This is a genomic window from Christiangramia oceanisediminis (assembly GCF_022570735.2).
GTDB lineage: Bacteria > Bacteroidota > Bacteroidia > Flavobacteriales > Flavobacteriaceae > Christiangramia > Christiangramia oceanisediminis.
Genome location: NZ_JANCNS010000001.1, coordinates 576,714 through 634,384 on the forward strand (window position 1 = coordinate 576,714; position 57,671 = coordinate 634,384).

The window sequence follows — 57,671 nt, forward strand, 5'->3', positions numbered from 1 at the left end:
AAGATCAGCAGCGCCTGGTCTGCAGGTTCGTCAAGGGCACCTCCCAAAATCAGCTCGCCTTTTTCGGCCGCCTCCCTGGCCAATCCTAAATGCTCCGCACGATACTGACCTCTTTCTTCCAGATAATTATCGGCTAAATCATAAAACAGTATATAATTCATAATAAAATCGTATAGTTTTTTGTTATTGCTAAAGCTTTAATTGTCAATTATCCATTCTCAATTTTCAATTACATATTGAATCGTCTTCCTTTCCATTCATAATCGGTAAGCATGGCAAGAATGCTTATATATATGGTATAAAAGGGATAAACAATACTACCCCATAAATAGCTCCTAAGGATCTCCTCCCTTTTGAAGAATTTAGCTGCGCGATACAGTATGATAAAATCGATATTGAATTTCACCAGGAATGCCATCAACACATATTGGTAATCTGTATAGCCCAAAAATGCCATTACCGCACCGAAGATCAGCATAAAGTTCATCAGGAAAACGATAATGCCGGTAAATTTTGCCAGCTTGCTGATAAAGCTCGAGGTCTTGGAAGCCCATCTCAGTCTTTGGTGGATCAGGGCTCGAAGGCTTTTCTGAAATCGGGTTTGAACGATCAGTTCAGGTGACTTTAAAAAGGCTACCTTCTCCCCTGCCTTATTGAGCTTTTGAAGCAGGAAAACATCGTCACCGCTGGCGATCTCCTCATTTCCTTCATACCCATTGTATTTTTCGAATACAGATTTTGAATAACCTAAATTTGCCGCATTGCACATAAAGCCTTTTTCAATTCCGAAACTACCAATCGTCGTGGCCTGCAAACTAAGAAAGTCCAGTTCTTCGAACCTGGTGAACAATTTTGCTCTTACATCGGCACTCCCAATAAATCCAACGGGGCCGGCAATCAACTTAGTATCATTTTCCTGGATCTGCTGGTCGAATCCGGCAAGCCATTTCACAGGCACAATACAATCGGCATCGGTGGTGACTATATATTCGAACCTTGCTTGATCGATACCGGTAAGCACAGCATCTTTTTTAGGGGAGGTGGTTCTTCGTTTATTTTCGATCAGTTTTATTTTTAGTCCTGGAAATGATTCCTGAAATTCCTCGCATAATTTCAGGGAATCATCTTCAGATTCATCATTGACCAGGATGATCTCGTAAAGTTCACTAGGATATCTTAATCCTGAAAGCGATTTGAACAATTCGGGAAGATTTTCAGCCTCGTTTCTGTAAGGGATGATGATGCTAAAACTGGTTTTCGGAATTTCCTTTTTCAGCTCGAAATCAGGCAATTTTTTCCAGCCATAAATAAATGCCGCCAGCAGGCCCGTATAGCAGGCAGTAACAAGTACCAGCAGAATAACTAAAATCATGGTTGGTTTGATTTAATGCTGCCTGAGCAGAATTACGTAGCTTTGTGAAGTCCCAAATTAGGAAAATTTAGTGAGCAAAACTTCGGAAAAAACGGTTTTAAAAGGCGAAAGGATAATCCTGGGGATAGACCCCGGCACCACGATCATGGGTTTCGGACTCATCAAAGTGGAGAACAAAAAGATGAGCTTTATCCAGATGAATGAACTTCAGCTGAGCAAGTACAAAGACCATTATGTTAAGCTCAGGCATATTTTCGAACGAACCATAGAATTGATCGATAATTATCACCCAGATGAGATCGCGATTGAAGCACCTTTCTTCGGAAAGAATGTACAGTCCATGCTTAAACTGGGACGGGCGCAGGGCGTGGCAATGGCCGCAGGATTATCACGGCAGATCCCTATTACCGAATACCTTCCGAAGAAGATCAAAATGGCAATTACCGGGAACGGAAGTGCTAGCAAGGAACAGGTCGCAAAGATGCTGCAGAGTCAGTTAAAGATCGGTAAGCTACCAAAAAACCTCGATGCGACCGACGGACTCGCTGCTGCGGTTTGTCATTTCTACAATTCCGGGAAAACTGAAATTGGAAAAAGCTACACCGGATGGGATGCCTTTATCAAGCAAAATCCGAAACGAGTCAAATAATTAGGCAATGAGAAAATTTGAAAATTTGAGAACGAGATTTTCAAATTGAATGATTTTCAAATCTTCAAATTATGAGCGGCATTTACATCCATATCCCGTTTTGCAAGCAGGCCTGTCATTACTGTGATTTCCATTTTTCGACTTCCATAAAGAAGAAAGGCGAACTGGTAAACATGCTCTGCAGGGAACTGGTTTTACGTAAGGATGAACTAAGTTCAGCAAGGCTGGAAACCATCTATTTTGGAGGAGGCACTCCTTCCCTGCTAAGCGCCCAGGAACTTGCTGAAATATTTGAAACCATTGAGAATAATTTTGAAGTTTCTCCGGATGCCGAGATTACCCTGGAAGCAAACCCCGATGACCTTTCCGATAAATCTTTAAAGATGCTTGCCGATTCACCGGTAAACAGACTAAGCATTGGGGTACAGTCTTTTTTCGAGAAAGATCTCAAACTGATGAACCGGGCGCACAATGCGCAGGAAGCATGGAATTCCCTGAAAATGGCGAAGCAATATTTCGACAATATTTCCATTGACCTTATTTACGGGATTCCGGGACAAAGCAATGAGGAATGGAAGCAAAACCTTGCCAAGGCGCTCGAACTCAATATTCCCCATATTTCCAGTTATGCACTTACTGTAGAGCCAAGAACAGCGCTCGAAAAGTTCATCGAAAAAGGGAAAGTAAAGCCGGTGGATGATGAACAATACCGGGAACAATTCGATATACTTCTGGAAACGCTGAAATCTAATGGGTTTGAACATTACGAATTTTCCAACTTTGGAAAGGCAGGCTATCATTCACGGAACAATATGGCTTACTGGATGGGCAAGCCTTACCTTGGAATAGGACCTTCCGCACATTCTTTCGACGGCAAATCCCGAAAATGGATTGTGAGTAACAACACCTTATATATAAAATCGCTGGAAAAAGATCAAATACCCCAGGAAACGGAGGAATTGAGTCTTACCGATCAATACAACGAATTCGTGATGACAAGGTTACGGACCAAATATGGCGTAAAACTAAGTGACCTTGAAGAAAAGTTTGGCCATGAATATTCACGACATTTTTTAGAGAATGCCCAGGAATTTATAAAAGATGATTTGCTTGAAGAACAAAATGGTACTTTCCATATCACCCAAAAAGGAAAATTCCTGAGCGACGGTATTGCTTCGGAATTGTTTTTCATTGACTAAACATCCCTTCTAAAGCAAGACCTAACAATAACCTGCTCATTATTTCATTCAACCTCAGCAGTCATTCCGAGCGAAGCGAAGGAATCTCTGAAACAGCAAAAAATCTTTTCTGGAACTGAAATCCGCTGAAAAATCTAAATCTTAGAATTGCCTTGCTATATATCGATTAACAATCCTAAATTTGTGAGTGACCAATCAATTGAACATGCTTGCCACGATAAGCCATAACGGCCAGTCTTATCAAATAGATTTCTCAAAGCCAATGGATATTTCCATTAGCCTGCGAGGAGATCATAAAAACCCGGTCGCCTGGTATTTGAAACACCCGGAGATAAAACCGGTAAAGGATGGTGATTTTATAGGTAAGGTTAGCGAAGGGGCTTCGGTGAATTTCAATAATATCTGGTTCAATCCGCATGCCCACGCTACTCATACCGAATGTGTAGGGCATATCAGTGAGGAGTTTCACAGTATTCAGCAACATTTAAAAAGCTTCTTTTTCAAGGCGAAACTCATTTCGATTGAACCCGAGAAAAAAGGTCAGGACCAGGTCATTACCCGGCAGTTACTGGAAAAGAAATCGGGAAACCTGGATTGCGATGCTTTGGTCATCAGGACTCTTCCCAACTACATCGGCAAGATCTCCAGACAGCATTCCCACACCAACTGGCCGTATCTGGAAGAAGCGGCGGCCATATTCCTTAGAGAAAAAGGGATCAAACATTTGCTTATTGACCAACCCTCTGTAGAAAAAGAAAAAGATGACGGGAAATTACTGGCCCACAAGGCTTTTTGGAATTACCCGAAAAACACACGGTTTGATGCTACCATCACAGAACTGATCTATGTTCCGAACAAATTCCAGGATGGTGATTACTTTCTGAACCTGCAACCGGCCTCTTTCGAGAACGATGCCGCACCCTGTAAACCCGTGTTGTATAAAATACTTGATCAATGACAACATCCTTAAAAATAGAAGAACTGGCCATGCTCGTTCTGGGCATCTGGGGTTTCAGCCTGTTAAATTATAGCTGGTGGTGGTTTGCCGGTTTGTTCTTTCTTCCCGATATTGGGATGTTGGGATACCTGGTGAACAATAAAATCGGTGCGATTAGCTATAATATTTTTCATCACAAAGCCATCGCAATTGGTATTGGCCTGATTGGAATTTTTAGTCAGAGTCCTGAATTGCAGCTGGCGGGAATCATCCTTTTCAGCCATTCAAGTTTTGACAGGATGCTGGGCTACGGACTCAAATACGAAAAAGGTTTTAAATTTACCCATCTTGGGGAAATAGGAAAATAATATGGAATTACTGTTTATCGGACTTGCTGCCGGGGCGATACTGGCCTATTTTATCTTCGCTCGATTTAATAAGGAGCGTTCAGAACTGAAAACCAGTGAGCAGTCGGTTGTTCTCATGGATAAGATAAAAAGCGTTTGCAAGTTTATCACGGTCGAGGGCGATTTTTCAGAGATCTATCATTATGAAAACCTCAAAGAGAAATACCTGAGCCTGATACTCGGTAAGAAAAAGGCTATTGTATTGGTAACAGCAAAAGCTCATGTTGGATTTGACCTGAGCAAGATCAGGATGGAAAGCGACAATGAAAATAAAAGGATCATTCTCACCAACTTTCCGCAACCGGAATTATTAACCATCGAGACGGATTTTAAATATTACGATAAACGGGAAGGTTGGGCGAATCCGTTTACCACTTCAGATCTCACAGATATTAATCGTGACGCGAAAAAGGCAATCGTAGATAAGATCCCTCAGAGCGGATTGCTTGACAAGGCAAAATCTGAAGCATTGGAAACCATTCTTTTAATGGAAAAGATCGTGGAAACCATTGGTTGGAAACTGGATTATACGGCTTTGACCATAGAAGGTGGGGAGCCGGAGAAGTTGGAGGAAGGAAATAAGAATTAGATGCTGAAAATAACTCGATATCTGTAGCAGCATAAAAGATTGAATTACGTCACCCTGTCCCGAAGCTTCGGGAGATTCAGGGTCTTTTTTAAAAAATGAACAGTAGTTGCACCTATATTTTAGCAAACAAAACAAGGACTGTACTTTATATAGGAGTAACTTCTGACTTAAAATTCAGGATTTGATGTATTTTGAAGAATTCTCAGATATAAATCAGGCGATAGAAAGTGAGAAACAACTGAAAAACTGGCGCAGAAAGTGGAAGCTGCGTTTAATACAATCTACAAATCCAGAAATGAAAGATTTATTCCAGGACCTATAATTTTGAGATGCTGAAACAACCCCGACAATTCGGGGCAGCATGACGATATAACCATGGCCATGGAAAATAATTAAAAAATGAACATCGATACTTTCAGAGATTATTGCCTCAGCAAAAAAGGAGTGACCGAAGGTCTTCCTTTTGGCCCAGACAACCTGGTCTTTAAGGTAATGGGCAAGATGTTCTCCATTGTTTCCCTGGATGAAGTACCGTTGAGAACAAATCTGAAATGTGATCCCGATCGCGCGATTGAACTGCGAGAAGAATACGACGGCTCTATTCTTCCCGGCTATCATATGAACAAACAACACTGGAATACGCTGATTCTTGACCATCGGCTAGATCCAAAATTGGTATTCGAACTGATCGATCATTCTTACGACCTGGTCGTGGATAGCCTCACACAAAAACTGAAAAAAGAACTTGAAGACTTATAATGACTAAACCTACTGAATTCTATAAAAGCCAAAGTTCAAAATATACCGGCATTGAAAAGCAACTTACCAAAAAACTGATCTTTTCAAGCACTTTACGCTTAATTGTATTTCTGGCGATTTTTGGAATCATCTATTTCTTTTTCGGAAATGCGAGCGTACTGATCCCAGCGGTCATTGCGCTGCTAGCGATTTTCATATTCCTGGTGTCGAGGCATTCCGATCTTAAAAAAGAACGGGAAAAGATCAGGGCGCTTATCAAGCTGAACGAACAGGAACTGAAGATCATAGAAACTGGCGATTTTTCCGATTTGCCCGAAGGATTGGAATTCGATATCGAAGGCCATGAATTTAGCCGTGATATCGATCTTTTTGGAAGAAAATCCTTTTTTCAATACCTCAACAGGACCGCCCTTCAGGAAGGAAAGGCCCGATTGGCCAGAATTCTGTTGGCGAATAAAACTGACAGGATCGAGCGTAAACAGGAAGCGGTTAAGGAACTGGCTTCAAAAGCCGACTGGCGACAGAATTATACCGCTACGGCAACCCTGGTGAAGACCGAAACCGATTCCCAAACAATCCTTAAATGGTTGCAAAATTATAAAGCTTTTGTACCTGGTTTCATGAAATGGTTTCCAGCCGTATTTTCCGTATTATCAATTGGGGTATTCGTAGCCTATTACTTCGATTTCATCGGTTTCTGGCAATTACTGCTTTGGTACCTGGTAGGGATGATGATCAGCGGATTTTATCTGAAGAAAATAAATGAGTTATCCTCGAATGTAAGCAAGGCCCAGGACACTTTTCAGCAATATTACCAGCTGCTGGCATTTATTGAGAACGAGCATTTCGATTCGGAACTCATGAAAAAGCTGAAGAGATCCATAGAATCTGAATCCAAAAAAGCCTCGGTCATCCTTCAGGAATTTTCCAAAGCAATCGATGCCCTGGACCAGCGTAACAATATACTTTTCGGAATAGTCGCCAATGGATTTTTCCTTTGGGACCTTCGGCAATCTTACCGGCTCGAAAAATGGATCGCTAATCATCATGAGGCAGTGGAACACTGGTTTGAAGCGGTAGAACGAACCGATGCTTATAACAGCCTCGGAAATTTTGCATTCAATCATCGTTCTTATGTCTTTCCGAAGATACTTTCCGAAAAGAAAGGTATCAAAGCCACGAACCTGGGACATCCTTTACTGGATGCGAAGAAACGAGTGGACAATGATTTTGAGATCACGGCCGATCAGTTTTTTATCATTACCGGGGCTAATATGGCCGGAAAAAGTACATTCCTGCGAACTGTTGCTCTTCAAATCGTGATGTCCAATATCGGCTTACCTGTTTGCGCGGAAAGCTGCAGCTATTCACCTATTAAGTTGATCACCAGTATGCGAACTAGCGATTCCCTGGGTGATGATGAATCGTATTTCTTTTCAGAACTTAAAAGGCTGAAGTATATCGTAGACCGGATCCAGGACGAAAAATATTTCATTATTCTAGACGAGATCCTCAAAGGGACCAACAGCACCGATAAAGCCATTGGCTCCCGAAAATTCGTGCAGCGCCTGGTTGGCAGCAGTTCTACCGGGATCATCGCCACTCATGACCTGAGCCTGTGCGAGATTAGCCAGGAACTGGAACAGGTGAAGAATTACTATTTTGATGCAGAGATCGTGAACGACGAACTTCATTTTGATTATCACCTCAAAACCGGTGTTTGCCAGAATATGAATGCATCCTTTCTTTTGAGGAAGATGAAGATTGTAGAGGAATAATAAATTCGTCTAAATGATGGAAATCCTTTGGGGCCATGAGTTTATTCTTTAAAAAAAAATAATCACGGACTGTCACCTCGAGCGGAGTCGAGAGGTAAAAGTTTTTAGTCAGGGAAAATAAACCATAGTTAGGTCTGAATTTAATCCACTAAAAAAATAATTCTGTGACATTAATTGAGGCTGAAAAAGTGAATAAAATAGGTCTCGACTCTCCTTCGACTACGCTCAGGACAAGCTGCTCGACCTGACACTAACATTTCGGTGCTACGCCTCCAAAGAGAACAGGCTTAGTCAAGAGGTTACAATTTCTGAGGTAGGTCTCGACTCTCCTTCGACTACGCTCAGGACAAGCTGCTCGACCTGACATCGGAATTAGTCGAATAGGTTAAATCTGTGTATCAATTTCCCTCTACCTGGCACTAACATTTCATGCTTCTACTGCCCTCAGCATGACCTCAAGACCTTATATTTGCCACTATGGATTCATTGACCCAGATCGTTCTTGGAGCAGCCGTTGGCGAAGCCGTGCTTGGTAAAAAAGCGGGAAACAAGGCTATGCTATACGGTGCTATCGCCGGCACAATTCCAGACCTGGATACTTTCGTTGGCAATTTCTTCGATACCATTACCGCCATCGAGATCCACAGGGGCTTCTCACATTCCATTGTTTTCTCCGTCATTTTTGCACCGATATTCGGTTGGATCATATCAAAGATCGAAAGCAATCCTGATATAAGCTGGAAGAACTGGTCCTGGCTCATGTTCTGGGGACTGTTCACCCATCCGCTGCTGGATGCACATACCACCTGGGGAACTCAGCTTTTCTGGCCTTTTGACCTGAGACTGGCCTATAAGAACATTTTTGTGATCGATCCTTTATATACCCTTCCATTCCTGGTCTTCCTTATCCTTGCCATGAGACGAAACAGGTTGGATCCAAAACGAAAGAAATACAATCGGCTTGGCCTCATAATTAGCAGCATTTATTTGTTAATTATCACCCCAGCCCTAAAATTTTATACTTTTCAGAAGTTTGAAGATGCACTGGAATCCCAGGATATCGAATATTACAGAATGGACACCCGTCCGGCTCCCTTAAATTCGATCCTTTGGTCGGCTAATATTGAGCGTGAGGAAGATTTCCTGCTGGCCGATTATTCCCTTTTCGATACCCTGCCTATCAGTTTTCAATCCATTCCAAAGAATCATGAACTGGCCGGCGATTGGAGAAATAATGAGAACCTGGAACGACTGATCGATATTTCCAACGGCTGGTACACCCTGTCTACGGAAGATGGGCAGCTTATCTATAACGATCTTCGCTTCGGAAAAATGGATGTCACCAATGCCGACGCTCCTTTTGTTTTCAGCTATATCCTTAGCGAAGAGCATGGCGAACTGGTCGCCACTGAAACCGAAAAAGAGCTGGAAGACGCCGGTAATTTGCTTCCCAAGCTCTGGCAGCGTATTTTAGGCAATTAAAACCCTAAAATAAGGCCATGCGTTCTATACTTTATCCAATCTTTTTCCTGTTACTGGGCTATACCGGATTTTCTCAAAATGCGTCTGCACAACTGGACAGCATCATTAAAAAATACGAAGACTACCGTGCTTACGATCGGTCGGAGCATCCGCTGGGTCTTTATAAAAAAGAGGTTTACAAAAAGTCTGCTGAATTTTCAGAAGAACTTCTCGCCGAACTCGACGGAATAAAAACTTCTGAACTTTCAGAATCTGAAAAAATATCTGCCGCCCTCCTGGAATACGATCTTCGGCATACCGTGAAATCCTATGAATTCAAGAGTTATTTGAATCCCTTGCTTTCTGATGCCGGCTTTCACCTGAGCTTGAATTACCATATTCGGGATCTCAACACCTATTCACAGGTCAAAAATTACCTGAACAAACTGAATGCTATTCCCGCTTATGTAGACCAGCATTTCGTTTTGTTGAGGGAAGGCTTAGAAACAGGGATCACTCAGCCTCTGGTGATCTTCGAAGGTTACGAGAATACCTATGACAGTCAGATCGTGGATAATTACCAGGATAGTTATTTTTATGCTCCGTTCGAAAATCTGCCGTCTTCCCTCTCCGAAAAGCAAAAAGATTCCGTTCAAAAAGCAGCTCAACTGGCAATTGAGAATAATGTGATTCCCCAGTTCAAGCGAATCAAAACATTTTTCGAAACCGAATATTTTCCTGGAACCAGGAAAGCTCTTGGAGCTTCCGACCTTCCAAATGGCAACGAATATTACGATTACCTGCTGGAATATTACACGACTATGGACATGAGTGCCGAGGAAGTTCACCAGCTTGGACTTTCTGAAGTGGAGCGAATCAATTCCGAAATGAAAAAGGTGATGGCCGAAACCGGATTCGAAGGTAGCTTTTCTGAATTCTTCGAATTCCTGAGAACCGATGAGCAATTCTATGCTAAAACTCCTGAAGAATTACTGATGATCGCCCGGGATATCGCCAAACGTATTGACGCCAAACTTCCGGCCTATTTCACTAAACTTCCCAGAAGACCGTATGGAGTTGCCGAAGTTCCGGCTGCCATTGCACCCAAATATACCACCGGCCGCTACGTAGGTCCGTCCAACGAAACCGATCCCGGATATTACTGGGTAAATACGTATGACCTTCCCAGCAGGCCCACCTATGTTTTGCCTTCGCTTACCGCCCACGAAGCGGTGCCTGGACATCATTTGCAGGGCTCCCTGAACAGGGAATTAGGCGACAGCATTCCACGCTTCCGCAGGAATTATTATATCTCGGCATTTGGAGAAGGCTGGGGACTTTATTCCGAATTCCTGGCAGATGAAATGGGCATTTACCGCACCCCTTATGAGGTCTTCGGAAAACTCACCTACGAGCAGTGGCGTGCATGCCGACTCGTGGTTGACACGGGAATTCACGCCAAAGGCTGGACCCGCGATCAGGCCGTTGATTTTATGAAAAACAATACCGCATTATCCATTCACGAGATCAATACAGAAGTAGATCGCTACATTTCCTGGCCGGGACAGGCTGTTTCGTATAAGATAGGTGAACTAAAGATCAGGGAACTTCGAAAAAAGGCCGAAGAAGCTTTGGGTGCCGATTTCGATATCAGGAAATTCCATGAGGTTATCCTGGAAGAAGGGGTAGTTACCCTGCCGATCCTGGAGAAAAGAGTGATGGACTATATTACTAACCCCAGCTAGTTATTTCAGAAATCAGCCTCCATTCGCTATTCTTTAGATTACCTTTGCATAAAATTTGGCAAGATGACTATAGAAGAAAGCCTAAGGAGCCGAAGTGACTCCACCTGCGAATTGTGCAGTAAGACTGATGATCTGAACGTTTTCGAAATTCCGGATTCTCCGGAATCGGGACTCGAAAGCCATATCCTTATTTGCGATACCTGCAAGGAACAGATCGAAGACCCTGAAAAGGTGGATCCCAATCACTGGCGTTGTCTGAACGACAGTATGTGGAGCAGCATCCCCGCAGTGCAGGTCATGTCCTGGAGAATGCTGAATCGATTAAAAGCCGAAGGCTGGCCAAACGATCTTCTGGATATGATGTATATGGATGACGAGGTAAAGCAATGGGCTAAAGCAGGCATCCAGAAAAAAACAGAAAATTCGATTGTTCATAAAGACAGTAACGGGGCAGTGATTGAAGCCGGCGATACCGTGGTTCTTATAAAGGACCTTAATGTCAAGGGTTCCAGTCTAACAGCCAAGCGAGGAACGGCAGTGCGTCGAGTTTCACTGGTACACGATAATCCGGAACAGATAGAAGGAAAGGTGGAAGGTCAGCAGATCGTGATCCTGACCAAATTTGTAAAAAAAGCATAGTATCAATTGACAATGGATAATTGACAATTGATAATGAGATTTCTTAAGCTTCTCCTGGGAATGACACCTAAATTGACTTTGATGCAGAATTTCGGCAAGCTGCCTCGAATTGTCGGGCTAGTTTCAGCTTCTTCATCTTAAAATCCTGATATTTTTAGAGTGACGTTTAGTGTATTAATAGTCATTTCGAAGGAATGAAATGACTGAGAAATCTCTTCCAATCTATAAGAATTATGGAATCTCAACCGAACAATCCCCTACACGGAATAAAACTTGGCCAAATCGTAGAGCAGCTGCATGCTCATTATGGATGGGATGGTCTCGCCGACAGGATAGACATCAATTGTTTTAAAAATGATCCATCGGTAAAATCCAGCCTTAAATTCTTAAGAAGAACTCCCTGGGCCAGGGAAAAGGTGGAAAGACTATATCTCAAAACTGATTTTAAATAATTGCTCGATCAATTTAAAAAGGTCACTGCGAGGGAAGAATAACCGAAGCAGTCTCATAAACAAAAAACCGTGAATTTTATAGAGATTCCTTCGGCGATGCCTCGGAATGACTTTCTAAGTCATGTGGTCATTTCAAAGGAATCCCGAGGGGATCGGGATGACTGAGAAATCTGTTTTAAAAAAGATTTCTCTCTTCGTTCGAAATGACCAATATTAGGAAATAGAGGATTATTAGCTTTTCTTCAAAATCACAAAATTCAATTTTATGAGAGGTTGGGACGGATTTTCGGATTTGTTTTGGCTTCTCCAGTTAAACACCTGAACAGTACCAGGTCTCGGAAAATGGTAATCTTGAACAAAACCCAGTCATTTCGAAGAAGCGAAGCGACTGAGAAATCTCATCTAAACAGATTTCTCCCTTTGGTCGAAATGACCAAGCTAAATCTCGTTCAGGAATAAAAAAAGCCCCTGCAGATGCAGAGGCTTTGATAATTCAATTTAGAAGAAATTACATTTCAGCAGCTGCTTCAGCCGCTGCTTTCTTCTCAGTTAAAAAACTATAATTCTTTCCATAGTCCATCATCTGGCCTTCGAAAGACTCCGGCTGGGTCACTTTGATCGAAATGATCTCACCGTTCTCATCCATTTCAGGAACCAGCACAGGATTTACGAATCCGCTGTAAGGAGCCGATTTGAACTTCTCATTTCTCTCAAGTACTTCCTTATGCAATTCCTGGTCTACCTTTACCCCGTAATTCTCTACAAGATTCTTAGCTGCTTCGTAATCACCTTCAGACTTGATCCTTTGAGTTTCCTTCAGTAATTCACCAAAAAGCTCTCTCAACTTCTGGTAATCTTTGATATCGTAGTAAGTCTTTCCATCTTTCTGAACCTTTTCGATCACTCCTTCTTCCTTACCTTTTTCGAATACCCATGCGCTCACCCACTGGCGGTTTCTCATATGCGCCTCTTCGATATCTGCTCCCTGCTCGATTCGCACCAACTGCGTCATCAACCCGTTACGGATATAATCATTATAAGCAGCTTTACCAAGTTTTTCGGCATCATCAGTAAGGCCCAGTTCTTCCAGTTTTGGATCCATCAGGTAATAAAGACCAACCAGGTCTGCACGACCTTCTTCCAAAGTAGAAGCGTAACTTTTCAGGGTTTCCTTGGTTGTTCCAACACCTTCATTCAACTGTCCGGATGCGTGCCCAACAACCTCGTGAAGCGCGGTATGCAATTTATCGGCTTCCTTACCATATTCTTCAGAAAGAGCGATCTCTTCCTCGTCATGAGCAAATTCTTTCAGTTTATCTGAACCACCTGCATTGTCATAGGCATTGATAATATTCCCCAGGGAAACCGATTTACTTCCGTGAGCCTTTCTGATCCAGCTCGAATTCGGAAGATTTACCCCGATTGGTGTACTTGGAGAAGCATCTCCAGCCTCACCGGCTACGATCACAGTCTTGTAAGTAACTCCCACAACCGAATCTTTCTTATGCTCATCCATAATAGGCGAATTATCCTCGAACCACTGAACGTCTTTTTCCAGAACGCTCATTTTTTCAGACATATCGAAATCCTTGATCTGAACGATGGTTTCGTAAGAGCCGGTATAGCCCATAGGATCGTTATACACTTCGATAAAAGAGTTGATGTAATCGATATTTCCTTCGGTAGCTTCTACCCATGCCACGTTATAATCATCCCAGGTTTGCAGATCACCGGTTTTATAATATTCGATAAGAAGCCCCAAAGCATTTGCCTGCTTCTCATTTTCAGCAACAGCTTTCGCCTTTTCCAGCCAGCTAATGATCTCGTCAATAGCTTCACCATAAAGTCCGCCGCTTTTGTAAATCTTTTCAACCAGCTGGCCATTTTCCTTTACCAGTTTGGTGTTGATCCCGAAAGCAAGAGGTTTATTTGGATTCGGAGATTTTTTAGCGGCATAAAATTTAGTCACCTCATCTGCAGTGATCCCCTCTCCATAAAAGTTAACAGCTGAACCTTCAACCAGACCTTTAGACTCGTCCAGGTTCACTTTTTTCATATCCTTATCGTTGAAGATCACTTCAAAAGGCTCACCGGATAATTCAGTTCCGGTAGCATCCAGAAGACTGTTCAGGTATTCCTTATTGAAACCTGGCTTCAGCTTATCATTTGAATAATGATGATGAATGCCGTTCGAGAACCAAACTCTTTTAAGATATGTTTCAAAAGCCTTCCAGTCATCTGAAGACTTATCGCCTTCATAATTGGCATAAATATTCTGAAGCGCCTCACGGATCTCCAGGTTATGCTTGTAATTCTGATCCCAGATGATATCTCTTCCGGCAAGGCCTGCCTGGGTAAGATAATAAACCAGTTTTTGCTCCTTCAGGCTCAGGTTTTCCCATCCCGGGATCTGGTAACGAAGGATCTTAAGATCTGCAAACTCGTCAACTTTGTACTCGAATTCCTGGGCTGAAGAATCAGCCTGGGCAACTTCCTTGTTTTCCGCGTTGTCGTTGCAGGAAAAGAAGGTCATTGCAGATGCCAGTAAGACACCACTAAATATTTTCTTCATGTATGTTAAAAATTTGAAGCCAAAAATAAGAAAACAGGGAATCATTTCTGAATAAAATTGATTCCCTGTGGATTATGTAATTTCTGAGTCATTTGATGAAGCGAAGCGACCGAGAAATCTAAAGGTTTGCCTCTTAGCTTTCGACTTAACCTGTACTGAGCGAAGTCGAAGCACTCGAGACGACATCAACTTAAACTGTTATATTCCGTCAAGCTGAACTTGTTTCAGCTTCTCACTTATACTCACTAACCTCTCGACTGAGCCTGTGCTGAGCGTAGTCGAAGGGCTCGAGGTGACATTTAATGAAGACGAATCTATTTACTCATCTCGGTAAAATACTTGTAGAACCAAGGAATGGTTTCGATGCCTTTCAGGTAATTCCAAACTCCGAAATTTTCGTTCGGGGAATGTATCGCATCGGTATCGAGTCCGAAGCCCATCAAAATGATCTTGCTGTCCAGTTCTTTTTCAAAAAGAGAAACGATCGGGATACTGCCCCCGCTTCTTTGAGGAATTGGTGTTTTTCCGAAGGTTTCTTCATATGCCTTACTGGCCGCCTGGTAACCAATTGTATCGATTGGAGTTACATATGGGAATCCACCATGATGCGGTTTTACCTTAACCCGCACCGCTTTTGGTGCAATGCTTTCAAAATGCTTTTTAAACAGCTCGGTGATCTCTTTCCAGTCCTGGTCTGGCACCAGCCTCATCGAGATCTTCGCATAGGCCTTTGAAGGCAATACTGTTTTCGCGCCTTCGCCTATATAACCACCCCACATTCCGTTCACATCCAGGGTTGGCCTGATGGAGCCACGTTCTAGCGTGGAGTATCCTTTTTCTCCATACACATCATCGATATCCAGCTTCTCCTTATATTCTTCCAGGTCGAAAGGCGCTTCGGCCATTTTCTTTCTTTCTTCGTCGGAAAGGTTTTCAACTTTATCATAAAAACCGGGAATGGTGATATGATTATTTTCATCGGTAAGAGAAGCGATCATCTTGCTTAGCACGTTCAGTGGATTGGCTACAGCTCCGCCATACAGGCCTGAATGAAGGTCACGATTGGCCCCGATAACCTCAACTTCGATATAAGACAATCCTCGAAGTCCGGTAGTGATCGAGGGCACATCCTTGGCGATCATCCCGGTATCAGAGATAAGGATCACGTCATTATGGAGTCGGTCTTTATATTCCTTAATGAACCATTCCAGGTGTTCGCTTCCAACTTCTTCCTCTCCTTCGATCATGAACTTGACATTGCAGGGAAGCTCATTATTTCTGGTCATGTATTCCAGCGCCTTCACATGCATATACATCTGGCCTTTATCATCACAGGCACCGCGGGCGAAAATGGCGCCTTCGGGATGAATTTTGGTTTCTTTGATCACCGGTTCAAAGGGCGGAGAATCCCAAAGGTCCAGTGGATCTGGCGGCTGTACATCGTAATGCCCGTAAACCAGCACGGTTGGCAGGTCTTTTCCGATGATCTTTTCAGCAAAAACCACTGGATGACCGGGCGTCTCGATCACTTCTGCGGTATCGCAACCCGCATCCAGCAACCGGTCTTTTACCGCATTTGCCGTTTTAACCATATCATCTTTATAGACTGGATCGGCACTGATGGAAGGAAGTTTCAGCAGGTCCTTTAACTCGTCCAGGAACCTATCCTTATTTTCTTCAATATATTTCTCTATACTTTGCATACGGCTGTTTTTCGAATTTCCGTAAAGTTAAGAAGTAGAATTGTTTTTCCTGAATGATCGGGCCAAAGAGCCATAAAAGAAATCTGGAATTTTTTCTGAAAAAAGTTTTTCACCCTAATTTTCTGATGCACCGACATTTAAAATTCAGCTCAAAAAAAAAGTCCGATTTTTTCCAATATTTTTTCTGAAGGCTATTTGATATTTAAAACTTATAATTATATTTGCACCCGCTTAGTTAATTAAGCAGGGGATCACAACGAGTCCTAAGTGTTGTGAAACTTTAAAATGCGGGCGTGGTGGAATTGGTAGACACGCTAGACTTAGGATCTAGTGCCGCGAGGTGTGAAGGTTCGAGTCCTTTCGCCCGCACAGTAAAAGAAGCCTAATAGACACGTAATAAGTCTGTTAGGCTTTTTTAATTAGTATAAAAGACAACATTTAGACAACTAGTAATTGAAAAGTATTTTTTTTGCTATTGATTAGATAGAATTAGTTATTCTAATCACATGCTTCCGCATTGCGCCTTTCGTAAAATTCCCTCGCTTCTTTCTTTTGCTGTTCAGTAGCATCCGGACTGTTCAAAACCTGTTCGTAGTTCCTTCTATTCGCTTCCAGCTGTTCAGCGCAATCATCTTCACTGCATGCAATTAAAAAACATGCGAAAACCAAAATTATTATTTTCCTCATTTTTCGAAATTTCTTGTTTTATGAATTAACACAATACTAAATATTCAATTTCTATGTTTTCTCCCTACACAGAAAAGATTTGATTTAGGCTTTTAATTCTTTTTAAATTCGTTGTACCAATAATTTAACTCCGTTTCTTGGTCATAATCGCTATTATAAATTATTCTCATGGTATTTGAATCCGGAAAGGATATTTCATCTGGAGAGGTCGTATAAGTGGTAGTTTCTCCATTTTGGTCTGTGAATGTTTCAATAAAAATATAAGTCCCGGATGATACTTTTTCCCAGGACTGAAAAATAAATTCATATTTACATTGGCCTTGATCATTATAATATTCTTCTGTAGTTAACTCCCCATTTGCTTTTATAGTTATTCTGGTTTTACCGGCACATTCTCCAATAGTTTCCATTATTGGATCTCCATTTACCGGAAATTGCGCGAAGGTTACCGGTCTCCAGGTACCTATTATAGGTTCTTCCGGATCTATTTCTGGGCTATCTTCTGTTGAGCAGGACCAAAAGAGAAATATAATTAGTGATAGAGAAAGAATATATTTCATTGTTTTCATATTGAAAATTTGAACAGTAAATAAGTTACGAAACTTTTTAATCGCCTAACGTCCCGAAATAAAAAAAGGGGAAAAATCCCCTTTCGCTACTTTAATTCAATTTTGCCTTAATTCCATTGCTCCGGTCGGAATCTAAAATTTGGGATTGGTACAATTTCGTTGCTGTTTATAATCTGTTGATAACCTGAAATATGGATCCCCTCTTTTTGTTTATTTCTGGACCTGCTTAGCTGGATTAGTTCCGATTTTAATTCAAATAACTTATTCTCATATTCTTCTGGTGAATATTGGTCTTTTCTCTTTTTCAAGTTATTCAGTTTGTCCATGATGAATGTACTTACTTCCATAATCTAAATTTTAGTTGAGTTAAAAATTCATATCTAATATAAGCACTTATTCTGTATAAAACAATATATTTTTACATTATAAGTACTTATTTTGTAAGTTTACAGTATGAATGAACGGATTAATAAATTATATAGCTGCACTCTTAATAACCGGGTTCAAGTAATAGATACTAATTTCAACGGTTTTTGTAAGCAATTTAAAAATATAGAACCAGAGGCGCATTCGTGCCGCTGGTTCATGAATAAATTTAAGTTAGAAAGTGAATTTCAATATCGAATTGAAGACAGGGTTTATTGCTTTCAAAGGTTGAAATAACCTGCCTTAACTTCTAATTCAAAATTTCACCGATCCTTTTTTGCTCCTTTTCTCGTTTTTCATTAAAACTAAGTACGATCTTTTTTAAATTCCTAGATCTTCTTGAATCTTCAGTCATTAAGTTGATGAAACAACTTATAATATCACTTTTGAGAGTTTCATCCATTTCAGCATATTTTAATCTATTGCTAAGATCTCCCAGGCTCTCAATTGCTTTTATTTCCGGCAATTGAATTCTAATATGCTCCAGTAAATCAGAATGAAGTTGATCAAAATCATTCGCTAATTCATTATACGCGCTAATTACTTTTTTTTGTTCCATGGTTTAATTTTAAAGATTGAAGTACATTTCCTTTTTTACTGCATTTATGAATTCCTGGTAATTGAAATCTGAACTACTTGGCCGGCTTCCTTCTACAGATTTCACCCCGTCAAACCCTTTTTTAATACCATTATCGATAGTGGAAAGTAAAGCCCTATTGAATTCTTTATTGATTTCTTCCTCGGTTGCCATAAGATTATGATTCATAAGGGAAGCCATAATAGTTGCATCCATCACATCTTTATAGCCTTTGTTATCCAGGAAAGCATCGAAGTTCTTATGAACCTTGGCACCTCGTTTCATATAAACTTTCTGGTTTCTTTCTTCTGGAGAATATAGGCTTCCGTCCGGCTGTTCTAGCACTTCTCGGTAATTGTGGCTTGGAAAATCGTTTATCATGGCCCAACCCTCATAGGTACCTGATAAGTGACCTTCTTTGAACTGTGGTATCGGCTGTGCTAATACAGTCGCTATTTGCAGGGCTCCTAAAGCGGCTATAATAGGTACCAATGGAATTCCGAAAATAACACCTCCTTGGGCTAATGTTTTGGAAATTGCAACCGCAGTATTAATGGCAATTTCCGCTACTGCTGCCGCCTTATCGATACGAGCCTGTTTTTCCTTTTCTTTGGCGAGTTTTTTTCTTAATTCATCCTCCTTTTCCTTCTGTTCTTTTCGGGCCTCTTCTTTTTGTTGTGCGGTAGATTCTTCATTATTGATTATGGAATTATACATTTCATTATTGGCGTCCATTTCGGCTTGAATTTGTTCAATTCGTCTAGCAGAAAATGCCGCAAATAAATCTGAAATCCCTCCAAGTAAATCTTGTACCGTTCTTAATTGCTCAATTTCCTCTTCAGAAAATAGACCGCCCTCTTTTCCGGTTTTTCCGGGTAAATTAACATTGTTAAGTTCCTCTCTTAATTCTGCAATTTTTCGATACACCTCAGCCTTTTCCTCTTCGGTTTGAGCGACAACAAGCAGTTCTTTTTCGGCCTGGTCAATCTGTGCGGATAGTTGCCGGCGTAATGATTCTTTGCGAATTCGTTCTATTTCAGAATCTATTTGCTCCCTGGTGGCTCCCTTAGCAATCATGGCTGAGGTAACTGCATTTATTTCATGTTGAAGAGCTAATTCATTAGCCTGCTGAACCTTTTTAAACTGATCCAGCTGGTATTTGAAGTTTGTTTCAAGGATCTTCTTTTCAGTCTCGCTATACTCTTTAATTAGATCTTCTGAATTTGCAGTAAATTCTTCTTTAGCCTCCAGTATTTTATTATTTCGATCTTTCGCATTAGCAATAGCCCAATCTCTTTCAAGGATCGCTAGTTTTTGCTGATTTTCATAAACTGTGTTATTAGCCTCCAGTCTTTTAGACAATTCTTCTTTCTCATTCTCGGTTATGGCCTTGTTTACTTCAATTGCCCTTTCCAATCTGGATTTTTGAAGGTTATAGAAGTCTTCGGCCGAATAATCCTTTGCATTTGGTTTTTTAGATCCTCCTGAACCGTCTTCGCCTCCCATTGCATCAAAAAGATTTGGCACGTTTCTCAGAATGTTATTTAGGTTTTTCACATAGGCTTTATAGTCCTCTTCAGATTCTAATAGAGCCGCCTTTTTCTGACGGGTTAATGTTTCAACCAAATTCGCTTCTTGCTTGGGCAATTGTTGGTCATAATAATTATTAGGATTGATTCCCTTCTCTTCAGTTTGCCGCGCTTTCTCTAATCTAGTGGCAAATTCCTCTTCTATTTTAACCTGATCTTCAAAAAGTTTTTGAGCCTCCTTAGTAATTAACTGCTCCGCTGCCTGAATCTTTGCTTTATTTTCAAGGGCTGTAGTGATCCGGTTAATTGAATCTGCTATTTCATTACTTTTTGAATTCTCGGTGGTAAGATTTTTAAGATATTCTGGATATTCCTTTTGAAGTAGTTTAACCGCATCATTTCTTTTTTCTCTTTCTACAGTTTCATCCCCGGCAATATCTATTAAGGCATTTAACTTTACAATTTCTAACTGCATGGAAGATCTGGTTTCCGCTAAGGCCCTATTGAAGTCTCTATTTACATCCGTTGCCTTTCCCATAGAAGTTGCCCAATCGATAATATCTTCTCCATAAATGGTAAGTAGGGTAATACCAAATGACATGGCCGTTTGCCAACTTAAAATCGCTGCTCCTACTTGGCTTAAAACAGATTTTGTTGCTTTTCCTTCCTCAGCAAGGGCCTTATTGGCGGCCTTTACCTTGCCTATTTCATCGAATAGAATTGGCAAGTTGTTCGATATCGCTAAAAATCCTGTTTGCATGGAATAGGCAAAGGCCGGACCCTCCCTAGTAATTTGGGCCATACTCATTGCCAATCCGTCAAAGCCTTTTTTGTAGTTTCCTACCTGCCTATGGTAATTCCCGGAACGTTTTTCAACGGTCATTAAAGCATCCCCGTATTTATCCATTCTGGATTCCAAAACGGTCATTCTGCGGATCTCTTCTTCACTGGCCTTGCCGGTTAATTGCTTTTTAAGGGCGAGTTCGTAGTATTCATTAGCGGTTTCCTTCAACTTAAGTGAAACCCGGCCATATAAAGTAGCGGTTTGCCGGTTTACCCGGTTATTGGCGTTGGCCTGATCTCGGGTTCGCTGTATTTCCTTTCCGAGTTCAGATTCGGATTCCTTAACCCGGTCTTTGGCTAATTGCAGTTTCCTTTCGGCCTTTTCTTCCCATTCTAACGTTTTTAGGTATGATTTTTTTTGAGAAGTATATTTTTTTTCGGCAGTTTCAATTTTACCAATCAATTCACTTTGTTTCTGCAAATACTTATTTCTTTCTTCATAGAAATTATTTACATCAGATGGTAACTTTATATCCTTATAGTTCAACTTAAAACCGGCTTGACCAGTTTCGATTAATTTAAGGACGTTCATTTGTAAATCTACTACATCATCGCGTAGCTGTTTAACCTGCTCATAGGCTTTCTTATCAATTATAGTATCAATTGTCTGGCTCATCTTATGCGGATTTTAAAAGTTTAAATTTCATATTGTTTTGTTTGATCTTCACTGAGAATAGATAACCTCTCTCTCTTTTCCCTCGCTCATTTACAAACTGGAATTGTCCGTACCATTTAGGTACCTCTTCACCGTCTATCATGGTATTGCCCTGGATCTTGTTTAAAAGTTCCTGGGAGAATGGATAATCGAATTCAATCCAGTCGTAAGCATGAATTGGTTTTTTCAGGTCTTTGATCTGCACATCGCCGCGTTCATAAACCGGGTCTTTGTCTGGATATTTGGTAGTAAGCTGAACATTCCCTTCGGTATTGGCGTAAACCATGTACCGGTCTGGATATTTTACCGTGGCCGAATTAAACCAGATCGCATGTTCATTTCGATTATTGGCCGGGCTCATGGTTAGGTTAAAAGCAGAATCCGGATCATAAATGCCCGTTGGGGCCTGCTCGAAATTATCCTGCCAGTGGCGAAGATCGTACAGGTCATATCTACCTCGGACTTCCCCGGTTTTTTTTCCGTGGATCATAAACACGTCCTTATCGTAGCTGGTATCCTCTTCCGGGAAGTCAACGGCTTGTTTCCTTCTACAGTCTTCTATTGCGTAACCATCTGATCTTGAAGGGCTCGTTACATCGTATTTATTTTCTGAAACTGAAAGAGGCAGTACATAATTCGTTTTTATATTCGGCTCATCCAGTCCTAATGGCCGCTCGTAATTTCCGCCCTTTTGATATCCAGTTTGAACATGCGAAAAAATAAATTCTCTAGCAGTAAACCGTTTAATATTTGAGGGCTGGTTTAGTTCTACAGTAACATACGGCTGAAAGAAATACTCTCTTCTTTCATATACTAAGAATTGCTTGGCTCCCTGGGTAACGATCCCATAGGCCATAGGCTGAAGCGCATTAATTGAATTGTGGAAATCTTCCCAACTGAGGGTTAAAGTGCGCTCTTCATTTTCTCTATCTTCGCTACTGACTTCATCCATATTTCTAAGCCAGAATCCTACGGTAAAGAGAAGATCTTTCCATTTGTCCTCTGATAAGGTTTTGCTTTTAAATGCTGGTTTCCCGGTAAGAATTTCTGATAATCTTTCTCCTGTATTTTTAGCCGTGACAACTTTAGTTGTGGTTGGTCTGAAATAAGAATCTTCGGCCCAGTCTATTTTTACATCTACATCGGAAAATGCCAGGGTATAATAAGAATCATTGCTAATGTTTAAACCTCCCCTAAAATCCCCGGCCATATAGATGCCAAAAGCCAAACTTTCGCCCTCCTTAATCTCAGTTCCATTTTCAACGCTGAAAATCTTCTCAAAGTTTTCTATTTGGATAGACTGGCCTACTAAATCAAAAAGGTTGTTATAAGTTCCTAATTCATCCCTTTCAATCCTGTTGAGGTTTTCATCATAACGGTCCAGAACAATTTTAATGTACTCATTTCGCGTCCGGTATGGCACGAATTCAGTTAATTTAAAATCTATACTCGCTGTCATTTTGATACGGCCCCGGTCGCGGTCTGCCGTAGCGAAAAACATATTTTGAGTGCTTTTTTCCCACCGCTGATCAAAACCTAAAGTTTCGTGAGCAATTTGAATATTTAAAGGGTCATTATTGGTAATGACTGTTACCGGAAATGGCCTGAAACTTTCTCTAAACTCATAATCATTTGGCCGCCATATTCCACTGTGAGCCGTGAAATTATCGGTAGTAGATAGTTTACTTAAAAGGAAAAGTCTTCTACCCTGTTTTAAATCGAGTATATCGGGGTGCAATTGGGAAATTGGCCGGTTGTAAATATCCGTTTTTCGATCTATCTCAAATTTCTCCTTTTGTTGATTAGAAAGTACTTCCCGGAATCCGCCTTCAACATAACTACAAGAAAAGATATTATTCTCTATTCGTCTATCCAGCAAATCCAAATATCCGGTATAGATCAATTGCCAATCATCCGTTATAGTGTGCTTTGACAATTTTGTAAGTTTTATTTTGGCTTCTGGTCCGTATGATTGATATACGGCCTCCAGTTTATCCATTATAGGCCCGGGAAATTTTAAATTGTTCGCTATGGTCCCGAACATTCCAAAAGTTAGTTTTGCCCGGCCTATTTCAATTTCGGTATCATTCGAATTCATCGGGTCTTGATCTAAATACCAAGGCTCTGGAGAATCCGGAAATTCCAAAATATATTGATTTCGGTTATCGTTCATTTGATTGATGTTTTTTTGATGTAAACAGGCCCAAAAATCACCTATTTTGTCACCTATTTTAAACAACCCCTGTATTTACTGATGATTGCAAATACTATTTTGGAGTAGTTACGTATCGAACCCAGAATTATCCTACAATTTTTCCGTTTGGACGAGGGTTCTGTTCCACATTTGGACGAGAGTTCTGTTCCTGGTTCGGACGATCTTTAAAATTGTTCAACTTCTCAGATAAGTATGCTATTCGCGCTCTTCTTTCCGTTGGAGATAATTCTTTCTCTTCATGCTTAATTTCCTGTTTTGAAAGTTTAGGCACTATGAAATCACTCAGTTTAATAACCATATCAAATGCTTTTTCAGGATTTTTTTTGGCTATTTTATCTAGCCATCCTTCCATTTTTTCCAGATTATTCTCAATAAGAAGTTGAAAGGCTTCTTTTATTTCCTTAGTAGACTTGTTCCTTGTGCCTAGCCGAGATGATTTTTTCCCGGCTTCGCTGGCAGTTTCTTTATTAAATGGCATAATGTTAGAATAATGTTAGTATAACTGGCGCTCTACGATATCGCATAGCGCAAATTCAATTTTAAATTTTCACTTATCCAATATCAGGATAGCTGATTTCTAATAGTAGATTTCCCTAACGAGTTGCGAATTTGCAACTCTCTATTTTTCATAGCTATATGACCGTTAGAAAATCTTCGTGTGCGCGTTGTGACCTGTAAAAAATCTTCATTTCACTGATTATGTATATTAATTCAGACCTTGACTAAACCTTGGCTGTTTTTAACGGATTCTAGGCCTCTCATTAATCTTTTTTAGTGTTTTTGGCCACTCCATAGCATGTTTAATCATCCCCGGTTTTATTTCGGGTTTTCCGTTTTTATCATATTGAAGAAAATGATAGTGAACGCCATGAACTCCGTTTATTCCAAAGTTGTATTTGAAGTTATGGCTATCGATTTCTTCCTGAAGATCATTGTAAACTGATATGAAGTTTTGAAGTTTATCATATAGCCTTTTTTCCTCTTCGGTCTCCAGGTAAATACGGCAATGCTTTTCAAGGATGTTTTCCTGATCTGTTTTGGATATCATGAATTTCCCCTGCATGTAGGTTATATCCTCTAGGCTAAGATCCGGTCTAGGGAATGTTTTCCCTGAATTATTAGGGCTGAAACTGCTTAGGTCGTTAACCGCCTCTTCGAACGCTTCAAAATCCTTTCTAGGACTTTCTTTCATTTTCTCAGAGACTGAGGTCATAGTTATCCCGGCCTTCTTTATTTCCGTATCTAACTTTTCCTCAAATCTTTTCCTGATAGAGCTGGTACTTCGTTTCAATTCGTTAAATACCTCATCGGAAAATTCGCCCATTTCTAGGTTTTCATAAGTCGATTTCACTTTATCCAGGTAAGGGTTATAATCTTTAATGTCCTGGGTGATTGATCTTAATTTGTCGCGGTCTTCAAATATTAATTCTCGTTTCATGCTTATTTAGATTTGATTAGTATATGCCCATGTTATTTACAACTTGATCTAGGTCTGAATCGGTAATTTCCTTTTCCTCTGTTTCTAGTTTTTTTTCTAGATCCTGGAGTTTTGATTTTTTACCCTGAAGCTGTTTCTCTTCATTCTCAATTTCATTCTTGAGGTTCTGGATTTCGTCTTTTAAATTTTTCATGGTTTTGATTTTAGATTAATTAAATAGGCTACTTTGCTCTGGAGCATATAAGCCAGGATTATTTGTAATTCTGTTTCGGATCTGTTTTGCCATTTTAGAATGATCCGTTTTTTCAAATTTGTTTGGTCTGCCGGTTAACAGTTTTTGTTTTAGTGATTCAAATAGCTGTGGATCTTTTTTCCTGTAGAATTTTATCCCTTTCGCAGTTAACCATTTATCGGTGTCTTTTTGCATAGAAATATCTAGACCGGTTACAGGGCATATTCTTTTAGGTGGATTAGTGCAATTTGATACTATATTATTAGGCAATATTGCTTCATTTTCCTTTTGATCACCTCCCGGCAAAATCGCCTCATTTTTTACCCTTTGAGCACTCGGCAAAATTGCCACATTTTCTAACAGAAGGAGTTCGGTTAATTTTTTTTGGATGATATTATTTAGATCGGAATGAATATTATATCCGGTGCTATCCAGAATTTTGAGATATTGTTTTTTGTGGTAAGAAAATTTGTTTCTGTTTCGATCATGAATAAGGTTATACCAATGATGAGTATTTAGATATTTGAGTAATTTCCTTTGTTTTAATTCGCTAATTTTTCGAGTTCTGGTTTCGGCTGTATGATCCAGAATTAAAACTTCCTGAAATTGCTTTTTTATTTCCTTAGAGAGTGTGAAATATGTTTCAGTTTTTATAAGGTCTTCCAGTTTCTCAATCCCTAGTTTCTTGATGTATTGGGTTTTCCTGCTTTTTATTTCAAATCTGAAGGTATCGCGGGCCGTGTATTCTGGAAATTGAATTCCTTTTGCGTAAGCCTTTATAATTTGGTACGTATTTATTCTACCGTTCTTCTTGGCCGTAAAACTCTTCTTGCTATGGGCTAAACCAGGATTATCTGATTTGAATTCGTTCTTGTAGTGATAGGATATCCAGTTAATTAGATTTTCAATTGAAATAGGGGATTCTACATTTATTCCAAATTCAATATTAACAATGTCTATAGCTGTGAAGTATCTTCGATTAATAATTTCCTGAAGTTCATTAAATACCTCAATACATTTCTGTACCGGAAAATCATTTGCATTGTGAATATTATTATTGAAATAATAGTGAGGCCTAAATAGTATTTCCAGCCTACCGGAATAGAAGCAGAATAAAATACCTTTATACGTTTTTGATTCTTTAATTAGAATTGTTTCCTGATCAAAATGAGATAAAGATTCTTTCTTACTATACCAGATCAACTTATCATCATTGTATAAATTATCAATGATTTCAGGATTATTTGTTATGCCCTTTATGAAGTCAATCACTGGTTAAATTTTAGTATCTTTGGGATAGTTGTCATTCAACTGAATATTTGAACAGATTTAGAGCCGTTTATTCGGCTCTTTTTCGTTTAGAATAGTCTTGATATTAGTTTTCCTAGAATCTCCTTCTTATCGGTGTAATAATCAGAATAGGCATCTATATAGACCTTTTCCGCTTTATTAGAAAACCGAAATATTAATAGATCCTTTGGTTTGATTCTGCCATTTTCATGCTGAGGTATATCTCCAAAAAAGACAAAAGGTGTTTTTGTAGTTTTCAGGCCGGTAATACAATGGCTCCAGAAATGATCTAATCTACTTTTACCTTTTAGCCAGTATTGAACATTCTTTGCATTTGAAAATTTCCGGTCCCTGGAGATATTGATCATCTCATAGAGCATATTTTCACCTCCAAAAACTCCTTGAAGCTCATAATGCCTAACATTATCAAACTTTCCGGGGTTTATGGCCTCGTAAATATGTCTGGATGGGAGAGGCAGGCACATCATTCTAAATTTCGATTAGAGCCTCTTCTATTTGAGATCTTTTATAGTAAACTCTTCGGCCAAGGCCAAATTTCTTTAATTTACCTGCTTTGGTGTATTCGTAAAGAGTACTATATGCAATTTTAAGCATCTGGCAAACTTCCTTTCTAGTCAGATATTCCTCAGTTTGCCCTTTTGAAGTGTTTTGTTCCGGCATAACATCATTTTTAGTTATGCCTCAAAAGAATATTAGGTTTTTTCTAGGTTTTCCCTAAAAAGTATCTTCTTTATTCAGTTGAATTCGTTTCAATCCCTAATTTATTTAATTTCATTCGTAATTTCTTAACCTCATTTTCATTTTTTAATGGATTGTTTTTCTGAATAACAGATGGATTTACAATAGGATTAATATATGATTGAATGGTTCCACTTTTAACCCCGGTTATAAGACTTATGATACTTGCTAATTGATTTGTTGATATACCAAAAGGAGATTTATTCCTTATTGCATCAATTAACCCTAATTCATGCAAACAAATTATTTTCTCATTCCTCGAACTATCACTTAAATCAATTGGCTTTTCTTCTAAAATATTGTTTTTATTTAATCTACCTAACTCCGCCTTTATAGAAATATCATGTATGTCTATTGCATTTTTGAACTTCTGTATTATATCCTGAAATTTTGAGAATAAAGGTCCTTTATCAATTTGAATAAATAATTCGGCCTTAATAAATTCCTGCAGCTCATGAATCCATTTAATGAAGAATACTTTAATTTTATTTGCCAGATTTAGATCTTCAATATTCCTTATATCCATGTGTAACCTTGATAAAGAATCTAACTTATCGATAACCTCCTGATGCTTATTACCAATAGGCGTAATTAAGTATTCTTCCTTATTTCTCTGAAAAACAAAGACGTAATAATGTAATTTGAAAATCTTTGCTGCAATATTATTTACAGTCCAAAAGAAATCATGCGGACTATAATCCAAATTTTCGAAATACGAATCCGTATCATATTTGAAATACTTTTTGAAATTTTTCAAATTCTCTTTCCAGTATATTGAATTAGGCAATCCATTCTTGTCCTTTTCTTCAACTATTAATTCAAATCTAGGTTCAATGCATTCATGATATAATTGAATATTACTTTCTTTCATTCGAGTAAGATTAAGAATTAGCAGCCTTTTTTTCGTTATGTACAACATTCATTTTAGGATCTTTTAAATGTTGCTGTTTGGCATAGAAATCAGCTATTTGCTGAGCATAATCGAAGGAATTTTTACCAATGTAGCCATAGAATTGTTTTTCAGTAGAATGAGCTGTTATTTGCATAATTAGTGGAGTAGGTAAAATTCCATATTGATTAGTTGCAAAACTTCTTCTACAGATATGACTTGTAACTAACTCCCACTTTTTATATTCATCGACTTTTTTCCTTTTAGTGTCAGGATCTATTTTTTGTCCTGTTACAACCTCATTTATTTCAGCAATTTTACATACCTCTTTAATATAATCATTGAACCTTTGAAGTGAAATTTTGTGAGGTAAGCCATCTTTTATAATATCTTCAACTTCCGGTAAAACGGGAATAGTAACGTTTTTGCCTGTTTTCTGTTGTTCAAGTTCAATTACCTTTAAACCATTTCTTACAACAAAATTTTTATCAGTGATATTTAAAATATCATTGCCTCTTTGACCAATACCACAACCTAACAGCAACCATTTTTTTGCATTCTCAAGATAGGAGTGATTGAATGTTTTATTCTTTATCTTTTTCAGTTCCTGGGGAGTTAAATAAATAACGTACTCATTCTTAACTTTAAAACCAGAAACCTTAATTAACTGTTTATGAACCTCAACATCATTTATTTCAGCATCCCTACAAATTGTTTTTAAATTCCCGAGCATTCGGCCAGTGTAACCTTTAGAATAACCTCTGATTTCTATCATCCATTTCATAAATTTATTTTTAAATGGAATATTGATGTTTTTTATCAGTAAGTTTTCACCTGTATAAATCTCGTATTCAGTTATTATTCTTTTTAAGGATTTATAATCATTGATCCGGCTTTTACTTAATCCTACCCCTCCTTTAGAATTCGTCTTGAATTTTGCAATGGTTAAAAATTCATCAATATAGGCCGTCACAATGTTTAAATTTTTCTCTTCTTCATCCGACTGTTTAAACTTTTCGTTTATCTTTTTTTTTAACCATTTAGAATCAATAATAACCCCGTCCGGATAATCTTTGTCATATTGTTCTAAAACAAACTCTTTTAATTTATTTAAATCCTTTTTTAGTTTCTTATTACCGGCCGTGTTCGTCTTCGGCAACCCTGTTTTCTTGCTCCAATTATCAGAAGAAATGGAGAGGCCCGTTTTTCGTTTAGGGGTATTACCTCTGGATAGGGATAATCTTAGATAGATCTGCCTGGGATCGGTATTCCCTTGAAGTAGAAATTTAATAGTTGCCATAAAAAAATATTTGAACATTCAAATATAAACAATTAGACAACATTTAGACAACCAAAGTCGAATTTTATAAAACCTTATCGAATCTCACCGATATATTTTAAAACTCTATTTTATTAATCATTACGGTATGGTAAAGACGGATTAAGCATTTTTCATCAATAAAATCAAGGATAAAATTTTTATAGTAAATTAGAGGGTTTCACTCCTTTCGCCCGCACAGCAAGAGAAAGCCGACTTTTACGAGTCGGCTTTTTTGTTTTTCATATCATCCTGATTCAAAAACTAGGGTTTTCCCTTAAATTCTTTCCACTAATTTAATGCTACTTTTAGGCTAAACTCTTAGGCTTTTTAGTTCCCCCGGCATCTACTAGTTTTTCAGAAATAACCAATCTTTTTTTATAACTAACGCAATGAAAAATTTTCAACTATCAGTTGTGGTTTTCATTTTCGGATTACTGTGTTTTAGCTGCAGCGATGAAAAGGAAACTATACTTTTCGCCGAAGATGAAGAACTAGTCAATCTTTCTCTCAATATCGATATCCTGGGACTATCAGAAAATAATTCCAGTAGGCAACAAATTGAAGACTTTCCGATCTGTATTCCCGCAACACCCTATTATATTGAGATTATTATGATGCAGGCTGGCAGGGAGGTGGTTGGAACCTCTGATGCTCCATTTCGGATAGATCTTGCACCTAACCAGATGTTCACCAGGTATGTTCCAGAAATGGCACTTCCGGCAGGGGATTATTACCTCGATCATTGCGCAGTCTTCACTGAAGACGGCACTTTGATGTGCCTTGCTCCAAGGTTCGACAGTCCTATGGGTAGAATGTCTGCTGCACCGATGCCTATGAGCATCAATCTTGTCGCAGGTAGTAAGCCATTTCCCGATGTACCCGTCTTGTGTTTCGATGACAGGGATGTGAATGAATTCGGTTACCAGTTCTTTGATATCCAACCAACTTTAATTCGGAATTTTTGCTTTTTTGCCAATTATTGTTCCGATAGTGGACGGCATTATCCGGCCAGGTATGAACTGGATATTTCGGTGGAAGGCGTTTCAGTATATCGCGATATCATTAGCACTAACGGTGAGGAGAACGGAGAATATTATGCCGATCCTGTTTGCGTGGATCTGCCTATCATCCTGGATTATGAAGAGGATGAAAAATACATCGACTATACTCTTAGGCTGCTCGAATGGGAAGGAGTCTACGAGGTGGATGAAGAAATGGTGTTTAACGGAAGTCTAAGTCGCGCAGATATCAATGAAAAATTATCTGGGGATAATATTGAATATGAACACATTTTCTTTAATTGCCAGGATTAAAAAGAATACTAAACACGATTTGCAAACCGACTCTTATCAGTCGGTTTTTTTGTTTTACAAACTTCCTGACCAATCCCTTTCATCCATGACTTCCGTCATATTACGATCTATGTAAAGCACGTAACTTTATTAGTGTAGTAGGGCATATGCTCATAAATTTCAGGATCATGAAAGCCAAGAAGTATCCAAAAGCCGATCTTAACAATTATCGAATGATATTTTTCCAGGTAGGTTTGATCATCAGTTTAGGGATCACCTATATCGGCATCCAATGGTCGTCAGACAGTTCAGCAGTTCTTGGAGAACAGGAGTTGAACATCAATATGATCGATACCGAAACACCTCCTGTCACCGAGATGAAAATGCAGGAATTACCTCCCCCTCCTCCCCCGGTTGTTCCTGAGATCATCGAGGTGATCGAAGATGAACTGGAAGTAGAAGAAACCATCATGGAATCTACTGAAACAAGTCTCGATGAAGCCATGACCAAGGTCATAAAGGTTGAAGCCATCAAGGAAGAAAAAATGGAAGAAAGCATTGAAGAGGTCCCATTCGTTTTGATCGCTAATGTACCAGTTTATCCGGGTTGTGAAGTCTATGAAGACAATGCGTCCAGAAAACAATGCTTGTCAAACAAAATCCAGGAGATCGTCAAGGATAATTTCAACACTAACCTGGGAGCAGATCTTGGCTTGAAGGGAATCAACCGGGTGTTCGTGGTGTTTACTATAGATCATATGGGAAAAGTAACTAATATAAGGACCAGAGGCCCACATGAAGACCTTGAAAAAGAAGCTATGAGAGTGATTCAGTTGATCTCCGATATGATCCCAGGATATCAGCGTAATAAACCGGTCAAGGTAACCTATAACCTTCCTATTACTTTTGAGGTAAGACCAGGTTCATAGCAACTGATCCCCGTAATTTGAAAAATCCGGTACAACTGACTGGATTTTTCTTTAATAGCCCGGCATGTAGTATTAAAAATGATAATTTTAATGATCTAAATGTTAGATCATGAACACTTCGTTGTTTTGCAGGAATTACAGCTGTATCACTTTACTTATTCTTCTTTTGACCGGCTCCACTTTTTTCGCACAGGATCGAAAATTGCCGAATGTGGTCTTTATCCTGGCTGATGATGTAGGTTATGCCGACCTGGGTGTTTATGGCGGAAAAGTGCCTACTCCCAATATTGACAGCCTGGCAAGGTCGGGTATGAGGTTTACCGATGCTCATTCCCCTGCAGCTCTTTGTGCTCCTTCCCGCTTCAGCTTGCTAACAGGAAGTTATCCTTATAGGAATGGACGACCCGGAGGCTCCTGGGATATAAACAACAGTTCAGGATTTAGTGCCAACGGAAACCGAACCAAAGCAGGAAGACATATCACCGTGGGAGAGATCATGCAAAATGCTGGATATAAAACAGCTTTTTTTGGGAAGATGCACCTGGGAGGAACTGTCTATGACACCCTCGGAAATGTGATCACGCAGAAAAATAAGATCAATGCCATGGATTATAGCCGCGGTGTGGAAGATGCCCTGAACGAGCATGGTTTTGATTACTGGCTGGGTTTGCTTAGCGGAATTCAGCACGAACCCTACGCTTATTTCGAAAATGGGAAATACAAACCAGTAGATCCTAAAAACCCGGCAACTAACGAAAGTACCAGGCTGCTGACAAACGGCTTTTATAAGGTAAGCGGCAACGGCCTTTCAGAGATCGTGGAAGCAGATAGAGTTCCGGCAAGAGGCGATGAGGATTATGATTCCAGCCAGGCCGGGATCATATTATCAACAGCAGCGGTAAATTTTATCGATAAGCATGTAGCCGAAAATGAAAAAGAAAAGCCATTTTTATTGTATTATTCATCACAGGCAATACATGTTCCGCATTCTCCTCCATTTGATTTTGACGGGGATCCTGAAACCATAGACGAACAGGTCTATGGAAAAACCGGAGCGATGACCTCAGACGTTTTATATGAATTAGACCTTCAGGTTGGTAAGATCATGGATAAGCTAAAGGAAGAGGGAATACTTGAAAATACCCTTATCATCTTTACCAGCGACAATGGTGCTTTATGGCCAAGGATAACTCACTATGGTGATCCAGGACATGATAACAATGGCCCGTTTAGAGATTACAAGGCTTCGATCTATGAAGGAGGTCATCGTGTTCCCTTCATCGCAAGATGGGGAGATGGAACCAAAGAAGGATCGATCATTAAACCAGGGACTATTTCAGATCAAACCATCATGGGACACGACTGGGTGGCCACCATGTACAAATTGACCAGGCAAAACATGCAGGAAGACCAGGCCAAAGATAGTTCTTCCCTGATGCCGATACTTACCGGAAAGCAGCCTGAAGATGAACCGCTGCATGAATTCGTGTTGTACCAGGCTGGTTTTGCCAGGGACGGGGCGATTAGAGAAGGTGATCTGGTACTAATGGTAGATAGGAATAATGAAGCGACAGAACTTTATGATCTTTCTAAAGACCTGGGGCAGGAAAGGAATTTGATCAAACAACCCGAGTTTAAGGAAACCATTCAGCGGTTAAAGGCTAAGTTCCTTAAATACAACGATCACAATAACGATACGGTAGAACCAAGGACAACAAAGGCTTATCGCGTCCAGTAGATACAAATAAAAAAGCCGACTGTGATGAGTCGGCTTTTTATTTAAAGTTTATGATCAACTTAGTTTAAAACTTCTTCCTTTCTGGCGAAAGGATAATCTATATAGCCCTTTTCTCCCGGCGTATAAAAGGTATCATAATCTGGATCATTAAGTCCTAGATCATTCTCAAATCGGTATGGAAGATCTGGATTAGCTATAAAAGTACGACCAAACGAAATGAGATTTGCTTTATTCTCGTTCAAATCTGCTTCTGCTTTTTCCTTATCGTATCCTCCATTAAGAATCAAAGTGCCGTTAAAAGCCTCCCTGATCTTTTCTGGCAAATCAGACTCAAATGCCGGGGATCCCAAACTTGTATTATTAACCAGGTGAATATATGACAGGCCTAAATTATCTAGCTTCCTTGTAAGATATAGAAACTGGTCTTCCATTTCATCAAATACCTCGGTTCCGTTAAAGGTACTATAGGGTGAAAGACGAATTCCCGTACGTTCTTTGCCAATCTCTTTTGAGATCATTTCTGCAAGCTCCAGAGTGAATCTTGATCTTTTTTCAATAGTGCCACCATATTCGTTGGTTCGTTTATTGGTAGCAGTATTTAGGAATTGATCTGCCAGGTAGCCATTAGCCGAGTGAATTTCCACTCCATCAAAGCCTGCTTTTATCGCATTCCTGGCTGCCTGTAGAAATTCCTCCTGAGCCTGCTTAATATCCTCCACATCCATCACTTCCGGAACAGGATAGGGTTTCGGTCCTTCCTGGTCGGTATACATTTCACCATCAAGGGCAACTGCAGAAGGTGCCAGGATTCTTGTTCCTTTTTCCATATTCAAAGCATGAGAAACCCTTCCGGTATGCATGATTTGCAGAAAAATCTTTGAACCTTTTTCATGTACTGCCCTGGTGATTTTTTTCCAGCCTTCGATTTGTTTTTCTGAATAAATACCTGGGATCCTGGCATAACCTAAACCATTCGGAGAAGGAGCAGTTCCTTCACTTATAATAAGACCAGCACCGCTTCTTTGGGTGTAATATTCGACCATCAGGTCGTTAGGAATATTATCGTAGGCTCTGGCCCTGGTAAGTGGAGCCAACACCATCCTGTTATCCAAATGGAGATCATTCAGACTATAATCGCTTAATAGTATCATTTTATATTTATGAATTAAATTATTTCCTCTTTTTAATGGAACATAATCAAATGTAGACCACACCCATTAGCCTGAGAAATCAATTGGTTTGAATAATAATTTTAGGTAGAAATCAGGTAGAAACCCTGATTTATATATGATTTAGACATGCTCGAGTTTACGGTGGCTAAAAGCTTCGTCTACCTCGGTATGAAAAACATGATTGGAGTAATTACTAATCGTCTTCACCGCCTGGGCAAGAATGATTCCCAGAATATGCTTTTCTGAATATCCTGCATCAAGGAACTTCTGTACATCCTCGTGATTAGGATTACCTCTCTTCTGGTTCATTACTTTTGTAAATTCTGAAAGAGCCGCCATTTTTTCATCGGGAATGCTTTTCCCTTCTCTTATGGCATTAGTAACCTCTTCTGGAGTTTTAGACATTTCATCTGCGATGAAACTATGTGCAGCCGTACAATAACCACAGGAATTATCTATACTTAAAGTTAGAAATACGACTTCCTGCTCTGGGGGAGTAAAACCACTCTCCTTCCTGAAAGAATGATAACCTGTGTCGTAGGTTTTCTGAAGGCCAGGAAGATTCACCATATTCTTATACATATTGGGAATCATCCCGTTAGCTTTTTTAGCCTGCTCCAGAATTTCCCGCTGCTCATCGTTAGCATTTTCAAGTTCCACTGGTTCTAATCCAATCTTGTACGTTTCTTTACTCATAATCAATTGTTTAATATTTTTTACAAAAGTTTAGACGTACAGAAAGCCGCTTAATTACTAGCTTAACAAAGCTTTAGCATTTGACCGGGCTAAAGTTTGAAGCTATGGAGAGAATATCATTGTAAATCAAATTAAGAAATAACTCCTAACCCTTTAATTCTTTGCGCATTTAAGATCACAAGTAATAGTACTATCGCATTGCCGAAAAGAATGTACTGAAAACTTATTCCGGCATCCATTAAAGTTCCGAAAAGAAGTGGGCCAAGAGCGGTACTCAATACCATAAACATAGTAAAAACACTTCTGATGGTTCCCAGTTTTGCTGTTCCAAAGACTTCAGCCAGGACTGCAGATTTTACGGTGCCCGCCATTCCTGTGCTCATTCCGGCAAGGATCAAAAAAGCAAGCGCGCCAAAGATGCTGTCAAAATATGCAAACGGAAGCAGACCTATGGTAAAGGGTACCAGGTATAACCTGAAAATCTGTTTCCCCGAATATTTATCAACCAGCACCCCTCCATAGATCGAGAAGATCACCCTGACTATGGCATAAACTGTAAAGAAGCTGGCATATAAGGAAACTGACCAGCCTTTATCTTCCACAACCACATATTGATAAAAGAAGACCGCAGTTATGGTAAAACTCAGTGCAAAACTAACCGGCATCAGGATAAAGAAGGCTTTGGTCTTCAGTAATTCCCGGTAGTCCTTCAACAAGGATAAGGCTGATGGTTTATCCACCTGTTCCAAATCGGCATCAAAATGCGACAGGTCTGAAAAATACAATCTTACCAGGTAAACCACCAGGAATGCAGCACTGGCCAGTGCAGCCACTTCGTAATCATACCAGAGGATCAGTGATGATATACAAATAGGAAAAACGGCTTCCCCAATGGCATAACCCAGTGAAGCGATGCTAAGGGCCTTTCCACGGTCCAGCTCATAATGCCGGGACATGACCGTAAGGCTAATATGGCTCATCAATCCCTGCCCGGTTAACCTTAGACCTATTAAAGCGACTATAAGGATGGCTATGCTCAAATGTGAAATACCCAGTAGAAAGGACGAAAGCGCCAGCCCGGCGACCGTTAATGCAGTTATCTTTTTTACAGCTTTATGATCTACGAGGTGTCCAACGGTAAGCATGATGATCGAAGAAGTAACCGTGGCGATGGCATAGATACTTCCAAAAAGACCGTTCGAAATCGAAAAGGCGTTCAGGATCTCTGGGACATAGATCGATATCAGGAATGTTTGCCCAAAACTGGAAAGGAAAGTTAACATCCAGCCAAAACCTACTTCTTTTCGGTTCGATTTGAAAAATTTAATTAGTCCGGTCAAAAATTAATTTTAGAAGGTTGCTCAATAAATGAGATACATTAAAAGTGCAAAAGTAAAAATCCATCCAAGAAAGTCACAAACCAAATTAAACTTTGCGCTGTCTCCTCTTTATTCTCTGTATATAAATAACGAACTAATTATCAGGTGTTTAAATTAATTCACTATCTTAGAACGGTCCATTAGTAGTGCTTTCCGCTAAAATGGTCCAAAATGCCCCCATCTCTTATCTCTGGCGAAACAGGTAAGCTTTCCATCTTTGCTAATTATAAACCAAAAATTCAATTATGAGAACAATGTCTCTTTTCCCAGTATTCTTATTTTTAACTCTATTTTTTCCAGCTACTGAAACCCATTCACAGGAAACACATGTCATAACACTGAATGTGGACACCAGCGAGATCAACAACGACAATGTAAACGAAGTGAGCAATTTCGGGCAACCAGCGGAGATCAGCAATATTGATTACACTATCTACGCCAGCCTGGGAGATACCGTGGTTTGGAGGGGCAATTCCACCTATTCTGAAGAAGACCTGGTTATGGTAGAAGCCATTAACCACGAAGGTGGAGCCCGTGTATTCAGCAGGAATACATTAAGGGACACCCAGGATAATCCCGGTGTGGTGATAGGTGTCGTTTCAGAAGGCAGGGAAGGTGAAGAAGAGAAATACAAGATCTCCTTTAAGGTGATGCACAACGGCGAAAGACGCGGTGGTACTTATCATATAGATCCGAAGATCAGGATCAAGTAACAGCATTCATTTATAAATATGTTTTTTCTGAATAGCATACCTATTCTATCACGGTTCAGGGATATCATTATTATTCCTGTTTTCCTGGCCTTTGGCCTGGGTCTAATGGCACAGGATCCAGGGGCGGCGGATAGCCTCATCAATATCTATGAGAACAGGAAATTGAGCTATTTGGAAAAACTGAAGGTGTTAAATGAGATCCTAAGCAATACCAATGAGATCAATGAATTGAGAAAATATTCAGATGAACTGATCGAAACGGCTAAACTTAAGGATTGCACGAGTTATATCTTTTATGGATTATTTCAGAAGGGCAATTCCTACCTGGATCCGGGAGATTACAGCAGAGCGCTGGAATATTATTTCCAGGCCGGTGACTACGCAAAATCAAAAACCAACCAGGGTATGCTTAAGATCACCATTGGGGATGTATTTTCCTATACCGATTATCATTCACGAGCTGTAGAATATTACGAGGATGCCATTGATTTCTTTCGGGAAGATGATGACAGCCTGAATCTTGCATTTGCTTTGACGAACGCCGGAGATGAATATATGAACTCCGGAAAGCTGGAAAAGGCCTATACTTATTTCGAAGAATCTGAAAAGATCTTCCGGGAGCTGGATCAGGAATTCTTTATAGCGATCGTTACCGGTAACCTTGGGATGTTGGACGCCCTGGAAGGCCGGAACGATGAGGCAGAAGATAAGCTTAGGGAAGCCATACAGATGGCTGAGAAATATGAGCAATTCCATTATTTACCTATTTACCTGAACACCCTTTCTAATATGAACCTGGAGGCCGGCCGGGATTCCCTGGCCCTGGAATTCGCACTGATGAGCCTGGATATCGCCAAAACATATGATTTCAAGGATGAGATAAGTGAAGCCAATTACAAACTGGCTGCGATCTACGAAAAACAGAATCGAATTCCAGAATCCTATAACCACTACAAGGAACATATCCTATACAGGGATAGTGTGAAAAATGTGGCCAAGGCCCAGGAAATTTCAGGTTTACGTGCCGATTATGAAATTTCGCAGAAGCAGGCAGAAGTAGATCTGCTTTCAGAACAGCGTAAGAACCAAAGACTTATCAGCATACTTATCGCCGCGATATCGGTCATGCTGGGACTGTTCCTTTTTGGTTTTTACCGAAGGAATAAATTCATTAAAAGAACCAGCTCCATCATTCAAAAAGAGAAGGAGCGAGCAGAACGATTACTCCTGAATATTTTGCCGGAGGATACGGCCAGTGAACTAACCCGCAATGGAAAGGTAAAAGCGAAGAAATTCGATTCGGTAAGCATACTTTTTGCAGATTTTGAGCGCTTCACCTTTAAAGCTGAGAACTTGGCCCCGGAGAAACTGATCAAGACTTTAGATTATTATTTCTCTCACTTCGACGGGATCATGGAAAAATATGGTATTGAAAAGATCAAAACCATTGGCGACAGTTATATGGCAGCCAGCGGCCTGCCTTTCCCACATGAAGATCATGCGCACAGAATGATACTGGCAGCTTTTGAGATGCTCGATTTCGTAAATGAGACCAAGGAGAAGAAGCTATTCAAGAATGCTGATTTTGAAGTGAGGATCGGCATCAACTCCGGGCCCGTTGTGGCAGGTGTCGTAGGCACTAAAAAGTTCGCCTATGATATTTGGGGAGACGCGGTGAATATAGCAGCCAGGATGGAGTCACATTCTGAAATTGGAAAGGTGAATGTTTCAGAAAATACATATGAACTCATCAAAGAGCAGTTCCAATGTGAATATCGCGGGGAAGTAGAAGTAAAGAACCACAGGATCCTTAAAATGTACTATGTGAACCAGGCGCGCCAGTCCTATTCCCAAAGCACTTTGGAGACCCTAACTTCAGAAAACGAACTCTAATCCTATTATCTAAATAAAAAAGAGACCACAATTAATGTGGCCTCCTATTATATATCTTCCAAATCTGATCGATCATTGGAGTTTCAATTCTTTTAAATAATCGATGGATGCTTCCAGTACCGGATCCTGGTTATTGATGAAATCATCTACCGTTTTTTTAACCAATATATCTGGCTGGATTCCATATCCAACAAATTCCCGGCCATCAGGATAAGTATCCTTCTTTGTACAGATCCTGGCCGCTGCTCCTTTTGGTAATTCAAAGACGAATGGCTGGCCGGTACTACCAAAACTGGGTTCTCCTATTTTGATGATATGATCCTGGTTCTCGGTAAAGATCAGAAAATCTTCTGCCGCTGATGCCGTATTGTGCCCAAGAAGAACAACGATGGGAATCAAAATACCCTGTCCAGGCTCCTCTATTTTCCAGGGCTGGTTTTCAAAATCGTGCATCAAAAGATCCTTCCCTGCAAGGTAAGTTTCAGTCGCACCCGGATTCCCGATGGTATCAGATTCCTGCGTCCACCTGCCCCATGCCTTATAAGCGGCAAGATGCTTACGGGTGTAAGACTGGGAACCATATAAAACCGAATCTTTCACAAAATGCTTTAGAATATCAAAGCCAATATTGGTATTCCCGCCCGTGTTGTTCCTAAGATCTATGACCAGGCTTTTTGCTTTGGCTAGTTCAGGAAGTTTGGATTCGAACATAGGGATAATGCTATCATAACCAAAGGAATTCAGCGCAAGATAGGCCGTATTCTTGTCAAGCCACTTAAACTCAAGCAATTCCTGTTTTGGCAAGTTAGGTAGCATTTCTTCTTCCATTGCCTTTTCTCTTTTTAGCGAAAGTTTTCTAATCTCATTGCCCGGGATACGATATTCGATGGTCAGGCTGGTGCCCAACACTCCATGAAGCATCTTGGAAACGCCCCAGTCTTCGAGGATATGATTCGCAGAGGTAGAAATATAGGGCTTAACATGAGCCTTGATATGTTCCTGGACCTCCATTCCATTTACTTTCAAGATCTCGCTTCCAACCGGAATTTCCCTGCTCCCGGTCTTATTTACAGCCGTTACAATCGCCTTCCCATCGATATTGGATAATTTGATCTTATATTTTCCAAAATCGGTATCTGTCAATTGTTTTCTAATGGACTCCGGCATATAAATATCTGTATGCCCGTCTTTCAGTTGTGCACAGAATTTTTCCAGCAAACGATAGTATTCATAATCATTAGAAGTTTGCTGAACCTCATCGATCAACTGAATATAGTAAGCGTCCCAGGCCTCTCTATCCACCTTATCCAGGTAAACGAAATTGTAATTGACTTCCTGCCAGAATTTAGAAAGCCCATACACTTTTTCCGCATTGGTAAGTTGAGCTGGCATTTGGCCATGAGCAAGACTAACGGCCAAAAGCATCAAAAGAAGAAATTTGTATTTCATGATGGTTATTTTTCGAATAGACTCAGCACACGAAATTTTGTTACACTTCTACCAAATTATTTTAATGGAATAGTTTTACCGCTACGTGCACTTTGCATAGCCGCCTGAAGGATTTCCATCACGATCATATTATTTTCCAGTGAACTGAGCGAAAAAGGCAGCACCTCAATCTCCTTGTGCACTAAGGCAGCGAAGTAGGAGAATGGATCATTATAGGGATAAGGTCTTTCTTCCAGATTGAATTCTTCCTGTTCAAAGCCGTCGTAACCTTCTGCAATTCTAAGTCGAAGATCATTTCTATTATCGGCATAGATCGCAGCTTCAAGACCGTAGATCTCCATATCCTTTCTTCCTATGGGCCAGTTCCAGGATGCCTGGATCACACAATTGGAATTTTCATAGGTTAAAATGATAATAGCCTCATCATCTACCATCGGGTTATTGTCTTTTTGAAGTTGCTGGGTTACCGCTGTAACACTCAGGGGTCTTTTGCCATTTTGCAACCAGGTCATCAGGTTAGCCCCATAACATCCAAAATCCATCAGGGCTCCTGCCCCGTTTTGTTCAGGATCGAGCAACCAATCGAGAAATTCTTCATCGATTCCCAGTTTTCGTGGTCCTTTATGCCCATCTCTAACGATCACTTTTCGCATCTCACCAATTCTTCCTTCTTCCAGCATTTCTCTGGCTTTATGATTGGAAGGATACCAGGTGGTTTCGTAATTGGTGAGTAAATGAATATCGTGCTTTTTCGCCAGTTCTTCCATTGCCCTGGCATGTTCAAGACTTACTGCGAGTGGCTTTTCAACCATGACATGAATGCCTTTTGGCGCAAAGAACTCCACGACCTCCAGGTGCTCATAGATCGTCCCGAATGCCGCGACCGCTTCTGGTTCGCTATTATTGACGAGCTCTTCCATACTTTCATAAACAAGGTCCATAGAAAATCCATGCTGCTTCGAATACCGTTCGGCGAGCTCCCGGTTTGGTTCTACAATTCCCACTATTTCAACATCGCCCGTATTTTCCCGGCCCAGTATCCAGTGAACATGGGTATGGGTAAGGCCAATAATAGCCAGTTTTAAAGGTTGTTTGTTAGACTGGCAATTCATCTGGATAGGAATCACCAAAAGCAGGATCATGCTGGTTAATATATGTTTCTTCAAAATAATATGGAATGAATGATTCGGAAAGATATTAAAATAAGGCTAACAAGCGATCACCTTGCAGCAAGGAGAACCAGGTCCTTTACGTCTTCGGGGTTGGAAGGATTATCAAGCCTTGTTTTAAATAGAATCTTTAAACTTTGCTTTTTGAGTAAAGCTTCCAGAAACTCAAACTGGTAATAATTGATCTCCATAGATTCTTCTGCAGAATCTGAATATGCAATGCCCGAGCGATCTTCAAAAGCTTCCATGGTGCTTAAATAAAGTACTCCTTCAGGTTTAAGCAATGATGAAATATCACGTATCAATTTTACTACTTCCTCCTTTTTCAAATATGGAATACAGAAGCCGCAAACTATCCCGTCAAATTGCTGTTGCAAACTTAGGATATCTCTGGAATCCATCAACCTGAATTCGGCCTGAGGATTATTTTTAATGGCCAGGGGAATCATATTTTCAGCAAAATCGATTCCCAGAATTTTAAGGTTTTGATTTCGAGAAAGTAAATACCTGGTGAGGTTTCCGGGGCCGCAGCCAATTTCGAGAAGACTTGCGTGCTTTGTTTTCAGCTGGTTCAAAAACTGATCTAATCCCTCATGATAAAGGCCCACATCCATGTATTTGGCCTCATATTCAGCGGCATATTTATCAAAGATATTTCTGGCACCTGACTGCTTTTTCACACTTGGAAAATTTAAATGACACTAACCTATCCAGGGATTCTTATCTAAAAAGGCAATTTAAAAACCCTTTATGCGGTCTGAAAAAGATGCCATAACTAGAACTCACCTAGCTTTTTCTGTTTTAGCACGAAGTCTGCCGGTTATCGTCCATCCTGTACCTATACCAATAAGCATTCCCGCAAGAATTGAAAAATGTGCCTGGTCGAATGAATAACCAATTAGAAAACCAGAAATTATAACTCCTGTGCCAATAATACGAACCTTGTTCATATTTCTTAGTTTTTGGTCTCAGCTCTAGCAAGCTGCGGAGTAGGGACGCCGGTTAGGGTGCTAAGACTTAGATTTGGAATGTAAAATTATAAAATAATTGCCTGCTAAAGAATAATATTGAAAGAAAATTCACTCAATTCGATTGATTATCAATTTCTTAACACTTTATCCAATTCTAGAATCGACGTGATCTGATATTAAACTAAAAAATTTAATTAGCTAATTTTCAACACTTTAAAAACCCTGAAACTTAGTTTAAAGTAAAAGATTTTACTTCAAAATTGGCCATGACAAATACTGGTCTTGTAGGAATTTTAACTTTCTCATCTTCGTAAGAAAAAAAATAAGAATCTCCTGTTGATATTTTATAAGATGCCTAGTAATAAGAGAATCGAAATGGCCTGGGTTGTTATGCTTCCCTTTGTGAAAATAGACTGAAGGGTATTAATCCCTGTAATGGTTTTATAATAGCTCCTTCGCAGAATCCCGAACTCATAACTTGCCAGGTTAAGGACCTTAAATTACACTCCAAACAGTTAGTTTTTTAACTTTACATCACTATAAATCATACATTTTTTTATTTTTGGCCGTTCAAAACGGCAACCAGGTGTTAGCCCCTGTTATTTCTACATTTTAACCAATTTAAAAAATTGATGAAACCTTTTACCTCCCTCTTATTCCTTGTCCTGGGAATGAATATTTACGCACAAAAGACATACGATTATCCTGAAGCACCCAAAGATCCTATCGCCGACACCTATTTTGGCGAATCTGTTGAAGATCCATACCAGTGGATGGAGAATCCGGATGATCCCAGACTGGAAGAGTGGTTAAAGGAACAACGAAAGATAATCAGAAAGCAATCCAGCAAACAAACCAATTACTGGAATTTAAGAGCGCAGATCGCTGCCATGTTCAATATAAGAAGAGAAAAAACAGAGGATTACAGGAGACTTGATGAAAAGTTCCGATCAAAATTCAGCTTTAAATCCGACTGGAATTCATACACCGGCTCCATGGACTTTTTATATAAGCTAAGAACAGAAAAGAACTGGAAAAGACTGTTTCGGGGCAAAGATCTCCTGGAGAATAGAGGTGATCATATCGCCATTAATGAAAGGGTGGTTAACTCTGATGAGAACCTTATCGCGATAAGTGTTTCCATAAACGGGAGCGACTGGGCTACCGGTTACGTATTCGATCTTACCACCGGAACCCAGTTCCCGTATGTTATTGAGAACCTTAGAACCGGTTCAAATTTTGAGTGGAACGGCAGGGATTTATACTACACTTCTTTCGATAAGCCCGAAAAAGGGCGGGAATTACTTGATATCTCAAAGGGGCAAACCCTGTATCGAATTTCAATTTCAAATAGGGATTCCAGACCAGAGCTGTGCTATAAAAATCCAGATACTACTGGAAAGTATAAGTTTAGTTATAATATACAGGAGGAAAAGCTTAGCCTGTATCACTACCTTAAATCAAGGGGAACCTGGTATGAAGCAATTTCTATCGCCGACCTAAAAAAAGTGAATTTCCAGCCACGGAGATTTCTTGTATTTCCTCCTGAAGACGGGGCAAGCCTTAGGATTGTACACACATCAAATGATTCGGTATTTCTTAGAACGAATATCGGAGCACCTAATGGCAAGATTTTACTGGCAAACGTCAACAATCCAAACCAGCTTAGCGAGTTCGTACCTGAATATGATATCAATCTACGTTATGCCAACAAACTGGGAAAGGATAAACTGGCATGCGTTTACAATAAAGATGGCCAGGATATTGCCCTGATTTTTAATTTCAAGGGTGAATTATTGAAAAAAATAGATTTCCCGACAGGAAAAAAATTAAATTATTTCTACGAAAATTCAGATGACGCTGAGTTTACCAACTTCAGTATAAGCTCGTTCTTCCATCCCAATTCACGCTACCAAATAGACCTGAATACTCTGGAATTCACACCTGTTGAAGCACTCTCAGTTCCCTTCAATATAGAAAATCTGGAAACCAGGCATGTAACTTTTAAATCAAAAGACGGTACCGAAATTCCCATGTATATCACCTGTTATAAAGAAACCACTCTTGATGGAAATAATCCGGTTCTCATGTATGGATATGGAGGTTATGGTATAAGAGTGGAGCCTGATTTTAATGAATTAACTGGGTTATTACTGGCCCATGGAGGAATACTCGCTGTTCCCAATGTACGCGGTGGCGGTGCCAATGGCAGCGATTGGGCTCTTGCCGGAAGAGGTTTAAAGAAGCAAAATACCATCGATGATTTTATCGCCGCAGGCGAATATTTGATAAATCAAAAATATACGAGCCCGGAGAAACTGGTGATTTCTGGAGGATCCCACGGTGCATTACTGGTAGAAGCCGCCGCTACCCAGCGACCAGAATTATTCAAGGCTGTGATAGCCGAAGCCGGTCCTTATGATATGCTGCGCTTTAATAGATTTACAATTGGAAGCAGCATCATTAATTTAAAGGAATTCAGCAGCCCAGACAATGAAGAAGGCTTTAAATACATTAGATCCTATTCTCCATTACACCAGCTCAAAAAAGGTCGTAAATATCCCAATACTCTTTTGATCACCGGCGACACCGATGATCGTGTACCGCCTCTGCATTCCTATAAATTTTTAGCTAGTCTGCAGGAAAAAGGAGATCCTTCTGGCCTTTACCAGTTATATATCACTCCTGGCTCGGGCCACGGAGGAGCCTTATCACCAGAAGATGCAGTAGAGAAATTCCTGTTTGAATACTATTTTATGTTTGAGCAAATGGGAATCGAATTGTAAGATGAAATCTTAAGGTCATAGCTCTAGCTACCTGGCAGCTTAAAGTTCTAGACCGGCCTGGTACTGCATGTCATAAAATCGCTGCAGTAGAATGGCCTCCCTAGGTTTATAGAAAAAATTTTTTCTGAAACAGAAGAGGTTATATCCTGGATTTCAATTCTTATTTCCTGAATTCTGGTAATTGCGACAGGCGATACATCAGGATGGCAGCTCTTTTTGCCTGTTTTGATACCATGTTAAGATTCCCGGTCTCATTGATGGTATGGTCGTCGTCACCGCTGAGCCCCAGCCCATCTGCAGCCATCTCTACATGCCCGGCAGTAAAGGAAATATCAGCTGCGCCGGCATTCCGGGGATTCACGGCATATACCTTTCCAAAACCGAGTTCCTGGCTAATTTCATCATAATATTCCAGTAATTTCTCGTTCCCCGCGGCTCTAGCCAGTGGTGGATAACCCCCATCATCAAAACTAAGAATGGCCTGGGTTTCTGGATAATTCTTTGAAACGATTTCGTTCATTATCTTTTTGGCTCTATCTAACTGGTCAAGGGAAACAGCCCTGATATCCCCGCGGATTACGGCTTTTTGTGCCACAACATTGGTCTTCCCAAATGCGGTTCCTCCAGTCCCGTCTTCCTGGACGTCAACAGAAGTACCTCCAAGTATAAAGCCCGGGTTAAAAGTCAGGTTCTCTTCAGAAGAAAGCTGCTTAAAAAATTCATTCAGGATCCTGGAAGCCTCATAAATAGCTCCCGCACCTACCTTCTCGGTAAAAACCTGGGAAGAATGGGCCGCGTTGCCACCAACCTCGAGTTTCCAGCTGGAAGAACCTCTTCTAGATATTACAATGGTTTCCGGATTTCCATCACCATTCTCAAAACCAAGGGCCACATCTGCACGTTTAGCGGCATCTACCAGGTCTTCCTTGGAAAGTTCAATTGGAGACCCGCTTTTTTCCTCGTCACCGGTCATCACGATCTCAACCGACATTTCGTCCAGAACCCCGGCATCTTTGAGGGCCTGCATAGCCAAAATTATAACCACATCTCCACCTTTCATATCGGCGACACCGGGAGCCTTCATGATAGAATCGTTTAGCATGCTGGAACTTTGAAAAGGGCTGTCCAGCTCAAAAACGGTGTCCAGGTGGCCGATCAACAATAGTCTTAACCCCGGTTTTCCTTCATGCGTAGCGATCAAGTGCCCTGCCCGGCCATAGGAATCACCGGATGTAAGTTGAGTTTGAAAACCCAGTTTGTCAAGTTCCTTCTGAAATAGTTTACCCACTTCACGAACTCCTTCGAAATTCATTGTACCACTATTGATATTAACCGCTTTTTCTAGCAGTTTCAGCGAAGCATCTGTATGCTTATCTACAGCCTTTACGATCTTTTTTTCAGATTTAGATAACTGTGAGAATAGCTGTTGATTTAAACCAAAAGTGAATAAAAAACATATAACTGGGAGACAAAACCTTGAAGTCATTGGATTGATTTTTTAGCTCTTAAACATACAAAAACCAATGATATAAAGGGAATCGCGCCGTTTAAAATATAATAATGCTGTTATGTCATCGCTCTTAATGTGACCAGGCATTTCTCAACCTCCTCTTCGGTATTGATCACCGAAGGTGTTAGCCTTGCATAACTTTTCCTGTAGGGAGAAGAGCTCGCAATGATATTCCTTTCATGCAGTTTTGATACGATCTCATCCGGGCCAAGGCCATCTACCTCAAAACAATTGATGGCTTCGGAATATTTATCAGACATCGGTGTTAGCAGTTTCGCATGAGGAATTTCAGCAATTCCCTCTTTCAAAAGACTGTTAAGCTCTTTGCTTCTCGAAACTATATTTTTCTTTCCCAATTCTGAATGCATTTCAAAAGCCTTATGCAGGGACCACCTATGTTCGAATGCATGGAAGCCACCCGGACTGTTCAAATCACTGAAGGTGATCTGATCTTTTGGCACAAAACCAAGCCATTCCCCATAAGCCATAGAGAAGGCAGGGATCACCGGCACTACCATCTCCTGCGCCTCCCTTTTTGCCCAAAGAATACCGGTTCCTCTTGGACCAAATAACCATTTATGACAACCAGCTACCAGGAAGTCGCATCCCAGTTCCCTTACATCAATATCATCCAGTCCAAAGGCATGAACACCGTCCACCGCGAAAAATATTCTGTTATTCTCGTCCCGTGACTGATTTTTTTCTCTTACCAATTCGCTGATCTCCGATATGGGGAGTTTAACGCCAGTACAGGAATGCACCCAGGTAACGGCCAGCAACCTCGTCCTGGAACCGATGTTATTAGCAATACGGCTTAAAACCTCATCGCTGGAAACTTTAGAAGGATCTTCATAAAGATCAATCCTTTTGATACTGGCTCCACTCCTTTCGGCACTGAATTCAAGCGCCTTTTCAGTGGAATAATGATCATGGGTGGTGGTAAGGATCTCCTCACCCTGCCGTAATTTCATCCCGGTATAAAGTATTCCAAGTCCCTGGGTGGTGCTATCTGTAAGCGCAACTTCAGAAGGATCGGCATTCAGGTATTTTGCAGCAGCAGCTATCACCCTGGGTTCTGCAGTTTGGAAATTTTCTTCCCAGTATTCAGCCGGGTTTTGATCAAAATTATTCCGATGCCGTTCGATCTCATCCTGTATCGGTTTGGGGTGTGAGGCCAGTAACATCAAAGCCATATGGGTTTTCCCAGTTTCCAGATCAAACATATTCCGAAGATCAGACCAGCTTTTCAGTTTATAATCAGATTGATACTTTTCCAGGGAGGTTTTTGGGTCAAATGCGCCAAGAGCCGGCAATCCTATACCCGCTCCTATCGCCAGGCCGGTACGGTTGAGAAATCTACGCCTATCCATAAGAAGATTTTTATAAAATAATCTTTCAATTTAAGCATTAAAGACCTAACAACCAATCAATTATACCAGTTAATTAACCGCTAAGCTGTTATAGATCAATCATTTATTTCTCCGGGATAGTCCCTGTAAAATTATCAGGGCACTGTAACAATTATGGATTACGAAGTATTGTTTCCATATTTTTCCCTTTTGCCAGTTCGTCTACCAGTTTATCCAGATATCTCACCTGTCGCGTGAGCTCGTTATCGATCTCCTCGATTCGGTATCCGCAGATCATACCTTTTATGAGGTGAGCATTCGGATTGAGATTTGCTCTTTTAAAGAATTCTTCAAAGCTTACTTTCTCATCGATCAACTTTTGCTGCATCGACTTATCAAAACCAGTAAGCCATTCTATAACCCTGGTCAATTCGGCTTCAGTCCTGCCTTTTTTGGTGACCTTGGTTACATAATGCGGGTAAACCGAACCAAATGTCAACTTTGCGATTCGTTCGTTATGTTCTTGCGTGGTTTTCATATTACAGGATTTTTGGCCTTCATGCCTATTCAGAACTATTCTCTACACTTTTTAAAAAATCACTTATCACCAATGAAACCTTTTCTGGTTGATCAACGACCGTGGAATGCGCGGCATCCTCTATGATCTCAACCCTTGCGTTTTTTGAGAGCTTTTGGTATTCATACATGGTTTCCGGCCTGGCTTCGTCATATTCCCCCGCAATAAAAAGAATGGGTTCTTCAATTTCATCCAGATCATCGGTTCGATCAAAATCAAGTAAGGTTCCGGTGGCTGTAAATTCTGTTGGTCCCCACATATAATTATAGACTTCAGAATTGAATCCGCCTACGCCTTCACATTCAGCAACCGGTTCTCTGGGCCAGCTCCGTCGAGACAAATGTTGGCTATAAAATGAATCAACAGCGGCAAGGTAAACCGGTTTTGAATACTCTTTTAAAGCTTCATATTTCCTTATGGTATCCTGGACAGGCTGTGGCATTTGAGATAATAACAACCGGGCATCATCCATCCAATCCCTGGTACTTAGCAAAGGGCTGGAAAATATTACGGACCTGACTCCCTTAGGTTCCCGTGTGATCATATATTCGCTCAAAAGAGCGCCACCCCAGGATTGTCCAAGAATGTGCAATTCTTCCAGGTCTAATTCCTCTCTGAGGATCTCGATCTCATCGACAAATCGTTCCCTGCGCCAAAGCATGGTATCCTGTGGCCGGTCTGAACTTCCCGAGCCCAGCTGATCATAGAAGATCACCTTTCTTTCATCTCCCAAACGCGAATAACCGGGCATCATGGTGCAACTCCTGGAACCGGGGCCCCCGTGCAATATGAGTAAGGGTGTCTTTTCACCTTTCCCCACTACCTTATACCAGATCTTACCTCCTTCTACTTCCACAAAACCTTCAGTAGGGACTTCCTTCCTGCAGGAACTGCATATCAAAAATAAAAATATGGTCAATAAAATTCCGGTTGCAGATCGTCCTGGACTTAGCATTTTCGATTTTAATTTAGATTGAAAATAAAGATAACAGCTTATTGACATAGTAACTCGATGAGAAACCAATTTATGAAATTCAGCTAAATAATCACCTAAATCTGAACCGACTGAAAACCTGTTTTTTTTAAAAAAATCTTACTTAGAGACCCAAAGAATCACCATATTTTCAACCAACCAATTTTCTTTTTAAGTATCTTTATTACAGTACTTTAACACTGGTTAAAATGAAAAATTCAGCCAAATTTTCGGTACTGTTATCGTGTATAATAGTGACCGTATCCTGTTCAACAGACTCACCAGTTCAAAATCAAATTTCAGACTTATCTCCTATCAATTCAGGATCCGACCAACCTGAAAATATAGCAACTGGAAATGAAGAAAATAGTATAAACTACTTTTTTGGATTTCTGGATGGGGATGGCAGTTCCAACACATACCTGGATAGGCCAGTTGATGAATTTGATAACCAATTATTTATTGGTAGATGGAAGATCACAAAACTTGGAATAGACAACAATAACGACGGTACTATAATGTACTATAACTATGAAGATTTTGATCACAAAAACTGTGGAGAAAGCTTTTTACAATTTAATATTGACGGAACTGTTTTTGAAAATAGTTACTACAGCAATGCTGGAGAATGTACCTTATTTTCAGAAATTGATACCTGGGAATTGATCGAAACCAACAGGTTTAAAATCTATGTTTACGATAATATTTATCTGCTAAAGGCAACAAAAACCGAATTAGTATTGAAGTACGACTGGATATTTGAAAACTCTCTTTACGCTCCAATGCAGGTATATTATCATTATCAAAGGGATAAGTCTTTGGAGGACTAGTTTTGAACCAAACTCAAATTAATTCAAACATTTTAATCCTTTAACCTGATCTCTGAAATTTATCAAAGGTGGCTTTAAGAGTAAAAAATAAGAAAGGGTTGCAACAACCTCAAAACCTCCTCTGAATTCGCTTTTGAATATTTATGCTCTTCAATATATCTTTTTATTTCCTGGAGGTCCTCACTGCTTTTTATAAGGTTGAATTTAGAGGTGTATTTAAAAAAAATTGGTTTGGAGGTTGGCTTATGAAAAATATCGGTTATTTCGGTATGCCTTGGATCTTTAAGTATCTTTTCGTGATACAGCCTGATCACCTCTTCCTTTTCACCTTCCAGTACCTGGAAAAATCGTTCGGTTTCTTTAGAATAAAGGAGCAATCCCTGTATCTTACATTCATTATTATGCCTGGCTGTCACTTCAAATATCTGGTTGACCACATCGTCGTCGAGATCTTCTGCCACACTGGTGTAGCAAATGGTATAGGGTAATTTCATTCTAAAAATATTGGTTGGTTTTTAAAATTAACCATCCACGGCATGGAAAACAAATTTTTAGCTCCCACAACTTTATTATCGCTTATCTATAAAGATGATTGGCAGGTATTCCAACAACTATCCTAAATCTGCTCTACAAAATCTGAAAAGACCTCTTTATGTTTTTCCAAATCAAGGTCTGGAGATACCGAAACCCTCGCGATATAATCCTTATCGGCCTCTTTGGTGGTTCCCTGGGTTGAAGTCGCCGGGATGGTCCAGTAACAACCTTTTAACTGACCATAACTCACGCAATATTTGCTTTCGTTGGGAATACGGCTTATCATCATATCGATGAGCTGGTGGTTAAGAGCTCTTTTATAGGTTTCCCGTTCTTCAGCAGATTCGCCTTTAGTAGGCAGATCCAGAGAAAATACCGATGGTGTAAAGCCTTCTTCGGCCAGTTCTTCAGAAACAAAATTGATCCTGGCCTCCGGAAGAGTACTCTTTATATGATTTACAAATTCCCTGGTATTCTTATAGGCATCCCTGATTCTCTGATTCATAGAGGGCAGCTGTTCAGCCAGTATTTGAACCTGTAAGGCAGTCGCCTCGTTGTCACAAAGCCTGATATGTTTTTCTAGTTTATCCATCAAATAGGCCGCCTTGCTGTTGGCGACACAGTAACCGGCTGTACACTTTCCTCCGCTGGGAAATTTAGAACCACTAACGTAGGATAAAACCTTTACACCAGATAAGATCCCATCTTCCCCACAAAACTGAACATTTGGGCAAAAGGTTTGATCAAGTATGAATACCGGTTCAATCGCCGGTTCTCCAGACGGCGTTTTTCGTTGCTGGCTTAAAGCCTCTCGCAATTTATCCAGGTTTGGTACCTCTACTCTTGGGTTGGTTGGGATCTCTGCGATGATATAAGGTACGGCATCTTCCTGCGCCACCTGTTCCAGCACTTTTGCTGTGCTTTGCACCATGTCGTTATCACGATCAACCGGCAGATCAAGAATCTCTACATTTTCAAGACTTGAAGCCACCCGCCTTGCCTGGTCGTTAGTCCCGCCGTAGCAATTTGGGGGCACGATTATTTTGATAGCCTTACCTGGATGTTTCTCCTGTGCTTCATCAATTAGGCCCATCATGATCGCATATTGAACCGAGAGCCCGCAGGAACCCAAAATTACTTTTGAATTCGTGGCCGTGATCTTATGAACCGAATCTATTACGCTTCTTTTATTTGCATCAAAATCGGAACTTTTATCTGAAATGGGTTTTCCTATAAACTTCCTTAGAGCGATATGACAATCGGCCGGGGTCATGGCGATGGTCTCCCTTCTTCTCACATGCTGAATTTCGGAAATATAGGCTTCGTTCCGGTCTCCATTCACCACGATAATGCTTCCCAGTTCATCCTGCAGACTGATGTAAAAATCGATTTTGGAATTCAGGTTTAGATCTCTCAGGTCATCTCCACTGGAAATGAAGACATTACTACCATCAAAGTCTGTAATCTCTTTTATCCCATCTATTTTATTCACTTCAAAATCATAGCCATAAACTTCCTTTATGGTTGCGAAATCGAAACATTCAGGTAATTCACCCCTATAAATGATACGGGTCTTGCGCTGATCGAACAGGTTCTTTCTTAAAACAGCCAGCACTGGTGCCATTTTGGATGAAAAGGCGATTACATTTTCTGGTTTTAGACGATTCGTTTTGGCAATACCCCATTCCAACACAGAGGATAATGGATGCCCTAGGCGAATGTAATCAAAGGCCGTGGGTAGTTCTGCCAGAGAGCTGCCTCCTGCCTCAGATTTTTTATACAGGTTTTCGAACCTGTCAAGAAATTCTGTTTTAGCCAGGCTCTCATTGTAAATATCCAGCCTGTGAGTGGTTAATTTTAACCAGTCTTCCGGCATGTTCTTCAATACATCCTCTAAATAGGCATACACCTTTTGCGCTTCCATATCCTGTTTTTTAAATCGGCGGGGAATATAGCTGAATTTGCTTGTTTTAAAAAGCCCGGTGAGCGCTTTTTTCGGGAGGTAAGCCAAAAAGAAATGCCCCGGGTTCCTAAGCCAGGGCATACTTCACCAGTTTTCAGAAAATTACCGTATTTGCATGCTTATTTCATTGTTTACTGGATCTTCTTGATCTCCCTCAGGTTATTTTCGAACAGGAACTTGCCGAGTTCACTGCCATGTCTTTCACCAACTTCAACACCTTGCCGGAAATCATAACCTGCATAGACCCCGAAAATGCCTTTCTCAGAAGCCATTTCTGAAAAAGTCTTTATATGCCTGCTAACATCCGGTAGATAATACGGACTGGTGATCTCCACGTCAGCGATATCGCTATGAAAAAAGGCCCTGAATATTTCTGCCGCTGCTCCGCCACAATAAGCATTCGAAGGTGGAAATGTTGGATTAGGAGGAGTAGGAATAGGTGAAGAAGGAGACCAGTTCACATCGCCAATCGTGGCATCATTCCCGTCTACGTCTCCAGCCCTGATAGCAGTTATTGGTCGCCAGAAGGCGTAATAAAACTTCTCTTCGAAAGAAGCTATATAGGAGTCGATAACCGACATTTGAATAAGGCCTATGAGCCTTGCCGCTTCCCAGCCATCAAGTTTTCTTTCCTCCACCAGGCTACGTGTTAACCTGTTCATGGAGCTGGACGAAGTTTCTCTCCAGAAGAAACTAATCTGGGTTTGCTCCGGGGTGCGCAATGGACAATTGTTACAACCCAGCTCCTTCACTTCATTATAATCTGCCAGGTATTCATCTGAATTAATTGCATAGGGAGCCTCATCCATAAACTGGTCGCTGGAAAGGATCCCGAAAGGTGTGAGTTCGCCAATATTGGCTCCAAAAACCGCATTCACCGGCCACATGGGTGTAGGGAAAGCGAAGGGAGGATAATTGGCCTGGTAATCACCAGGCTCCGAGCCACCGGAGTAAGAAGTAAAACTGAATACAACATCCCCTGCTCTTTTTGCCAGCATAGCCTGTGCTGCATCCTTCCCAATTTGAATCCCGCGTGATTTGAGTTCCGAATCCTCAATAGACGAAAGCAAAGTGCTTAGCTGTTCGTTTGCAGCAGTAGTGGCGACAGGATAGAGAGTTGCGATCATATCCCTGGCAGCCTGGGAAACAGCCGCATCTGCAATAGAATGAATGTTCTTTTTGGTTATCCCGTCAAAATTCGCGTTGGAATTATCCAATGCATAGGTTTCATACTTTGGGATCACGTTGTTCAAAGCATCATGCATAGCGATTGTAACCATTGCATAGATCTTAACTTCTATAGGTTGAGGAAGCTGCTGATCCAGATACTCACTTAACAACTCGTTCCATTGAAGCACAACCTCATTGCTATAGGAATTGATCATTCCGTTGTTGAAATTCTGCACTTTAGCGTCTGCAGCATAGAATAAATCAGAACCTTCCGGTTCAATGGAATCATTCTCACAGGATATCATCCCAATGAAAATGAAAAGTCCTCCAAAAATCTTAATGGTTGTTTTCATAATTAAAAATTTAATTGTTAGAATATTGACAATGAAGGGCTTGTCTATGCAAAATTCGAATTAATACTTCAAATAGAAGTGGTAAGAAAGCGACATGGTTACACAAAAAAGAAAGACCAGAACAGGTTAAGGTATCTGGTCTTTCTTGAAATAAAGCTTGGATGCCTCGCACCCACATTATTCAAAGTCTATAATACTTTCTTTATTTCCCTTAGGTTATTCTCGAAAACATAATTCCCAAGTTCTTTTCCCTGTCTTTCCCCAACTTGCACAGCGTGACGGAAGTGATATCCTATATAGATCCTGGATATGGCTGTTTCATAAGACATTTGTGAAAAGGTTTTGATATGCCTTTCAACTCCTGGTAAATAGTAAGGGCTTATCAAATCAAGATTTAGCTGGTCGCTGTTGAAAAACGACTTAAAAACTGCGGCAGCAGCCCCTCCCGCATAAGCGTGAGTGGAGGGATATTCGGCTGTTGGAGGAGTAAAGAAACTGGAAGTCCAGTTAACATCTCCAACGGTTTCATCTACCCCGTCAAAATCACCAAGGCGAATTGCACTCACTGGTCTCCAGAATTTATAATAGGCCTTGCCCTCAAAGGAAGCGATATAGGCATCTACTACGGCCATTTCAACCAAAGCAACCAGCCTGGCTGCTTCCCAGCCGTCAAGTTTTCTTTGTTCAATCAGGGTCCTGGCCAGCCTGTTCATGGAACTAGAATTGCTCTCGATCCAGAATGCACCAATTTCGGTTTGCTCTTCAGTTCGCATCGGGCAGTTCACGCAGCCCAGGGTTTTGGTTTCATTGTAATCGGCTATATATTCCTGTGAATTTAGAGGATACTGAGGTTCATCCCTGAACTGATCTCCAGAAAGGATCCCAAAGCCTGGCAATTCTCCCATATTAGGGGCATAAGCCGCCTTTTCTGGCCATATTGGGGGATTAGCCAGTAAAAATGGCATAAAATCCACCCTGAATTCTCCTGGTTCTGAGCCTCCGTAATAACTTGAAAAAATTAAGGGGAAATCTGTCGCTCGTTGACCGAGCATGGCAGCGGCCGCATTTTTACCTATTTCAATTCCCCGGGATTTCAGTTCGGAATCTTCGATCCCCTCTAAAACAGAAGCCAGCTTAGCATTTGCAGCTCCCGTAGATGGAGGATAAAGCTGCACCATCATATCCCGTGCTGCCTGGGAAACGGCAGCGTCTGCAATAGAATGAATGTTCTTTTTGGTGATCCCGCTAGCATCTACCTCAGAATTGTCCAGGGCATAGGTCTCATATTTTGGCACTACGTTATTTAGGGCATCATGCACAGCAATAGTCACCATTGCGTAGATCTTGGATTCGGCTGGTAAGGGCAAGCTATTATCTATAGATTGAGCTAAAACTTCATTCCACTGCAACACTACAGAATTGCTGTAAGAATTGATCATTCCATTGTTGAAATTCTGCCCTTTAGCGTCGGCGGAAAACAAAGCATCGGCACTCTCCGGCTCGATAGCATCTTTTTCGCAGGATATCAGCCCAATGGACAGCATGAATCCTCCTAATATTTTAATGATTGATTTCATAATTGAAAAATTTAAATGATGTTAGAATTTTGACAATGAAGGGCTTGCCAATGTAAATTTGAAGATTTAAAATCACCTCTCGGTGGTAAAAAAACGACATCATTTAAAGCTTTGATCAGCGCAATCCCAACGCCCTTTCAAGTGACCGGGATTCTTCCACGAGGAAACCTTTTGGGGTAGAATTCGTAAATTCTTTATAATCCCTTACCAGGTGCTGATAATCGTTATATCCAAAATTAATCGACACGTCAAGCCAGTTAGGCCTAAGGTTTTCAATGCCCAGGTAGTAGGTTTTGCTGAATCTAGCGATACGGGCAAAATATTTAGGGCTTACCCCTACGTAGTCGCGGGATTGTCGTTCAAACTGGCGAATAGAAAGGCAGGCTTCCCTCGCCAGCCAGTCCAGGTTGCAATTACTGGTATTTCGAAGCATATAATCGAAGATCCTTTCGGTTCTTCTCAAAGGAATTTTAGGACTTGCGGTTAGTTCTATTAAAAATAGTTCTATAATACCGATCATCTCCTGCAGGTTTTCACAACTGCCAAGCCTGTTATTTACCTCTCGTGCCTTTTTTGGATAAACCGCCTCCAGGTCTACAACCTGGTCTATAAGCAGGCTAAAGGGGATTCCTGTTAAACGATGCAAAGCTCCCGGTTTGAAAACCACCAGAATGATGATAATTTCGCTGTTCAAACTTACCCGGTCTATGCGCCTGGTATATTGCCCCGCTATTACCGATCTGGGTCTTATGACCTTTAGCGGATCATATGCAAAATTGACTGTCTCGGCGCCTCGGGGATAAAAAATGATACATTGCTCGGGATGTGGCGGATAAGGCTTTGGAAAGGGCTTCATTCCCGGTGGAATGACAAAATGACGAATCCTGTACAGGTTTACGTATTCCTGTAAAGCCTTACATGGATCGAGATTCTGGAAGATCATTTACCCCTACGCT

Annotated in this window: 53 protein-coding genes and 1 tRNA gene (1 of these 54 only partly in view); 20 read left to right on the forward strand and 34 right to left on the reverse strand. The window is 40.5% G+C overall.

Features of this window, described 5'->3' with window-relative positions:
* Both MKO06_RS02590 and MKO06_RS02595 read right to left on the reverse strand, forming a co-directional pair.
* Positions 1–161: the 5' portion of a YciI-like protein gene (locus MKO06_RS02590; RefSeq protein ID WP_241550781.1), read on the reverse strand. The gene continues 118 nt to the left of window position 1, outside the view; the window shows 161 of its 279 coding nt (coding positions 1–161); it begins with the start codon at positions 159–161; its stop codon lies off the left edge, out of view.
* 68 nt (positions 162–229) lie between these two features.
* Positions 230–1,372 (reverse strand): glycosyltransferase family 2 protein, encoded by a 1,143-nt coding sequence (locus MKO06_RS02595; RefSeq protein WP_241550782.1) that lies wholly within the window; start codon positions 1,370–1,372, stop codon positions 230–232.
* A gap of 70 nt (positions 1,373–1,442) precedes the next feature.
* Here MKO06_RS02595 and ruvC point away from each other — a divergent pair, with 70 nt between their 5' ends.
* From ruvC to MKO06_RS02655, 12 genes are all read left to right on the forward strand, one after another.
* Complete coding sequence (gene ruvC, locus MKO06_RS02600; protein WP_256946145.1) at positions 1,443–2,021, forward strand: crossover junction endodeoxyribonuclease RuvC; 579 nt, start codon at positions 1,443–1,445, stop codon at positions 2,019–2,021.
* Between the two features lie 71 nt (positions 2,022–2,092).
* On the forward strand, positions 2,093–3,220 hold the full coding sequence (gene hemW, locus MKO06_RS02605) for a radical SAM family heme chaperone HemW (RefSeq protein WP_241550783.1): 1,128 nt from the start codon (positions 2,093–2,095) through the stop codon (positions 3,218–3,220).
* 205 nt (positions 3,221–3,425) lie between these two features.
* Positions 3,426–4,178, forward strand: a complete 753-nt coding sequence (locus MKO06_RS02610; protein ID WP_241550784.1) for a cyclase family protein — start codon at positions 3,426–3,428, stop codon at positions 4,176–4,178.
* Positions 4,175–4,525: a DUF4260 domain-containing protein gene (locus MKO06_RS02615; protein WP_241550785.1), complete on the forward strand. Its 351-nt coding sequence runs from the start codon at positions 4,175–4,177 to the stop codon at positions 4,523–4,525. Before MKO06_RS02610 ends, MKO06_RS02615 begins: the two co-directional genes overlap by 4 nt.
* A gap of 1 nt (position 4,526) precedes the next feature.
* Positions 4,527–5,153 carry a DUF4230 domain-containing protein gene (locus MKO06_RS02620; protein WP_241550786.1) on the forward strand — a complete coding sequence of 209 codons (627 nt, stop codon included), beginning with the start codon at positions 4,527–4,529 and terminating at the stop codon, positions 5,151–5,153.
* Positions 5,154–5,248: 95 nt separating this feature from the next.
* Positions 5,249–5,338: a GIY-YIG nuclease family protein gene (locus MKO06_RS17125; protein ID WP_341849941.1), complete on the forward strand. Its 90-nt coding sequence runs from the start codon at positions 5,249–5,251 to the stop codon at positions 5,336–5,338.
* A 214-nt stretch (positions 5,339–5,552) separates the two neighbouring features.
* Entirely contained in the window at positions 5,553–5,912 is a 360-nt protein-coding gene (locus MKO06_RS02630) for an MmcQ/YjbR family DNA-binding protein (RefSeq protein ID WP_241550787.1), read from the forward strand.
* On the forward strand, positions 5,912–7,690 hold the full coding sequence (locus MKO06_RS02635) for a MutS-related protein (protein ID WP_241550788.1): 1,779 nt from the start codon (positions 5,912–5,914) through the stop codon (positions 7,688–7,690). The genes MKO06_RS02630 and MKO06_RS02635 overlap by 1 nt, the downstream gene beginning before the upstream one ends.
* Before the next feature lie 477 nt (positions 7,691–8,167).
* Positions 8,168–9,172, forward strand: a complete 1,005-nt coding sequence (locus tag MKO06_RS02640; RefSeq protein WP_241550789.1) for a metal-dependent hydrolase — start codon at positions 8,168–8,170, stop codon at positions 9,170–9,172.
* Between the two features lie 17 nt (positions 9,173–9,189).
* On the forward strand, positions 9,190–10,896 hold the full coding sequence (locus MKO06_RS02645; protein ID WP_241550790.1) for a DUF885 domain-containing protein: 1,707 nt from the start codon (positions 9,190–9,192) through the stop codon (positions 10,894–10,896).
* Between the two features lie 63 nt (positions 10,897–10,959).
* The gene (locus MKO06_RS02650; protein WP_241550791.1) at positions 10,960–11,535 is read left to right on the forward strand and encodes a PhnA domain-containing protein; all 576 of its coding nucleotides are present in this window, start codon (positions 10,960–10,962) and stop codon (positions 11,533–11,535) included.
* 233 nt (positions 11,536–11,768) lie between these two features.
* Complete coding sequence (locus MKO06_RS02655; protein WP_241550792.1) at positions 11,769–11,987, forward strand: VF530 family protein; 219 nt, start codon at positions 11,769–11,771, stop codon at positions 11,985–11,987.
* Between the two features lie 508 nt (positions 11,988–12,495).
* Here MKO06_RS02655 and MKO06_RS02660 read toward each other — a convergent pair.
* Both MKO06_RS02660 and MKO06_RS02665 read right to left on the reverse strand, forming a co-directional pair.
* Positions 12,496–14,559 (reverse strand): dipeptidyl peptidase 3, encoded by a 2,064-nt coding sequence (locus tag MKO06_RS02660; RefSeq protein WP_241550793.1) that lies wholly within the window; start codon positions 14,557–14,559, stop codon positions 12,496–12,498.
* 314 nt (positions 14,560–14,873) lie between these two features.
* Positions 14,874–16,262: a dipeptidase gene (locus MKO06_RS02665; protein WP_241550794.1), complete on the reverse strand. Its 1,389-nt coding sequence runs from the start codon at positions 16,260–16,262 to the stop codon at positions 14,874–14,876.
* Between the two features lie 287 nt (positions 16,263–16,549).
* Here MKO06_RS02665 and MKO06_RS02670 point away from each other — a divergent pair.
* Positions 16,550–16,631 (forward strand) — tRNA-Leu (locus MKO06_RS02670).
* Between the two features lie 129 nt (positions 16,632–16,760).
* Here the strand turns inward: MKO06_RS02670 and MKO06_RS02675 are convergent.
* The 14 genes from MKO06_RS02675 to MKO06_RS02740 form a co-directional block, all read right to left on the reverse strand.
* Positions 16,761–16,949 (reverse strand): hypothetical protein, encoded by a 189-nt coding sequence (locus tag MKO06_RS02675; protein ID WP_241550795.1) that lies wholly within the window; start codon positions 16,947–16,949, stop codon positions 16,761–16,763.
* Positions 16,950–17,041: 92 nt separating this feature from the next.
* Positions 17,042–17,518 carry a lipocalin family protein gene (locus MKO06_RS02680; protein WP_241550796.1) on the reverse strand — a complete coding sequence of 159 codons (477 nt, stop codon included), beginning with the start codon at positions 17,516–17,518 and terminating at the stop codon, positions 17,042–17,044.
* A 107-nt stretch (positions 17,519–17,625) separates the two neighbouring features.
* On the reverse strand, positions 17,626–17,865 hold the full coding sequence (locus tag MKO06_RS02685; protein ID WP_241550797.1) for a hypothetical protein: 240 nt from the start codon (positions 17,863–17,865) through the stop codon (positions 17,626–17,628).
* 329 nt (positions 17,866–18,194) lie between these two features.
* Positions 18,195–18,503 carry an SAM-dependent methyltransferase gene (locus MKO06_RS02690; protein WP_241550798.1) on the reverse strand — a complete coding sequence of 103 codons (309 nt, stop codon included), beginning with the start codon at positions 18,501–18,503 and terminating at the stop codon, positions 18,195–18,197.
* Positions 18,504–18,512: 9 nt separating this feature from the next.
* Positions 18,513–21,509: a hypothetical protein gene (locus tag MKO06_RS02695; protein ID WP_241550799.1), complete on the reverse strand. Its 2,997-nt coding sequence runs from the start codon at positions 21,507–21,509 to the stop codon at positions 18,513–18,515.
* A 1-nt stretch (position 21,510) separates the two neighbouring features.
* Entirely contained in the window at positions 21,511–23,721 is a 2,211-nt protein-coding gene (locus tag MKO06_RS02700) for a hypothetical protein (protein WP_241550800.1), read from the reverse strand.
* Between the two features lie 127 nt (positions 23,722–23,848).
* Positions 23,849–24,241, reverse strand: coding sequence for a hypothetical protein (locus MKO06_RS02705; RefSeq protein WP_241550801.1), 393 nt, complete (start codon positions 24,239–24,241; stop codon positions 23,849–23,851).
* A 261-nt stretch (positions 24,242–24,502) separates the two neighbouring features.
* Positions 24,503–25,201 carry a hypothetical protein gene (locus tag MKO06_RS02710; protein ID WP_241550802.1) on the reverse strand — a complete coding sequence of 233 codons (699 nt, stop codon included), beginning with the start codon at positions 25,199–25,201 and terminating at the stop codon, positions 24,503–24,505.
* 16 nt (positions 25,202–25,217) lie between these two features.
* Positions 25,218–25,394, reverse strand: a complete 177-nt coding sequence (locus MKO06_RS02715; RefSeq protein ID WP_241550803.1) for a hypothetical protein — start codon at positions 25,392–25,394, stop codon at positions 25,218–25,220.
* A 15-nt stretch (positions 25,395–25,409) separates the two neighbouring features.
* Complete coding sequence (locus tag MKO06_RS02720) at positions 25,410–26,705, reverse strand: hypothetical protein (protein ID WP_241550804.1); 1,296 nt, start codon at positions 26,703–26,705, stop codon at positions 25,410–25,412.
* A gap of 86 nt (positions 26,706–26,791) precedes the next feature.
* Complete coding sequence (locus MKO06_RS02725; protein WP_241550805.1) at positions 26,792–27,211, reverse strand: hypothetical protein; 420 nt, start codon at positions 27,209–27,211, stop codon at positions 26,792–26,794.
* 1 nt (position 27,212) lies between these two features.
* Positions 27,213–27,404 carry a helix-turn-helix domain-containing protein gene (locus MKO06_RS02730; RefSeq protein ID WP_241550806.1) on the reverse strand — a complete coding sequence of 64 codons (192 nt, stop codon included), beginning with the start codon at positions 27,402–27,404 and terminating at the stop codon, positions 27,213–27,215.
* 70 nt (positions 27,405–27,474) lie between these two features.
* A complete protein-coding gene (locus MKO06_RS02735) occupies positions 27,475–28,353 on the reverse strand; it encodes a hypothetical protein (protein WP_241550807.1) in 879 nt (292 codons plus the stop codon).
* Between the two features lie 10 nt (positions 28,354–28,363).
* Positions 28,364–29,671 carry a site-specific integrase gene (locus MKO06_RS02740; protein ID WP_241550808.1) on the reverse strand — a complete coding sequence of 436 codons (1,308 nt, stop codon included), beginning with the start codon at positions 29,669–29,671 and terminating at the stop codon, positions 28,364–28,366.
* 410 nt (positions 29,672–30,081) lie between these two features.
* Between MKO06_RS02740 and MKO06_RS02745 the strand changes: the two genes are divergently transcribed.
* The 3 genes from MKO06_RS02745 (at position 30,082) to MKO06_RS02755 (ending at position 33,651) form a co-directional block, all read left to right on the forward strand.
* Complete coding sequence (locus MKO06_RS02745) at positions 30,082–31,005, forward strand: hypothetical protein (RefSeq protein ID WP_241550809.1); 924 nt, start codon at positions 30,082–30,084, stop codon at positions 31,003–31,005.
* Between the two features lie 167 nt (positions 31,006–31,172).
* Positions 31,173–31,913 (forward strand): energy transducer TonB, encoded by a 741-nt coding sequence (locus MKO06_RS02750; protein WP_241550810.1) that lies wholly within the window; start codon positions 31,173–31,175, stop codon positions 31,911–31,913.
* Positions 31,914–32,022: 109 nt separating this feature from the next.
* The gene (locus tag MKO06_RS02755) at positions 32,023–33,651 is read left to right on the forward strand and encodes a sulfatase-like hydrolase/transferase (RefSeq protein ID WP_241550811.1); all 1,629 of its coding nucleotides are present in this window, start codon (positions 32,023–32,025) and stop codon (positions 33,649–33,651) included.
* A 59-nt stretch (positions 33,652–33,710) separates the two neighbouring features.
* Here the strand turns inward: MKO06_RS02755 and MKO06_RS02760 are convergent, their stop codons facing one another.
* The 3 genes from MKO06_RS02760 to MKO06_RS02770 form a co-directional block, all read right to left on the reverse strand.
* Positions 33,711–34,802 carry an alkene reductase gene (locus MKO06_RS02760; protein ID WP_241550812.1) on the reverse strand — a complete coding sequence of 364 codons (1,092 nt, stop codon included), beginning with the start codon at positions 34,800–34,802 and terminating at the stop codon, positions 33,711–33,713.
* Positions 34,803–34,943: 141 nt separating this feature from the next.
* Positions 34,944–35,519 (reverse strand): carboxymuconolactone decarboxylase family protein, encoded by a 576-nt coding sequence (locus MKO06_RS02765; protein ID WP_241550813.1) that lies wholly within the window; start codon positions 35,517–35,519, stop codon positions 34,944–34,946.
* A 131-nt stretch (positions 35,520–35,650) separates the two neighbouring features.
* Positions 35,651–36,859 carry an MFS transporter gene (locus tag MKO06_RS02770; RefSeq protein ID WP_241550814.1) on the reverse strand — a complete coding sequence of 403 codons (1,209 nt, stop codon included), beginning with the start codon at positions 36,857–36,859 and terminating at the stop codon, positions 35,651–35,653.
* Between the two features lie 284 nt (positions 36,860–37,143).
* Between MKO06_RS02770 and MKO06_RS02775 the strand changes: the two genes are divergently transcribed.
* Positions 37,144–37,611 carry a hypothetical protein gene (locus MKO06_RS02775; RefSeq protein WP_241550815.1) on the forward strand — a complete coding sequence of 156 codons (468 nt, stop codon included), beginning with the start codon at positions 37,144–37,146 and terminating at the stop codon, positions 37,609–37,611.
* Between the two features lie 18 nt (positions 37,612–37,629).
* Entirely contained in the window at positions 37,630–39,504 is a 1,875-nt protein-coding gene (locus MKO06_RS02780; protein WP_241550816.1) for an adenylate/guanylate cyclase domain-containing protein, read from the forward strand.
* Positions 39,505–39,576: 72 nt separating this feature from the next.
* Here the strand turns inward: MKO06_RS02780 and MKO06_RS02785 are convergent, their stop codons facing one another.
* The 4 genes from MKO06_RS02785 to MKO06_RS02800 form a co-directional block, all read right to left on the reverse strand.
* Complete coding sequence (locus MKO06_RS02785) at positions 39,577–40,953, reverse strand: S41 family peptidase (protein WP_241550817.1); 1,377 nt, start codon at positions 40,951–40,953, stop codon at positions 39,577–39,579.
* Between the two features lie 56 nt (positions 40,954–41,009).
* Complete coding sequence (locus MKO06_RS02790) at positions 41,010–42,119, reverse strand: Gfo/Idh/MocA family protein (RefSeq protein WP_241550818.1); 1,110 nt, start codon at positions 42,117–42,119, stop codon at positions 41,010–41,012.
* Positions 42,120–42,172: 53 nt separating this feature from the next.
* On the reverse strand, positions 42,173–42,802 hold the full coding sequence (locus MKO06_RS02795; RefSeq protein WP_241550819.1) for a class I SAM-dependent methyltransferase: 630 nt from the start codon (positions 42,800–42,802) through the stop codon (positions 42,173–42,175).
* 102 nt (positions 42,803–42,904) lie between these two features.
* Positions 42,905–43,072, reverse strand: coding sequence for a hypothetical protein (locus tag MKO06_RS02800; protein WP_241550820.1), 168 nt, complete (start codon positions 43,070–43,072; stop codon positions 42,905–42,907).
* 653 nt (positions 43,073–43,725) lie between these two features.
* Here MKO06_RS02800 and MKO06_RS02805 point away from each other — a divergent pair.
* Positions 43,726–45,879: a prolyl oligopeptidase family serine peptidase gene (locus MKO06_RS02805; RefSeq protein WP_241550821.1), complete on the forward strand. Its 2,154-nt coding sequence runs from the start codon at positions 43,726–43,728 to the stop codon at positions 45,877–45,879.
* Between the two features lie 160 nt (positions 45,880–46,039).
* Here MKO06_RS02805 and MKO06_RS02810 read toward each other — a convergent pair whose 3' ends face one another.
* From MKO06_RS02810 to MKO06_RS02825, 4 genes are all read right to left on the reverse strand, one after another.
* A complete protein-coding gene (locus tag MKO06_RS02810) occupies positions 46,040–47,365 on the reverse strand; it encodes a M20/M25/M40 family metallo-hydrolase (protein ID WP_241550822.1) in 1,326 nt (441 codons plus the stop codon).
* Between the two features lie 80 nt (positions 47,366–47,445).
* The gene (locus MKO06_RS02815) at positions 47,446–48,759 is read right to left on the reverse strand and encodes an aminotransferase class V-fold PLP-dependent enzyme (RefSeq protein WP_241550823.1); all 1,314 of its coding nucleotides are present in this window, start codon (positions 48,757–48,759) and stop codon (positions 47,446–47,448) included.
* Positions 48,760–48,910: 151 nt separating this feature from the next.
* Positions 48,911–49,276: a DUF2200 domain-containing protein gene (locus MKO06_RS02820; protein WP_241550824.1), complete on the reverse strand. Its 366-nt coding sequence runs from the start codon at positions 49,274–49,276 to the stop codon at positions 48,911–48,913.
* A gap of 25 nt (positions 49,277–49,301) precedes the next feature.
* Positions 49,302–50,270 carry a proline iminopeptidase-family hydrolase gene (locus MKO06_RS02825; protein WP_241550825.1) on the reverse strand — a complete coding sequence of 323 codons (969 nt, stop codon included), beginning with the start codon at positions 50,268–50,270 and terminating at the stop codon, positions 49,302–49,304.
* 227 nt (positions 50,271–50,497) lie between these two features.
* Between MKO06_RS02825 and MKO06_RS02830 the strand changes: the two genes are divergently transcribed.
* A complete protein-coding gene (locus tag MKO06_RS02830; protein ID WP_241550826.1) occupies positions 50,498–51,118 on the forward strand; it encodes a hypothetical protein in 621 nt (206 codons plus the stop codon).
* Between the two features lie 74 nt (positions 51,119–51,192).
* Here MKO06_RS02830 and MKO06_RS02835 read toward each other — a convergent pair whose 3' ends face one another.
* The 5 genes from MKO06_RS02835 to MKO06_RS02855 form a co-directional block, all read right to left on the reverse strand.
* On the reverse strand, positions 51,193–51,612 hold the full coding sequence (locus MKO06_RS02835; protein ID WP_241550827.1) for a BLUF domain-containing protein: 420 nt from the start codon (positions 51,610–51,612) through the stop codon (positions 51,193–51,195).
* A gap of 122 nt (positions 51,613–51,734) precedes the next feature.
* A complete protein-coding gene (locus MKO06_RS02840; protein WP_241551015.1) occupies positions 51,735–53,576 on the reverse strand; it encodes a PLP-dependent aminotransferase family protein in 1,842 nt (613 codons plus the stop codon).
* Between the two features lie 170 nt (positions 53,577–53,746).
* Positions 53,747–55,138 carry a vanadium-dependent haloperoxidase gene (locus MKO06_RS02845; protein WP_241550828.1) on the reverse strand — a complete coding sequence of 464 codons (1,392 nt, stop codon included), beginning with the start codon at positions 55,136–55,138 and terminating at the stop codon, positions 53,747–53,749.
* A 188-nt stretch (positions 55,139–55,326) separates the two neighbouring features.
* Entirely contained in the window at positions 55,327–56,715 is a 1,389-nt protein-coding gene (locus MKO06_RS02850) for a vanadium-dependent haloperoxidase (RefSeq protein ID WP_241550829.1), read from the reverse strand.
* Positions 56,716–56,830: 115 nt separating this feature from the next.
* Entirely contained in the window at positions 56,831–57,658 is an 828-nt protein-coding gene (locus MKO06_RS02855; protein ID WP_241550830.1) for a helix-turn-helix domain-containing protein, read from the reverse strand.
* Between the last annotated feature and the right edge of the window lie 13 nt (positions 57,659–57,671).

Coding starts and splice junctions, on each gene's coding strand:
- MKO06_RS02595 (WP_241550782.1), bottom strand. CDS start 1,372: ATGATTTTAGTTATTCTGCTGGTACTTGTTACTGCCTGCTATACGGGC.
- hemW (WP_241550783.1), top strand. CDS start 2,093: ATGAGCGGCATTTACATCCATATCCCGTTTTGCAAGCAGGCCTGTCAT.
- MKO06_RS02610 (WP_241550784.1), top strand. CDS start 3,426: ATGCTTGCCACGATAAGCCATAACGGCCAGTCTTATCAAATAGATTTC.
- MKO06_RS02615 (WP_241550785.1), top strand. CDS start 4,175: ATGACAACATCCTTAAAAATAGAAGAACTGGCCATGCTCGTTCTGGGC.
- MKO06_RS02620 (WP_241550786.1), top strand. CDS start 4,527: ATGGAATTACTGTTTATCGGACTTGCTGCCGGGGCGATACTGGCCTAT.
- MKO06_RS17125 (WP_341849941.1), top strand. CDS start 5,249: ATGAACAGTAGTTGCACCTATATTTTAGCAAACAAAACAAGGACTGTA.
- MKO06_RS02630 (WP_241550787.1), top strand. CDS start 5,553: ATGAACATCGATACTTTCAGAGATTATTGCCTCAGCAAAAAAGGAGTG.
- MKO06_RS02635 (WP_241550788.1), top strand. CDS start 5,912: ATGACTAAACCTACTGAATTCTATAAAAGCCAAAGTTCAAAATATACC.
- MKO06_RS02640 (WP_241550789.1), top strand. CDS start 8,168: ATGGATTCATTGACCCAGATCGTTCTTGGAGCAGCCGTTGGCGAAGCC.
- MKO06_RS02645 (WP_241550790.1), top strand. CDS start 9,190: ATGCGTTCTATACTTTATCCAATCTTTTTCCTGTTACTGGGCTATACC.
- MKO06_RS02650 (WP_241550791.1), top strand. CDS start 10,960: ATGACTATAGAAGAAAGCCTAAGGAGCCGAAGTGACTCCACCTGCGAA.
- MKO06_RS02655 (WP_241550792.1), top strand. CDS start 11,769: ATGGAATCTCAACCGAACAATCCCCTACACGGAATAAAACTTGGCCAA.
- MKO06_RS02660 (WP_241550793.1), bottom strand. CDS start 14,559: ATGAAGAAAATATTTAGTGGTGTCTTACTGGCATCTGCAATGACCTTC.
- MKO06_RS02665 (WP_241550794.1), bottom strand. CDS start 16,262: ATGCAAAGTATAGAGAAATATATTGAAGAAAATAAGGATAGGTTCCTG.
- MKO06_RS02675 (WP_241550795.1), bottom strand. CDS start 16,949: ATGAGGAAAATAATAATTTTGGTTTTCGCATGTTTTTTAATTGCATGC.
- MKO06_RS02680 (WP_241550796.1), bottom strand. CDS start 17,518: ATGAAAACAATGAAATATATTCTTTCTCTATCACTAATTATATTTCTC.
- MKO06_RS02685 (WP_241550797.1), bottom strand. CDS start 17,865: ATGGAAGTAAGTACATTCATCATGGACAAACTGAATAACTTGAAAAAG.
- MKO06_RS02690 (WP_241550798.1), bottom strand. CDS start 18,503: ATGGAACAAAAAAAAGTAATTAGCGCGTATAATGAATTAGCGAATGAT.
- MKO06_RS02695 (WP_241550799.1), bottom strand. CDS start 21,509: ATGAGCCAGACAATTGATACTATAATTGATAAGAAAGCCTATGAGCAG.
- MKO06_RS02700 (WP_241550800.1), bottom strand. CDS start 23,721: ATGAACGATAACCGAAATCAATATATTTTGGAATTTCCGGATTCTCCA.
- MKO06_RS02705 (WP_241550801.1), bottom strand. CDS start 24,241: ATGCCATTTAATAAAGAAACTGCCAGCGAAGCCGGGAAAAAATCATCT.
- MKO06_RS02710 (WP_241550802.1), bottom strand. CDS start 25,201: ATGAAACGAGAATTAATATTTGAAGACCGCGACAAATTAAGATCAATC.
- MKO06_RS02715 (WP_241550803.1), bottom strand. CDS start 25,394: ATGAAAAATTTAAAAGACGAAATCCAGAACCTCAAGAATGAAATTGAG.
- MKO06_RS02725 (WP_241550805.1), bottom strand. CDS start 27,211: ATGATGTGCCTGCCTCTCCCATCCAGACATATTTACGAGGCCATAAAC.
- MKO06_RS02730 (WP_241550806.1), bottom strand. CDS start 27,404: ATGCCGGAACAAAACACTTCAAAAGGGCAAACTGAGGAATATCTGACT.
- MKO06_RS02735 (WP_241550807.1), bottom strand. CDS start 28,353: ATGAAAGAAAGTAATATTCAATTATATCATGAATGCATTGAACCTAGA.
- MKO06_RS02740 (WP_241550808.1), bottom strand. CDS start 29,671: ATGGCAACTATTAAATTTCTACTTCAAGGGAATACCGATCCCAGGCAG.
- MKO06_RS02745 (WP_241550809.1), top strand. CDS start 30,082: ATGAAAAATTTTCAACTATCAGTTGTGGTTTTCATTTTCGGATTACTG.
- MKO06_RS02750 (WP_241550810.1), top strand. CDS start 31,173: ATGAAAGCCAAGAAGTATCCAAAAGCCGATCTTAACAATTATCGAATG.
- MKO06_RS02755 (WP_241550811.1), top strand. CDS start 32,023: ATGAACACTTCGTTGTTTTGCAGGAATTACAGCTGTATCACTTTACTT.
- MKO06_RS02760 (WP_241550812.1), bottom strand. CDS start 34,802: ATGATACTATTAAGCGATTATAGTCTGAATGATCTCCATTTGGATAAC.
- MKO06_RS02765 (WP_241550813.1), bottom strand. CDS start 35,519: ATGAGTAAAGAAACGTACAAGATTGGATTAGAACCAGTGGAACTTGAA.
- MKO06_RS02775 (WP_241550815.1), top strand. CDS start 37,144: ATGAGAACAATGTCTCTTTTCCCAGTATTCTTATTTTTAACTCTATTT.
- MKO06_RS02780 (WP_241550816.1), top strand. CDS start 37,630: ATGTTTTTTCTGAATAGCATACCTATTCTATCACGGTTCAGGGATATC.
- MKO06_RS02785 (WP_241550817.1), bottom strand. CDS start 40,953: ATGAAATACAAATTTCTTCTTTTGATGCTTTTGGCCGTTAGTCTTGCT.
- MKO06_RS02800 (WP_241550820.1), bottom strand. CDS start 43,072: ATGAACAAGGTTCGTATTATTGGCACAGGAGTTATAATTTCTGGTTTT.
- MKO06_RS02805 (WP_241550821.1), top strand. CDS start 43,726: ATGAAACCTTTTACCTCCCTCTTATTCCTTGTCCTGGGAATGAATATT.
- MKO06_RS02810 (WP_241550822.1), bottom strand. CDS start 47,365: ATGACTTCAAGGTTTTGTCTCCCAGTTATATGTTTTTTATTCACTTTT.
- MKO06_RS02815 (WP_241550823.1), bottom strand. CDS start 48,759: ATGGATAGGCGTAGATTTCTCAACCGTACCGGCCTGGCGATAGGAGCG.
- MKO06_RS02820 (WP_241550824.1), bottom strand. CDS start 49,276: ATGAAAACCACGCAAGAACATAACGAACGAATCGCAAAGTTGACATTT.
- MKO06_RS02825 (WP_241550825.1), bottom strand. CDS start 50,270: ATGCTAAGTCCAGGACGATCTGCAACCGGAATTTTATTGACCATATTT.
- MKO06_RS02830 (WP_241550826.1), top strand. CDS start 50,498: ATGAAAAATTCAGCCAAATTTTCGGTACTGTTATCGTGTATAATAGTG.
- MKO06_RS02835 (WP_241550827.1), bottom strand. CDS start 51,612: ATGAAATTACCCTATACCATTTGCTACACCAGTGTGGCAGAAGATCTC.
- MKO06_RS02840 (WP_241551015.1), bottom strand. CDS start 53,576: ATGGAAGCGCAAAAGGTGTATGCCTATTTAGAGGATGTATTGAAGAAC.
- MKO06_RS02845 (WP_241550828.1), bottom strand. CDS start 55,138: ATGAAAACAACCATTAAGATTTTTGGAGGACTTTTCATTTTCATTGGG.
- MKO06_RS02850 (WP_241550829.1), bottom strand. CDS start 56,715: ATGAAATCAATCATTAAAATATTAGGAGGATTCATGCTGTCCATTGGG.
- MKO06_RS02855 (WP_241550830.1), bottom strand. CDS start 57,658: ATGATCTTCCAGAATCTCGATCCATGTAAGGCTTTACAGGAATACGTA.